Below are 57671 nucleotides of genomic sequence, written 5' to 3'. Positions count from 1 at the left end.
GCAGAAAAACGAAGCGTTCCGAGGCGGCTGTTCAAATACCGCGCGTTCAATAATCTCACACTCGATATGATCATTGCGGACAATCTCTTTTATGCCGATCCGAGCACATTCAATGATCCGCTCGACACGCGGCCGTCGCTCAACGCCGATCTTCCTGCCACAGACATCGAGAGCGCGTTACGGCAACTCATCGAGCGACGCGTCAGCGCGGAGATGAAAGCCGCGGCTCAGACAATCAGGTACAAAGGTCCGAAAACCCTGGATCATATCGATCGACTTAGCCGCCTACAGGCCGATCAGGTCATCTCGGAAATAATCCACAACGCGACCGACCCAAGCTATGAAATAGATGACCCTCTTCAGTTTCTGCTTGGCCGCTATCTGGAGAAGGAACTGTTACTGCAATATGATAAGGGCATTGTATCTTTGGGTCAGCGCGCTACCTGCCCGTTAATGTGGAGCCACTATGGCGATCAGCATCACGGCGTCTGCATCGGCTACTCGGTGCCTTCTGATGCGCTCGATGATCTCCATAAGGTTCAGTACGGCGGCACGCGGCTCGTCGATGCCAGCAAGGTCCTAGCTATGCTCGACGGCGACAAGGACGCCCGTCGTCAGGTCGACGAGGCCGTTCTGTTGCGAAAGGCGGCGAGCTGGCGATACGAGCAGGAATGGCGTTTGATTGGGCCGCGCGGGGTGCAGCGTTCCCTACTGGAGCTCGAAGAGGTGATTTTCGGAATGCGCTGCAAGGAAGCCGTAAAGTACGCCATCGTTACCGCCCTGGATGGTAGGCAACGGCCCGTTCGTTTTTATGAAATGCGCGAGCTCCACGGGACCTTCAATCTGAAGAAATATCCGCTGGAAGAAGGAGAAATGAGGGCCTTTTTTCCGAGGCGATCTCGTGACATCCACGAAGCATTCCAATCCATCGCCGCTACCCAGAGGGAGGGGCAACCGTCCTGATGGCTCTGCCTTCGCTAAGGTCGTATGCCGAAACTCCTCAGCATGTACGGAGACGAGACTCAACCTACGTGCAAAGCATACATCGATAGATCTCCTGCGGTCTCCGACCTGGTTATAGAGCGCTGCGGCTACGTTCGATTTGATCCCGTGACGGTAGGAATCGCTCCGCCGGGGATATGATCCGAATGCTCGTTGTCGCCCGGGTCAGTGCGACGTACCAATCCTTCCTCGTCATCGCGTCTTCTGCGATGATGATCGCGCGTTCGAACTCCAGGCCCTTCACCAGCAGCGTGCTGCCGATGCTTCGGTTACCGGGGCGACGCCCCGCATGCCGCATCCGATTTTGAACTTCCCAAATCGCGATGCTCAGCGTGGCAAGTTGGCGCGTCGCCTTCAATTGCAGGGCTGATCGCATCGCATGGAACATCTCACGACGATACAGATAAACGCCGGGTCTGTCGTGGAGCGTTTGCAGAAGGGCGAGAATGCTCGCTTCCGAACCGCTGGAGATCACGGCGTCGCTGAGTGGAAATAGCGAACCGAACTTGGCCTGTCCCAGGCGCCGACCTTGCTGGCGGGCTCCGAGCGCTTTGAGCAGCTCCGCCCTTTCGAGGCCCGTCAGGCATTTGGACCCGAAGTCGACGATTGCTTTTGCTCGGGCCAACCCGGTCGTCCGATCGATCGTCTTGGCGGCGGCATAGAGGGTCTTGCAACTGATCGCTTCAAGGTTGCCAAAACCCTGTTTGGCAAGTTTTTGTGCCAGTGCGGAACGCCGGTTCTCGCTTGTGCTGTCGCCAATGACGATCAGGCTGCCTTGCACGGGGTCGCGCATGGAAGCGAGGCATTCCCCGACGATGGCTCTCTGACGGCGTTGAGCTGCCGCGGGCAGAGACGTCCAAGTTACACATCGTGGTCTTGATCGCAGGTCCAGATCGTTGCCGTTCTCAAGGGCGGTACGGACGCCCTGCAGCCACTCGGCCAATTCTAGATTTTCCGCGTTCTTCCAGCGCCATGGCGTCAGAAGCTCCGCCGAACGCTCAAACAGGGGAAATACATCGCTATCCCAGTCGACCGGTTGCTGATCTCCGAAATCGAAGATCGCTTGCAATGGATCGCCGAACACGCAAGTCGGCAGAAGGTTGGCGAGCCGTGAAACAACTTGATGCTGCTGTTTGGTGCAATCTTGATATTCGTCGACGAAGCATCCTCCATAGGATGCGAGTAGAACGCCATCGACAGCGCCGCTATCGAGCAGGCGCGCGCCGGCACGGTAGACATCGTCCCAGTGGGCGCTTGTTGCCGGCGCAAACGCGGCGAGTCCCGAACGTTGTGGAAACGATGCCGCAAATCGCAAGCACCACCCAGCAATGGTGTCGATGCGGTACTTTGCGGTCGCAACTTGGTGCTTACGCAGGCGTTTGGTCAGGGCGTCGACGCCCGCATGTGTGTGCGTGAGGATCAGCCTGCGCCGATCGGAGATTCCGACGGCGAGCGCGATCTGCTCCGTTTTACCGCACCCAGCTGCGGCGACAATGCTGCCACGGCGGATGCTTACAGCGAGCCGGGCAATATCGTCATCATTTGCCATCGACCCACTTCCTCATGGCGGCAACACCTATGCTGAGAGGCTTGTCGGAAACAGCACAAAGATGAGGCCCGATGAGCGCGGCCAGCCGTTCGCCGCGCTCGATTGTTTTGAACCACTTCTTGTCGTTCGCGACCTTGCCGAGGATACGTCGGACTTGCACGGTATCGCGGTCATTGCCGAGCTTAGCTGCCGTGGCGGTGGGGAGCCCGACTGTCGACAGAGCGTTGTCAATCACGGCCCTGACGCTCTCGACGCTGCTGAATTCAATGGCGAGTGCGATCATCGAGCGTATACAAGCCCAGGGGAGGTCGAGAAACAGGCGTTCTTCCGTCGAGCACTTGTCAGGCCATTGGTGAACAACTGCGCCTTTCCCCTTGGCGCGCTCCAGATCTGCCTGATTCGGTTCTTCGTCGGAATCCAGGAGAAGCCAGACCTCATAGCCAAGGTCACGTAAATGTTCGGCGATAAGGGGTGCTTTGTCCTTACCTCCGCCGTCGATTGCGACAGTAGCTTGCAAGGCAAATGAGTCATTGCCGGACGTCTGCCACCATTCGTCCAGGCCGCGGGCAAGCCCCTGTTCGGTGCGGCCTTCCCCAACCAGTATTTTCCGGGCGAGAAAGGCCTCGGGGTTTCCTCTGAGATGGCGTTGTGCAGTGTCGGAGTCCCTTGCAAGAGCAGAGATGGACTTGACGGTGATGATGCCGACATCTGACCGGACTGAAAAGATATCGGCCGCAGTAAGCTCGCGGATCACGACCGGGGAATGTGTGGTTGCAAATATCTGCGGCTGAGCCGCGTCGGCGGCGGCTTTGGGCGCCTTGAGATATCTTAGTAGGCGAGCGATACGATGCGGCTCGAGGCCGTGCTCGATCTCATCGATGATCGCAACATGCGGGGGACCGGCGTCGTGCTGGAGAGCCGACACAAGAAGACGTGCGGAGCCTGTGCCGAGCCTGCGCAATGGCAGATCGCCATCATGAAGTGAGATGCCGCCTGAAGTGATGCTGACACCCTGTACGTCGAGCTCCGCCGTAAACTTGCCCCGCACAGGCACTGCGAAGAGCTTGCTCAGCTCCTCCGCTCGATCGACGGCGCTCTTGAAGACATTTCGGTCGCCGGCTTTGAACGAGGAACGGGCGGCGCGGGCCGCTTCAGCGAGTTGCAGGCTGAAGCCATCGCCCGCCTCGCCGATGCGAGTCAGCACGGAGGTTCGCCCCCAACCCAGATGTCTCTCCGCGTAGGGGCCGAGGCGGTTCGTCGCAAGCTGCTTGGCGTCCTTGAACCGGATCGTCGGCGGATCGCTGTCGAGCGCGTCGATCCTGTCATTATATATCGACCACCGAGCCTCTAGGGTCTGATCGATGACGACGTTGATCGAGAGCACTTCCTCCAAGCCTGGTCCCGGCTCATCGATGATTTTTTTGGCCGAGACATCCCAGCCGCGGAGGTGGAGCCCATATCGATCTTCGGCCTTGAGCTGCGGTGGCAGGTCAGAAAGCGTTACGGTGATCCGGATCGGCGCCTTAATGTCGAGATCGAAGAAATCGCAGTCGTCGGCAAAAATGTAGGACCTGGGATTGAGGCACAGCTCGATCGCGTCCAGCACAGTGGTCTTGGTCGAATCCCCGGGGCCAATGAGACAATTCATGCCAGGGGATGGTGCCCATTTCAGCCTTTTGATGCCGCGGAAATTTTCTACTTCCAAGTAGACGATGCGCATTCATTCCCCCAGGCCTTACCGCACAACCTGTCCTTCAGTTTGAGATTGCCACGATCTCGGATCCCTCCAGGAGAGGTAATACAGTAGCGCAACCTGAGGTCATCCCGTCCTGGGGTGCATCCTTTCGCGAAAGTCTCGGTCGTGGTATTCTCCGACTCGGCTCCCGGCAGGAGCCTGCCGCCCGTCGTAGCGAAGCCGTTGAGGCGCTGTCCAGATCAATCGTTCCCGCCATGTCATGTCGGGCCCGAGAGGTGGTTGACGGGCGACGCTTCGCTAAGGGCCGGGAGACCTGACGTGTCGAACGATCACATTCGTCCGTCCTCAATTGAGGGCATCAAGCAGCTCGCCAAGCGATTCAAGAAGTCCGACGGCATTCAGCATGCTGTCGCCTTGGACAAGGCATCAAAGGCGGCCGGCTTCGAAAATTACAAGCACGCACTGCGCAAGCTTGGAGACGGCCTCGCAGCCCCCGGGCCGTCGGCCGAACTGTACATCTCCGTTCTTTGGCGGGATCGTACGACCAAGGTTACGGGCTGCGAGATCCTGAAAATGCCGCTCGGCAGACCTCTGGACGCGCTTGTTAAGCCGGCACAATACAAAGCATCGCGGGGGCTGGGTACGATGCGCCGAGAAGGTCCTGATCATCTCGCAGACACATACACCGCGTCGTCGCAGGAGGCGGCGCGGGAGGCTGCGTGCGAGGCTGCCAGGACTATTCAGTTTATTGAGGCAGCCCGATTGGTCCCGTCAAAGGCGAAACGATCTTTCCCCAGAGGACAAGTCCAGCATCGGATGCCGGGCTCCGATCACGATGCAGCGTGGTTCGATCCCGCAGCGAAGACCTTCATCCGCACCAATGAGCCTTATTCCCATAGCGTCACTCGCGAGCAGAAGGAATGGGCTGACCGACACGGTTGGGCGGTCGCGGTTTCGCCGTGGAAGGGAATGTATCGGCCTGACGGCGGGACATCGCTCTTTCTTTTGGCCGATATGTCCAAGGGATATTTGCTTGAGCCGATGATCTCGCGGTTGGTGGAGGCACCGGCTCCCATCGTGGCGTCGGCCTGGGATGGAGAGTCGAGGCCGATCGCACCGGCCTTCGTCAGCCCGGGTCAGGTGGCGGAGATCGAGACAGAGGCCCGCGAGGTCAAGAGAGCTGGCGAGCGGCGCAGCTCCAACAACTCTGTCCCATATAGCATGTTTCTTTCGGGAGCGCAGCGCCGACCGAAGACGCGCATGCCAATTGAGGGGCACAAACTGGTCGGGCGACTGCTGAAGTCGATCCTGATCGGGACGAGAACTCGCGCGGGCGTTCACCGACGCGTCGACGCAATCCGCTGCGAGCTCGATAACTGGGTCCAGTGTGAGTATAGGCGCGACGAGCTTTCGGATGACGTGTTTTTCGATCTCTACTATCATGAGCTTCCCGAAGGGGACGCACTCGCTGCGGTACCCACAAGCTGGGATCGGCACATTTTGAATCTTGACGAGGTTAAGGCTACGCTCGTCCGATACTATCCCGAGTGCCCACCGCTGCGCCAATTGCTAAAGAAAGCCGATCTGGCGATCGCATCTCTTCGCGCTTGGAATGTCGCCCCAACACATACAGGAAGATTGGAGAGTTCGGACATCAATCGAAATCGAGGTCCCGACGATGGTGGGCGCCTCTGACCGAACAACAAGCGTCGCCTCTGGATGAATAGGCACAACGCCGGCGTTTAATCCGGCGTTGTGCCTACAATCCCCTCAATACCTGCCGCCGATCCCGCCGAGATTTTCGGCATCGAGCAGCACCGCGCCCCAACTAACCCCTGACAGAAAAGCGATTGAACGCAGTCAGGCTCTGAATACGCGGTTCAAGCTCCCGGAGATAGATCGTCTTTTGCAAGAACTCGATTTCCGCGTTTTGATCGCCGTCATCGACATCGATGTACCAGGACTTTGGCCGTCCATCGGTACCGTCACTCCAACGATATCCGCGTCGCTTGAGTTCATCCTTCAGCTCGAACGGCGAATGTTCAGCCCAGATCCTAATGGTTTTGCGCCGCGCGCGTTCCAGCAGAGTGGAACGAACAGTCTGATTGTGATGGGGGAGCTGCAGCGCCAGGATCTCGAGGAGCGCGAGGCAGTCATCGACGGCGCGATGTGCCTCATGAAATAGGCCCGCCTTCATCAGCAGATACGGCAATCGTGAGCCTTCGAACCCATGATTGCGCCATTCAATCTCACTCACTGAACATGCCCACGCTCGATGTTCAAACGATGGACAGCAACGCTCAATGAACTTCCGGTCGAAAGCGGCATTGTGAGCAATGACGACAACAGCATCTGCCGCAAAGGCGGCAACGCGATCCGGATCAAGGCTGTGGCCATCGACCATCTCGTCGGTAATCCCTGTGAGAGCCGTAACCTCCGCGGGGATGGGCACCGACGGCTGGTTGAAGCAGCTGAAGGTATCGAGAACTCGGGTGGTCCGGCCGTCCGGCAGGTAGGCGAACTTGACCATTCCGAGCTCGATAATCTGATCGTGGGCCGGATTCAGGCCGGTTGTTTCGACATCCAGCAGGAGAGCAGTCTTGACCGCTTCACCGTTGCTCGTAGCGAATTCTGATCGTGGAATGAGCCGGCGCAAGACGCGATAATCCGGCGATTGCTCGAGCGCGGCCGCCATTTCGGCCAAGGTTAGGGGATTGGTCATGTTCATGGTCAATAGATGAAACCGCGCTCCGTGCGCGCCAGAGTGCACTCTATCGGATGCGATCGGGCTATGCATCGGAGCCTGTGGATAGCTCTTCGCCGGTGTACATCTCGCAGCTAACGGCTGGGTGGAAATAGCCGGACGCCAATGCCCATCCTTTGAGCGACTCCGCTGCGAGCATCGATCCACAACCTGCGATGACCGATCGCCACTGTTGCGTAGGTAGCTCTAGCGTGGTCCAGGCGACTCACGCTAACCATCATTCTCAACCACCTCACTGCACAATGGGAATGAAATGGTTGCAGCCACCCGTGAACCGCCGGCTTCTGGTTATGCGCTTGAAGTGGACGGCCGACTCAAAGCCGAATTTGCAACCAGGGACGGCGCCAGAGTAGGTGGAGAAGAACTCAAGAGGCGTTTTCCCATGCTTCAGATCAGAATCTATGACGCGCACACGCATGCGCGCGAGGAAATCTAGATCCGCTGGTTTAATCTAGGCAGAGTTGCTCCGTTTGCGCGCGTGCGGCCGCTGCCGCAGCGGGCTCTCGTGAACCGAGCCGCTTCGCGTCTCGGCCATCCGGCTTCGATCCCTCGCGCAAGGACTGAGGAGCTCCTCGCGGGGGCACTCGGGAAAGGGGCCCGCCTGCGGCGAGCGCTATCACTGCCCCGTTCCCGGGTGCGCTATTAAACCGGTCTCGTCGCTGCTATCGGACCCGCGTGCCCGTTCGGGTCGCTATGCTTCACGCTCTCCGGGGGCCTCTTTTGATTCTCCCAGTCTTTCGCTTTGTCTTCTCCTCGGCCGAATTCCCCAGCATTCCCACGAGAATTCTGAGGGCACTGCCGCGCGCGCCGGGGCAAAGCGCCGGCCGGCGCCCGTGCGACGCGGGCGGTTCCTTTCCTCAAGTGCGGTGGGGCGGCGCTTCCGCATGGACCCGAGGCAGCAAATCTCGAGTCCACCATGGAAGGTGACACGCGATGCACGCAACACGTTCAGTGGGAGCGAGGTCTTACTGGTTGCCCATGACGGTGAACTGGACGTCGTTCAGATAATCGCCATTTCCGCGTTGTGACCCACCTAGAACATAGAGAAAGTTGTTGTATTGCACTGTGGCCTGACCCCACCGGGGCACTGCGAATTGATGTGTGTCGAACACAAACCGCCCGGTTTCACTGTCTGGCGCCAGGGGGGCAAATTGCACGTTGTTAAAGTAGTTGCCCTGTCCGGCATTACCGCCGAGTACAACGAGCGACGGCCTCCCAGCTGCTAACGTGACAGTCATTGTATGACCGTACAGCGGCATGTTCAGTCTTGCAGCGTTGGTGTGCCAAGCGTCAGGACAGCCGTCATCCCTGATTGGAGCATACTGGACATCGCTAAAAACGTCTTCAATTAGCAGGTCACCCCATCCTCCAGCGACATAAAGGACGCCTTTGTTCACGGCTACGCCTGGAGCTGAACGACCACCCTTGAGGTGAAATGGACATAGTTTCCATTGGCCGAGCGAGCCATCGGGATTGATCTCTGCGGTCTCGATCGTATCGAAATGAACCGTATCCTTGCCAATCTCGCCGACGCCAGCGATTGCCGCGAGATAGCTCGTGCCCGACATCGTGGAGAATATCTGCAAGGCGAGATTCGAACGAGGTATTGCGAGCTGGTTGGGACTCGTAGTCCATGAGCCCAGCATACCGTCTGGCATCACGCGGGCGTACTGAGCGTCGGCACGCGTCCCCTTATTCGAAAAGCCACCGACGACGTAGATGAACTCCTTGTGGACAGCTACGCCCATTCCCGAGCGCGGCTCCACGAAGGGCGTTGTCTTCTCCCATGCGCCTTCGGCGATGGCACCGTCGTTCCCGAGAAGCGCAGTTTGAACATCGTTGTATAGTGTGAAGTTGTTTGCCGAAGCGTACAGGCCCCCTAGGATGTAGATCCTGTTGTTGACGAGAGTCGCGGCATGCGAGGTCCTAGGACCTTCGAACGGTGTTGTCGCCTTCCAGGTGGAAAACGTGAGTTGGTCGCCGCGCGCGGCAGCCAGCGTCGCAAGCAGCGACATCACAACGGTGGCGCAATATACACGCACGGCATTTCGCATGAGCCTGCCTCCGACAGATCAGTTGAGCGCTTGCTTGTAAGCACCGTTGAAAGAACCAACCGATGCTGCCATGACTTCTAGTGAAGAACCACGACGATGATCAGTCGCACTCAATGTCAGGCAGGCTAGAGCTTCCTTTCGCAAGAGCCGCATTTAGCGCCTTCTTGATGTCTGCCACGCTCCAGCCGCGCACGCCTGCTTCGCTTTGGCCGAGATAGATGGCCTTCGTTGCACCACAGACGGTCATTTGATCAACCGCCGTTCCAGTTGGTAGCAGCTGGGTCAACAGCGCAAGATCGCCGTAGATTGGCTGGCCGCCAACCACGACCAATGCAATGTCGGCAGGAGTGGCCTTAACAACAGGGTCGAGAGCAGTTGGCTTTGTCGGATCGACGGCAACGTTGACGACGACAAAATCTGCGAACTTGTTCGGAGCAAGGCTTCCGACATGGTCTGAGATGCGCGCCATCTTCGCCGGTGTTGACGTGGCCATCTTGATAAGGTCGTCCGACTTCACGCCGTAGTGCCGCGCGGCGTAGCCCATCTCTTGGAGCATCCCGGCGCTGCCAGACGGACTCCAATCCGGAGCGATTGCCATGTCGATGCCCGCTAGATGGGCGGCTGCGAGGTTAACCGTCGAGCCGTATAGTTCATCGTTGCTGCGTGGAGACCACACTAGCCCAACCTTACTTTCCTTCATGCCTTTGAAATCTTGGTCTCGCAGCGCTGTGCCATGTATGAGGATGAGACCTTCTCGCTCGATGGCGGACTCGATGCCGGTCTTCAGGTCCTTCTGCCGCAGGATTTCCTTGCTCAGCATGGTGTATTCGCGATGAGCCGCGGAATCAGTCGGTGCGCCTTCTGAAAGGTGGACGACCATGCCGCGCAGAGTCCCAGCCTTGAGCTCGCATAGAAGGAAGTCCATCCGGCCATGCGTCAATTCCAGCGGGAAGACATCATTCTCCACCACATCAAGTAAAGTGCGGTCGATCGCTAGATCGGTCGGGCAGATCGTGTCTTTCGGATCGGAAGGCGGCTTGGTGAATGGCATGTTCGAAGCCGTATCCAGATTACGGACAAGGCCGGCCACGCACTTTGCGTTGTCTGGATGCTTGTCGTCCGCCAGCAATCCACCAAGGACTGATGTCGCGCCGCCCGCAAGCGCCTTGATTTCGGCATAGATCTCGGTTTCGCAGGCTGTATCAGCAAGCACTACGTTGTGTGGGGCCACCAAGGCCCTGTCGTATTCGGCCGTATCCTGCCATTCGTATCTGTTGTTGAACTTCCTCGCCGGGATCCACCGCGGCAACGCATTCCATGTCAGATGGTCGTGCAGATCGATGAAGCCCGGGAGGATGATGCCGGGGACTTTGATCGCCGAGGAAGACGACGGGACCGAGGCAATCGGGCCAACGGCGGTGATTATTTGCTTGGAGATGGAAATTGCGCCATCGGAGATGATGCCGTTGGGGCTAAGCACCATCCCGCTGATTGTCCAATCGTCGGCGGCCTTGGCTGTTGTGAGTGGCGAAAGTGCCAATGCGACCAGAGCGGTGCTCCATCCAGCGATTCTTAAAAAAGTTCTCATGCGCGGACCGTGCCCTGAATTGATGTGACCGAAAATAGGTTCTGAAAAGACTCCTAGGTTAACTCGCGGTTGCGGAAAGATACAAGAGCAACGGCCGCTTGCGCTGGGGGTAACACCCCTACGCACGGCACCGTCAGCGTGTCTGTTCAAGCAAGGGTTAACAGGAACTTTGGAGTGGCGCTTCGGCCGCCGTCGGAAGCATTCGGAAATTGCTGCCTTCTGGCGGCTTCAGTTGGCGCCATCCGACATACTCACTGTCAAGATCTCAGGGGGTGCCCCCTGGTGCCCCGCCCAGAGTAGGGCGCCGGCCCTGTCGGGCGGGTCTTCCTCCGCTCGGTTCCCCCTGGCACTTGCTACCCCGGTCTCCTCGATGCGCATGGGTGCAGGGGTGAAGTGCACCCTGCATCCATGTCGTCTTCCTCCGTCACGTCGCCGGTTCCGCCGGGTCTTCCTTGACACCTCGGGCGACGATCCGAAGCGACCCATCCGGAAGCGGGCGTTGCAGCTTTAGTGCCTCATCGCTACCCGCGGTCATCCAGGTCTCGACGTCGTCCGGCGTTGTCAGGATCACGGGCATCGCCTTGGAGTGGATGGCGCCGACCTCGGCGTTCGGCTCCGTCGTGAGGAACGCGTAGAGGTCGTTGGTTGTCTCGCCTTCCCTGACCTTCCGAACGGAGGTCCAGTTGGTCCAGATCCCGGCGAAACAGGCGAGGGGCCGGGACTCGTCGAGGGCGAACCAGATGTCGCCACCTTCGGCCTTGTTGAATTCGCTGAACGAGTTGAATGGCACCACGCAGCGATTTTCGACGCCGAGCCAGCGGGCCCAGTGCTTACTTTCCACGTTGCGGATGTTGGTCGTGCCGCCGTCCGGCTCCATCCGCAGCAGTTCCTTGAAGTCGACGGTCTTGCCCTTGGCCTGCAGCTTTTGCGCTCGTTTCTTGGTGGCATCCATTAACGCCTTTGATGACGACGGCATCCCCCATCGCGCCGTGGCGAGCTCGCGGCCTTCGGCCCCGTTGCGCACGATCGGTGCCTTGTAGTCTGGAAACACGCCGGGCATCGACGCCAGATTGCCGTCGTATCGGTTTACGACGCGAAACAGCGCACTAATAGCAGCTTGGTTTGTCGTGATCGAATAGAGATTACACATCAATCAGGTTTCGGTTCGAGGGTGGCGAGGCTGCCAAGCCAACTGTAGCAGAGTCGCCGATGGACGCCGGCCCGCCTTGGCGCATTTGCGGCAACGCAGCCGGCTGGCGAGATCGTGCACGAAGGTGGTTGGCGGGTGCTTCATCGCCGCGAGGTCGACGTCGCTCGGCGTCTTGCAGCGCGTGCACCTGATCTCGAGCCAAGGGAAGCCTCCGTTCACGGCCTGGTCAATGGTGGGCGACGGATCGATCGGTTCGCCGTCGCTCCACATGCGCTCGTTCCAGCTTTCGCAAAGCAACCTGTCTGCTTGCTGAATCATGGCCTCGCCCTTAGCCCGCATCTGCGCCGATTGGGCAGCAAGCATGTTGGCCATCGCGCGTGCCTTGCCGAGCTCCTTTGCCAGAGCTTTGCGATCGCCACCCGACAGGGGCGTAGGGTGATACTTCGGGGCCATCCGGATTTCCGGGCGCAAAGAGGTCGGATCGGCAAATTCAGAGCGACTACGGCGACTCGAACGCTGGCCAACACCCGTCTTCTTCATGCCTGCCGGTGCGCTGTTGGCAGGTGTTGTCGAGCAAGCGCTGCGCCACGTCCTTCCAGACTGCGTTGGCGCCATACAAGCGGACGGCATCGGCGGTCTGGATTTCCACGGTCCGGTCGCAGCGGCGGCAGGAGACGCGCAGGACGTGGGCCCTAATTTCCGAAAGGCGTCGCTGCCGGGCCTGGGCCACGGTCGCGCCGGCGCGAGGATCTTTCAGGACCGATTCCCAATATTCGGCCGGGAGGGGGGCATCCGGACCCGCAGCGGACGGCGCTCGTCTACGGTCGGCTTCAGTGGCCAATTTTTCCATCTGCTTTGGGGTCGGCATGCGCCAGCTCGCGGGTCGGTCGGTCATACGCAATTAGAACATAACAAGAACAAATGTCGAGTCCAGGTAGACCGGCGGTGAGAAAAATCCTCCTGCCAGACGGCTGGCGGTGTCGGAACCAAGCCGGCCCGTTCGTCTTGAATCCGGCACCAGTATGGAGTTCCCCCGCATGGCCCCCCGCGCTAACTGGAAAGGCTTCCTGCGTCTTTCCCTCGTCACCTGTCCGGTAGCGCTCTATCCGGCCACGTCGGAATCCGAAAAAGTCTCGTTCAACCAGCTCAACCGAAAGACCGGCCGCCGCATCAAGTACGCCAAGGTGGACGCTCATACCGGTGAGGAGGTCGACAACGAAGACATCGTCAAGGGCTACAAGGTCGACACCGACACATTCATTGAGGTGACGAAGGAGGAGCTCGAGAACGTCGCGCTGGAATCGACGCGAACGATCGAGATCGACGAGTTCGTCGACCGCAGCGAGATTGATCCACGCTACCTGATCCGCCCTTACTACCTGACTCCAGATGGCAAAGTCGGGCACGACGCCTTCGCCGTTATCCGCGAAACCATCCGCGAAATGAACAAGGTCGCGATCGGTCGCGTGGTGCTGACCAATCGCGAGCACATCATCGCGCTGGAGCCGCTGGACAAGGGGCTGATGGGGACATTGCTGCGCTATCCCTACGAAGTCCGTTCTGCGGATGAGTATTTCGACGATATCCAGGATGTAAAAGTCACCAAGGACATGCTTGATCTCGCCAAGCACATCGTCAATCAGAAGGCGGGTCATTTCGAGCCGGACAAGTTCGAAGACCAGTACGAAACCGCCCTTATCGATCTCATCAATCAGAAGCGCGCGGGCAAGCCCATCGCCGCGAAAGCGCGTCCTCGAGGTGAGAACGTCGTGGACCTGATGGACGCGCTGCGCAAGAGCATCGGAAGAGAGGGCGCGGCAGCTCCAGCGGCACCCAAGAAATCAGGAAAAAAGCCGCGCAAGGCGGCGGCCGGGCAGAAGGAAATGCTGATGCCGATCACCGGCAAGAAGCCTGCGAAGGAGACCGCGGCGAAGAAGCCGGCGGCCAAGCCGCAGCGGAAGTCGGCTTAGGCGTCGTGAAGTATCCGGTGACGATGGACGGCCACTACTTCGTTGTCCGCGGCAGGCTTTGGCGAATGGCTAATCCCATCTCAACGAGGTCACCCGAGATCGTATTGTCGGCCGTCTAGTGGCGGCCCGGCGGGTCGGTGCGCGCGCCAGCAAGGCGGCCGACCGCGAGGCCGAAGCCGCGCTGCATAGGGCCGTGGACGAGGCTAAGCAGCGAGCGCGGTCCAGTATGGCAGGACGGCTCGCCGGCATTCGACTGCTCTGCAAAGTAGGGGCGATATGGCTGCGGTGAACAAGACTTCCAGGAGATCGACCTTGAGCGCGGGCATTCTCGCATACCGCAAGGGAGCGCGGGGGCTCGAGGTACTGCTCGTTCATCCCGGCGGTCCGTTCTGGCGCAATAAGGATGATGGCGCCTGGTCCATTCCTAAGGGCGAAATCGACGCCGCGGATGCTCCGGAGCAGGTCGCGCGGCGCGAGTTTGCCGAAGAACTCGGTCCGAGTGCTTCGATTGGTCCGCTCCAGCCGCTGGGGGAGATCCGACAGCACGGTGGGAAGCGCGTCATCGCATTCGCCGGCGAGGGCCATTTTGACCCAGCTGCGCTAACCAGCAATACCTTCGATATCGAATGGCCGCCACGAAGCGGTCGACGGCAGAGCTTTCCCGAAGTCGACCGCGCGGAATGGTTCGATATCGAGTTTGCGCGGAAGAAGATGCTGTCCGGGCAGGTAGAGCTTCTCGATCGTCTTTTGGCGATCGCCGTTGAGAGCGCCGGGAAATGATCTTCAGGATTGGAATCATTTCGGACACGCACGGCCTGTTGAGGCCCGAGGCGGAACGAGGCCTGGCGGACGTCGATCATATCATCCATGCCGGCGACATCGGGCGCCCCGAGATCGTTGACGCACTTCGCCGGATCGCCCCTGTCACCGCCATTCGTGGAAACGTGGACAGTGGCGAGTGGGCTCGCGACTACCCCGACACGAAACTCGTACGTCTGGCGGACAAGTCGATCTACGTTCTGCACGACCTGAAGACGCTGAAGGTCGATCCCGGCGCCGGCATCGACGTCATCGTCTCCGGGCATTCCCACGTGCCGAAGATCGACACGGTCGGTGGCATTCTCTACCTGAATCCCGGCAGCGCGGGACCTCGCCGTTTCCAGCTGCCGATCACGTTTGCGACGCTCGAACTCACGCCTGACGGCATGCGACCGGAAATCCACGACCTTGGAGGCGAGTGAGTGTCGGCGGAGGGTGCGTCAAACCTTTTTGCCGGCTTTCGCCGAAGGGAAGCACTACTTGCGCGGACGTTCTCGCTCTCGCACGACGTCCTTCGCCCGCTTGTCGGACCTGAGCCCGAGGTAGACGGGCTGGCGCAGTTCGCCCTTACTCGTCCACTCCGCAAATTTGACCTCGGCAACCAACGAGGGCTTGACCCAGGTCGTGGCAGCCTCGTCCTTCACTTTGGCAGGGAAGGGCGATTTCGGGGTCGTCAGCTTCATGAGTTTGGTGTGGAGGTCTTCCAGGACCTTGTGGCTGAAGCCAGTGCCAACATGTCCGATATAGCGCCATGTGTCGTCTTCCCGTACGGCGAGGACCAGGGCGCCGAAGTATGGTCTTGTACGCCTCGGCGCCGTGAAGCCCGCGATCACCACTTCCTGCCGCTTTGCTGTCTTGATCTTCAGCCAATCCGCCGTCCGGCTTCCGGACGCATACGCGCTGTCGGCGCGCTTCGCCATGACGCCTTCCAAACCCTTCCGCTCGGCCTCGGCGAAGAATTTTGTGCCGCTCGCTTTGCGGTGACGGCTGAAGGTAATCAGCCGGTGACGCGGCAAGATCGCTTTCAGCCGTTCCTTGCGCTCGAGAAGAGGCTGTTTGCGCAAGTCAACTGTGTTCTGAAACATGAGATCGAACGCGCAATACAGGAGCTTCGCTTCATGCCGCAATGCGTTCTGAAGTAGCTGGAAATGCGAGACGCCGTCCTTTCCGATCGCAACGAGTTCGCCATCGATCACGGCGTCGCCCTTCACGCCCTCCAGCGCTTTGGCGACCTCGATATAGCTGCGGCTGATGATCTTGCCGTTGCGGCTGTAGAGCGAAACCTTGCCCCGCCGGACTTCCGCGATCATCCGGAAGCCATCGTACTTATCCTCGAAAACCCAGTCGGGGTCGTCGAACGGCGCGTCGGTGAGCGTAGCGAGCATTGGCTGTAAGCGCTTGGGCAGGGTCGACGTCCGGCTCATTCAAGGGCCAATCCTTCAGTGCGTGTGGCGTAATGCAGGGACGGCACCTTATCGCTCGAGGTGGCCAGGGCCGGTTCGATGAAGCCGGGGAAAGGCGCGTTGACGCCGATAACCGCCTGCTTTTTACGCTGAAACGCCACTGAAGAACTCCACGCTACAGACGATTCAAATTGGCACAGTTCGAATCGTTCCGGAACCTGCGAATCCCTGTCGCGTTGCTTCGATGTCACAACAGGAGGCACCCATGGCGGGAGCAAAAAAGAGCAAAACGGCGCGCGGACGAAGGCAGGACCGGGCGCGGGTGGCAGGCGGGCAGGACTACGAAGTGCAGTACGAGGCAAAGAAAACCGGAAGGTCGGCGCCAGCGGTGAAGAAGGCCGTCAAAAAGGTCGGCAACGCGCGCAAGCGCGTGGAGAAACGGCTGCGCCGCTGAGGCGGAGTAGGGTCGGCGTCGGGGCCTAGAGCCGGTCCTCCTCGTCAGGAGGGCATTCTGGGCAGGTATCACCAATCGAGTCCAGCGCGTCGCGAATCGCGGCCTCCACTGCCTGACGGGATACGTCTGCTGGCGGATCTCGACGGGCGATGTCGAAGGCCCGCTCTCGTGCATGCGGATCGGCACGGTCTTGCATCCAACCGTGCTCCTCGCACTCGCGGATGGCGCCGGCTTCGTTCAGCACGTTGATCGCCCAACCGCGCAGGGTGCGGAACGCTGGCCGTCTCTGCTTGGTCATCAGCATTGAAGGTTCTCCCATGCTGAGACGAATCGTTTAGTCCCGCAGACGTTCCCCATCGCTAACACACGACTGGGATTCCGGATCGTGGGATCTCGTGGTCCTTCAAAGGCCGAATTTTCCGCCCGGCCAGATGCTAGGGTGGACAAAAACGAACAGAAGAACCGTTTTCCGATGCTTCAGACGTCCGAGCACAGGTGGTTGCTTCTTGGTCCGTTTTGCGCGTGCGGCTGTCGCCGCACCGGGCTCTCGTGAACCGAGTCGCGCAGCGTCTCGGCCTTGCGGCTTCGATCCCTTGCGCACGAGAAGATAATTCCCTCGCGGGACAGAAACGAAAAACCGGACCTTTATGCAGCAGCCACCTGCACAAAGGTCCGGCTTTATCTTAGCGTGCCGCGATACCAAACGGCTGCAAAGGACGCTTCATATCCTTTGGGAAGGTCTCGCTTTTCATCCGGGTTGCGACCCGGAGGCGGCAATAGATCAGTAGCCGATACGACTACTTCTTTTTCTTTGAAGTCTTCTTCGCCACCTTCTTGGTAGCTGATTTCGTCGTCTTCTTTGCCTTCTTCGCTTTCTTGGCCATGTCGTCCTCTGTAAGAATTGGCTCTCAGTGAACATGCCCACGACGTGCATAGACATGCGCACGAGTGAGACGTTATCACAAAAGCAAAATTGATACCAAGCAGACGTGAAGCCGCATTGAGTCGCTCGCCGGAGGCACTCGCCCTCGGGCCCGCCGTCATTGCATGCCGGCGTCGCTATCACTGCCCTTCGGGTCGGGTGCCTTCTTAACCGGTCTCGCGACGGCACTCGGTCCCGGGTCCCGCCGCTACGCGTCGGCGCTATGCTGACCCTCCTGCGGGTGCCTCTTTCGCCGCGTCCGCGAGTGGTCTTCGCTTTCGCTCCGCCCACAGACCTCTCTTCCACAATTGTGAGACCCCTGTGAAAATGCCAGGCGGTTCTCGTATCATTGCCCGCATCATGTTCGCTCAGGTTTTGGCGCGTGCGGCCAGGGCCGCACCGCGCTCTCGTGAACCGAGCCGCGCAGCGTCTCGGCCTTGCGGCTTCGATCCCTCGCGCCAGAGCTTTGGTGCTCCTCGCCGGGGGCACTCGGGAAAGGGGCTCGCCTGCGGCGATCGCTATCACTGCCCCGTTCCCGGGTGCCGCTATTGAACCGGTGTCGTCGCTGCACTCGGACCCGCGTGCCCCTTCGGGTCGCTATGCTCACGCTCTCCGGGTGCCATTTTCCCTTGAGGCGATGCGCCCTTGTGCACACGCCTGATCGGGCCTGGGTCCCAGGTAGATGGCGCTAGAGGCTGAAAGTAAGAGTGCAGGCTGGGTTTTTTCGTGGCGGGTTAAAAGCTGCGAGAGAGGCTCGCGGTGCCCGTCGCGGAGACCCGCGATGTCAAACCTTAATGCTTGCGCGCGCGCCGGCCACGACCGGGCGAACCTCTATAGCGAAATCACCGATAAGATCATTGCCGAGCTTGAGGCCGGACGTGTCCCCTGGGTTCAGCCCTGGGGTACTGCCGCGGCGAAAGCGCCGCTGGCCATGCCGAAAAACGCGTCGACCAACCGGCAATACAGTGGGGTGAACATCCTCATCCTCTGGGGAGCCGTGATCGAACGCGGATTTACAGGTCAAAGTTGGCTCACCTTTCGTCAGGCGCTCTCGCTTGGCGGCCACGTTCGCAAGGGAGAGCGCGGTACTACTGTTGTTTACGCAGATCGTTTCGTGCCGAATGACGAAAAGCGCCGCGCCGCCGAGACCGGTGAAGACGCGCAGACGATTCCATTCCTCAAACGATTTACCGTTTTCAACGTCGATCAGTGCGAGGAACTGCCAGACGGCATCGCAACCGCTGCTCCGCCACCGCCGGCTGGCCTGATTGAACCCACGGTTGACGCCCTCATCAAGGCCAGCGGAATTCCATTTCGCATTGGTGGAGATCGCGCATTCTACGCAACAGCCGAAGACTATGTTCAGGTCCCGCCACCGCAGGCCTATTTCGAACCCATCAACTGGCACCGTACGGCCTTGCATGAACTCGGCCATGCGACCGGGCATCCCTCGCGCCTCAATCGCGACCAGAGCGGATCCTACGGTACGAAGAAATATGCCTTTGAAGAACTGGTCGCCGAGTTGAGCTCCGCTTTCAGCTGCGCATCGCTCGGGATCGTCCCGACCGTGCGCCATGCCGACTATATCGGTTCCTGGCTTGAAGTCCTACGTGAAGACAGTCGGGCCATCGTGCGTGCCGCCTCACAGGCGAGCAAGGCCGTGGACTATTTGCTCGGCTTCGTTCCCGGGTCCATTGAGCCCGCATCGTTGGATTCGGCTGTCGCCGATCACGAGACGGCGTGATGCTTGGCCTGGTGGCCGCGCGAGAGTGAGAGGAGGGGAGGCTGTTCGCGACGGGTTGGAAGCCAAGAGAGAGTCTCACGGCCGCCCGTCGTGGAGAGCCAAAATGACGAAAGCCGTCCAAAAGATCACGCTGTCGCCTTCCCGGGACATTCCCTTCAATAAGCTCGTGCTCAGCCAGTCGAACGTTCGCCGCGTCAAGGCCGGTGTTTCGATCGAGCAGCTAGCCGAGAGCATCGCGCAGCGTACGCTTCTGCAAAGTCTGAGTGTCCGGGCCGTTGTTGATGCAGCTGGCAACGAGACCGGCATGTTCGAGGTGCCGGCGGGTGGCAGGCGTTATCGCGCTCTCGAGCTTCTGGTGAAGCAAAAGCGGATGTCGAAGTCGCAGGCGGTGCCCTGCGTTGTTCGCGAAGGGGGCATTGCGGAGGACGATTCGGTGGCGGAGAACGATGAGCGGGTCGGCCTGCACCCGCTCGATCAGTTTCGGGCCTTCCAGACACTCCGCGATCTCGGCATGAGCGAGGAAGACATTGCCGCCCGCCATTTCGTGAACCCTGCAATTGTCAAGCAGCGCCTACGGCTGGCGTCGGTGTCGCCGAAGCTGCATGAAGTCTATGCCGAAGACGGCATGACTCTCGAGCAGCTCATGGCGTTCTCGGTCACGGCCGATCACGCCCGCCAGGAGCAAGTCTGGGAGAATGTCAGCCGTTCCGGCTATGACGAGCCTTACCTTATCCGGCGCTTGCTCACCGAGAACACCGTACGCTGGTCCGATCGCCGCGCCCAATTTGTGGGCCTTGATGCCTATCAGAACGCGGGTGGCGGCGTTCTGCGGGATCTGTTCGAGCACGACGACGGCGGCTGGCTTCAGGACGTCGTGCTGCTCGACCGCCTCGTAACCGAAAAGCTCAAGGCCGAGGCTGAGACGATTGCCGCCGAAGGTTGGAAGTGGATATCGATCGCCGTAGAGTTCCCCTACGGTCACATCCAAGGCCTAAGAGAAATCGAGGGCAGACCTGTCGATCTCTCGCCTGAGGAGCAGGCCACCATCGATGCGCTGAACGCCGAGCAGGCCAAGCTCCAAACCGATTATCAGGATGCCGACGAATTGCCCGACGAGGTCGATCAGCGTCTCGGCGCAATCGAGTCGGCACTGGCGGCATTCGAAGACCGGCCGATGCTTTATGATCAGTCGGAGATCGCCCGAGCCGGCGTCTTCATCAGCATCGATTCCGAAGGGCGCCTCTCCGTGGACCGGGGTTACGTCCGGCCAGAGGACGAGGTGCCGGCAGCCGATCCTGATGCCGAGCAGGGCGCTGATGCGTCGTCGACCGAAGGTCAAGGAGGGGGCTCTTCCGTCCAGCGCTCGGTCATAGCGGTCGCAGGTAGTGCTCCTGATGCTGAAGAAGATGATGAGGACGCGGCCAGGCCTCTGCCGGATCGGCTGATTATCGAGCTGACGGCGCATCGTACGCTGGCATTGCGGGATGCGCTGGCAGAAAATCCAGCGGTCGCGTTCCAGGCGGTGCTGCATAACTTCGTGCTGACGGCCTTTTACCGGTTCGCCTCGTCCGGGAGCTGTCTTGAGATCGGCCTTCGCACGCCAAATTTTCCCGCTCAAGCTCCGGGGCTGCGAGAAAGCGTCTCGGCCAAGGCTGTCGAGGCGCGGCATGAAGCCTGGAAGGCACGGTTGCCGAAGAGCGAGAACGATCTGTGGGACACGCTGACGGCTCTCGATGGTGGTGCACAGGCATCGCTGTTCGCCCACTGCGCGTCATTCGCGGTCAACGCCGTCTTTGAACCGGCCAATCGCGCCAATCAGGGCCGCGTCTCCGCGCACGGTGTCCGCACGCGTCTTGACCAGGCTGACGTGCTGGCGCGCGCGGTCGGGCTTGACATGGCGCAGGCTGGCTGGCGAGCGACCATCGACAACTATTTCGGCCGGGTCACCAAGCCGCGTATTCTGGAGGCCGTGCGGGAAGCGAAGGGCGAGTTGTCGGCGCAACTGATCGACCATCTGAAGAAGGCCGACATGGCCAAGGAGGCCGAGCGCCTTCTGGATGGCTCGGGTTGGTTGCCGGAGCCGCTGCGTCTCGTCGATCCCGATGCGGCGCCAGTGGGACAGGAGGGCGAAGCGGGCCCGCTTCCCGAATTCCTCGCCGATGATGAGGATCAAGAGAACGCCAGCGACGACGATCCGCAACAGCTCGACGCGGCCGAGTGAAAACACAAAGCGGGACGGCTCCGGCCGTCCTGCAGTTGCTTGGGGACCGGTGCAGAATGCCGGTCCCCATTCTTATGGGCGAGGGCTCAGAGGGAGAGCTAGGCCGGGAAGGGTTTGAGCCGTTGGGGCGGAGGAGAGCGCCTGATGGTTCGACTCGTTCCTGCTCTCCGAAAGAAATCCTGCCATGACCGAATCTCTTGCCGGCGGCGTCGCCACGCCGCTCTCCATGCGTGCCGCTGCAAATCTCACCTCAGCCGCCGTCAGGGCCGCGCGACAGCTTCTGACCGAGCTCGAACGCGGCCGGCGCATCGATGCCGCTGTTTTGCGTAGCGCCATGGAAGCCGCCTTTGGCGCTTCGGACACAGCCGGCGTTTGGAACTGGAAAACCGCCTATGACGTCTGCGAGGCGGCAACCGTTCTGTTCCTTCGCAAGTTCGGCCCGGCCATGCGCGCCAAGGCCGGCTCGACCGTCGCCATGCTGCCGATGCTTGTGAAGGTCGCGAGCTGTTTGCCGACCCATACGCGGCGTTCCGAGGACAGTCAGGCGCTTCAGCAATTCTCGACACCGATCCAGCTCGGGCTTGCGGCATGCACCGCAGCCGGCATTACGCCGGCCGATCGCGTCCTGGAGCCCTCCGCGGGGACCGGTTTGCTCGCCGTGTTTGCCGAGCTCGCTGGCGGTGCCTTGGTGATGAACGAACTGGCCGAGGCCCGCGCGTCGCTGCTCGATCATCTCTTCGCAAGCGTTAAGGTTACGCGGTTCGACGCCGCCCAGATCGACGATCATCTCGACGCCAGTTTCGTACCAAGCGTCGTACTGATGAACCCGCCGTTCTCCGCGTTGGCCAATGTCGATCGACGGATGGCGGATGCGGCTCTCCGCCACGTCGCTTCGGCGTTCGCGCGTCTTTGCGACGGTGGACGCCTCGTCGCCATCGCTGGCGCGAGCTTCGCGCCGGATAACCCGACATGGCGAGATGCCTTTGTGCGGCTCCAGGAACGCGGGCGGGTCGTCTTTTCTGCGGCTCTCGACGGCAGCTTTTACACCAAGCATGGCACTCGGACGGATACGAGGCTGCTTGTGATCGACAAGCTGCCCGCCGCAGATCCGAAAGCTTTTCCTGCCTCGCCAGGAATGGCGGGCGATGTCGCGACCTTGCTTGGCTGGGTGAACCAGCAAGTGCCTGAAAGGCTGCCCGTCGCCTCACCATCGGAGATCGCTGCTATCGGGCGGCCAGCAACGTCACGATCGGTCGGCCCCGTTGCACCAACTTCTTCGTCCTCTTCGATAACCGCAGCGCCAGAAGGTGTCGAACTTGCGTACGAAACGGTCGAATGGTCGCCGCCGGAAGGCGGCCGGCTGACCGATGCACTTTACGAGGAGTATGGATTGCAGTCGATCCGTATTTCGGGATCGTGCGCACATCCGACCAAACTCGTTCAATCCGCGGCGATGGCTTCCGTTGCGCCACCGAAGCCATCCTATCGTCCGCACCTGCCCGTCAATGTTATGGCAGACGGACTTCTGTCGGACGCTCAGCTCGAGAGCGTCATCTATGCAGGCGAGGCGCATTCTGAGTTTCTCTCGGGCTCCTGGACGGTCGACGCGACCTTTGATGTTCTGGCCGCCGCGCGCGACGACGCAGAGAATGCCGTCCGCTTTCGACGTGGCTGGTTCTTGGGCGATGGCACCGGGGCGGGCAAGGGGCGGCAGGTCGCGGGGATCCTGCTCGACAACTGGCTCAAGGGCCGCCGCCGCGCGGTCTGGATCAGCAAGTCGGACAAGCTGATCGAAGATGCACAGCGTGACTGGCGCCACCACGGTTCATAATCTCGCTTATGCCCAACGCCTCGGCCTTTGGGGCGGCGCCGACTTTCCGTTCGCCACCCGTGCCGAGTTCGTCGAAGCGATCGAGGAGGGCGGCGTCGCAGCCATGGAAGTGCTGGCGCGTGACCTCAAGGCGCTCGGTCTCTACGCGGCTCGCTCGCTCTCCTACGAAGGCGTCGAGTACGACCTGGTGGAGCACCAACTTACGCCGGAGCAGGTTCGCATTTACGATGCCTATGCCGGTGCGTTCAGCGTAATCAATAACAACCTCGATGCGGCGATGCGAGCCGCCAACATCACAGGCGCAACGGGAACGCTGAACGGGCAGGCCAAATCTGCGGCACGGTCCGCCTTCGAAAGCGCCAAGCAGCGCTTCTTCGGGCATCTTTTGACATCGATGAAGACGCCGTCGCTCATCCGATCGATCGAGAACGATCTTGAGTCTGGACACGCCGCGGTCATCCAGATCGTCTCGACCGGTGAGGCGTTGATGGAGCGTCGGCTCGCCGAGATTCCGACTGAGGAGTGGGGCGACGTACAGGTCGATATCACCCCACGCGAGTATGTTCTCGACTATCTCGCCCATTCCTTTCCCGTCCAGCTTTACGAGCCCTTCACCGATCAGGAGGGCAACCTCTGCTCCCGGCCTGTCTATCGTGACGGTCAGCCGGTCGAGAGCCGGGAAGCTGTCGCTCGCCGGGACCGTCTCATCGAAGAGCTCGCCTCGCTGCCGCCGGTCCCGGGCGCGCTGGACCAGATCGTGCAGCGCTTCGGCACCGACATGGTCGCTGAATTGACCGGCCGCTCGCGCCGCATCGTTCGCAAGGGCGACCGGCTGGTCGTCGAAAACCGGGCCGGCTCCGCCAACCTCGCCGAAACCTCTGCCTTCATGGACGATCTCAAGCGCATCCTCGTGTTCTCCGACGCGGGCGGCACGGGGAGGAGCTACCATGCAGAGTTGTCAGCCCGGAATCGCCGCCTGCGGGTCCATTACCTGCTCGAGCCCGGCTGGAAGGCGGACGCCGCGATCCAGGGGCTCGGCCGGACCAATCGGACCAACCAGGCGCAGCCGCCGCTGTTTCGTCCGATCGCGACCGATGTGAAGGCCGAAAAGCGCTTTCTCAGCACCATTGCCCGCCGGCTCGATACGCTAGGAGCGATCACCCGCGGCCAGCGCCAGACCGGGGGGCAGGGCCTGTTTCGGCCGGAGGACAATCTCGAAAGCCAGTACGGGCGTGACGCGTTGCGTCAGCTCTACACGTTGTTGGTGCGCGGCAAGGTCGAAGGCTGCTCGCTCGAAGAGTTCGAGGATGCCACCGGGCTGAAACTGACGGATGCCAATGGGCTCAGGGATGACCTACCGCCGATCACGACCTTCCTGAACAGGCTTTTGGCGCTCACCATCGACCTACAGAATGTCCTGTTCACCGCCTTCGAGCAGCTCTTGACCGGTCGGATCGAAGGCGCAGTCGCGTCGGGCACCTACGACGTCGGGCTGGAAACGCTCCGCGCCGAAAGCTTTGTCGTCACTAACCGGCGGACGATCTACGCCCATCCGGGCACCGGCGCCGAGGCCCGGCTGCTCAAGATCACGCAGCGCCAGCGCAACCATCCTGTGGGCCTGGACGATGCTCTTGCTCGTGTTTCCGATCGTCAGGCTGTCCTGCTAATCAATGAGCGCTCTGGACGAGCCGCCGTGCAGGTCCCGGCGGTGAGCGTCATGCTCGACGACGGCGAGATCGAACGGCGCGTCCGCCTGGTCCGGCCGATGGAGCAGCACACGGTCGCCTTGAACATGATGGCGGAAAGCCATTGGGCCGAGGCGGACCGTGAGCGCTTCGCTGCGGCATGGCTGGCGGAGCTTGCCGAGGTCCCCGAGTTCTCGGAAAGCACGATCCACGTCGTGGCGGGCTTGCTGCTACCGATTTGGAAGCGGCTGCCGAACGAATCGACCCGTGTCTATCGGCTCCAGAGCGATGCGGGCGAGCGCATCATCGGTCGCAAGGTTTCTGCCGCGTGGGTCGCAAACGTCCTTGCGACGGACGCGCCTTCACTGACGCCGGGCGCAGCCTTTGCCGCGCTGATGGGGGGGCGGGCCGTTATCGATCTTGCGGAGGGGCTCCAGCTTCGCCGCGTCCAGGTGATGGGTGCACATCGCATCGAGCTCTCGGGATTCAACGACACAATGCGCGATCGCCTCCGTGCTGACGGCCTCTTTGGGGAGATCATCTCCTGGAAGCTGCGGATGTTCGTGCCCACGGACGCGAGCGGCGTCGAGGTCCTGTCGAAAGTGCTCGACACTTATCCGGTAGCGCGCATCAGTGAGCGGGAGGCTGTGTGATGTCGCGCGACGCCTCCGAACTGGCACGCCGCCTCGCGCGCGACGCCGAGGCGGTGTGCAGGCACTATCTCTCCCGCGGCAAGCGAGCGGGGCGATACTGGGTAGTCGGCGACGTCCACAACGCGCCGGGCCGCTCGTTGTTCGTCCGGCTCCAGGAATCGCCGAAGGGACTCGCGGGGAAATGGACCGACGCCGCGACCGGAGAACATGGTGATCTCCTCGACATCATTCGCGAAAGTCTGGCGTTGCGAGACTTTCGCGAGGTCGTAGAGGAGGCGAGGCGGTTTCTGAAGCTGCCTCGTTCACAGCCGCAATTCGCTCCGAAACCCATTCGTTCAGTCGCGCCAGCCGGATCGCAGGAAGCCGCTCGTCGGCTCTTTGCGATATCAAGCCCGATTAAAGGGACGCTAGCCGAGACGTACTTGCAAGGCCGCGGAATAGGCCAAATCCATCATGGTGGCAGCCTTCGCTTCCACCCGCGTTGTTACTACCGACCGGACGAGCATTTGCCGACCGAAACATGGCCGGCGATGATAGGCTCGGTCACGGACCTCGAGGGACGGATCACCGGCGTGCATCGCACCTGGCTAGATCCACACGGCTCCGATCGCGTGCGGCTCGGCAAGGCCCCGATCGACACGCCACGACGGGCCATGGGCGACCTGCTTGGCAACGCCGTTCGCTTCGGAGTGGTGGACGACGTGCTCGCTGCGGGCGAGGGGATCGAGACCATGCTGTCGCTGCGTTATGTACTGCCGACCTTGCCCATGACCGCTGCTCTCTCTGCCAATCACCTCTCAGCGATGTTGCTGCCGTCTGGCCTGCGACGTCTCTATATCGCCCGCGACGACGATGCCGCGGGAGATGCCGGACAGGCTATTCTTGCCCAGCGCGCGGAAGCCGTCGGGATTGAAGTGATCCCGCTGTCGCCTCGACTGGGCGACTTCAACGAAGATCTGCACATCTTCGGCCTCGAGGCCCTCCGAGCAGCGTTGCTCCTTCAACTCGTACCGGAGGACGTCGTCCGCTTCCTGCATTCTCCGACGGTAGCTGCGGAATAGCCCGTGCGCTTCGATCGGGGACGACAGCCCGGTCACGACGCGTCCAATGCCGGAAGAGCACGCGACCACGGCCTTCTGGAGGGCGATCGGACGGCAAGCGGCTCGGGCCGGCAATGGCTGCGTCCGGCTATTTTCCGCCGCGCGTGGGCGATGGAAGACACATTATTTATCTGGCCAGCGCGCTTTGCATCGCGAAGCAAAATAGCCGGCCTCCGCCATCCTCCGCTGCGCTTCGGCCCTTCGGGTTCTGGCCCGGTCCGCCCGCCGTCTGAGTGATCGCCACGAAGGCCGCGATGGGCGCGGTCGATCCGGCAAAGGGCCTCTCCACCATGACCGACCACGACGACACCGAGGTGCAGCACGTCTCTTCTCCAACCGATCACGTTCTCACCGAATTGCAGCTCTTCGGTTACCGCCCCTTCGACGACCAGCCCGATCCACGGCCGCTTCCCGAGGGCAGGATCGTCGCCGTAGCCGTCGCCGACATCTTCGATGCCCTGGTCGCGACCTTGAGCGACACTCGGCTCGAGCCGGATCTTGACGATCTGCTCTGGTCGACTGTCAACCTGTTCCATCGTGCCGTCGACCGCATCGAACGCCAACTCGACGACAACGAACAGGCGCAGCAGAAGAGCCAGCGCGAGCAGAACGGCTCCGAAGTCCGATCCGTCGAACTCGAGCGCATTACGGCGGAAGGCATCACGCTGATTGAGCGCCGCAACTGCCTGGAACTCTTCCGTGACCAGGCCATCGAGCGCTTCGAGACACACACCGGCTCATTCTGGCGTCCCCGATCGGGATCACTGGTGAACCACCGCACGCTCACCGCAGCGATGATCGACTCCCGCGACTTCATCGCAGCCAAGCGCCGCACTGAGACCGAGGTCATGTTGCCGGCGGGCCCGAAGATCGCACTCACCGGCGGGCTCGACTTCAACGACCACCACCTGATCTGGGATCGTCTCGACAAAGCTCACACCAAGCATCCCGACATGGTCCTGCTCCATGGCGGCTCGCCGAAAGGGGCCGAACTGATCGCCTCCAAATGGGCGATCACCCGCAAGGTGCCTCAGATCGCTTTCAAGCCCGACTGGACAAAGCATGCTAAGGCAGCGCCTTTCAAGCGGAACGACGCCATGCTCGAACTCCTGCCGATCGGCCTCATGCACTTCCCGGGCACGGGAATTCAGGACAACCTTGCCGACAAGGCAAAGCGGCTCGGCATTCCCGTCTGGAAGTTCGGCGGCGCGTAAGCGCCGTCACCTCGAAGACGCCAAGGTGGAGTTGCACGCCGCAACTCCGCCTCGTTTCGGTCTCATATCCAGAGTTGCGCCGTGGTGGTGGTGGAAGGCGCGACTGGTACATCTATGCACATGGAGCCACCACCATGCTCGCTATTGGGCTTGTTCTCAACACACTCGGCATCGGCTTGTTCTGCTGGGCGATCTTTACACTCGCCGTGTATGCGTTGCCGCTTTTCGTCTCCCTGAGTATCGGGATGATAGCGTTTCAGAGCGGTGCCGGCCTCATCGGCGCGCTGCTTCTTGGAACGGCCGGCGGTGCGCTGACGCTCGTCCTAGGCCAGGTCGCCTTTGCTGTTACTCGGTCCTCGGCCTTGCAAATCGCGATCGCGACAGCATTTGCTGTTCCCGCGGCTGTCGCCGGCTATCATGTGGTGTTCGCGGTGTCCCAGATCGGGGTGCCTTCGCCGGCTTGGCGTGAGGTCTTCGCTTGCCTCGGCGCAGTCTGCATTGGCGTTACGTCATGGACGCGCTTGATGGTTTTGGCGAAGACCCGCTCGTTCGAGCCGGGCGGGGTCTTGGAGAATCCGTCCTAACCAGTTCTTACGGCCGCATGGCCCGAGAGGATGACCGTTCACCGCCTTCGTCGACGAACAGGTTCGCGTAGATCGGCGCGCTGAGCGATGACTAAAGCCTGATCGCGGGAGAGGCAATCCTCCTCCGAACTCCTTGATCAAGCGGCGGCATCCGGTCTGGCCCACGCAGCCGCGGCGGAGCGGTGTTGCCTCGATTCGTTTCTGGGAGACGATGGCGCCCTTTGCAGCAGATTGTTTCTCTTTCCGCGCTGAATCGTTCCGACCTCTTGTTCATCAGAACCGAGATAGCCACGCTTCTCCAGAGATTGTGGTTCAGCACGCAGACGCACGTGGCCTCGTTGATGGCTTGATCTGGCCGAAGACCGGCTTCGCCTCGATCGTCTGAGCCGCAACGCCGTTGATGCGACTTTCTTCCCCTGGGCTTCGCCCATTCCTCGCGAGACAAGAAAGTCGCCACAACGACGTCCTCCGCTGCGCTCCGGCCCGCGAGCGAGTGCGTCGCCGATCGTCCTCGGCCCTAGATCGCCATCGAGGCCGCGGTGGTCGCGGGCTCGAAACACAACAGGAGAAGTGACATGGCTAACATCGGTTCTTTCAAGAAGGTCGGCAACGAGTTCCAGGGCGAGATCGTCACCCTGAGCCTGAAGGCCAAGGGCGTCCGCATCGTCGCCGAGACCAACCGCTCCAATGACAACGCCCCCAGCCACCGAATCTATGTGGGCCGGGCGGAGATCGGCGCAGCCTGGTCGAAGCGTTCCGAGGAAGGCCGCGACTACCTCTCGCTCAAGCTGGACGCCCCCTCGTTCAACGGGCCGATCTACGCGAACCTGTTCGACGACGAAGGCGGTGAGGGCTACACCCTGCTGTGGTCGCGGCCGCGCAAGACTGGCGAGTAGGCCCACTCCATCAAGCCCCGTCCGGTCCGCCGGGCGGGGCTTCTCATCCTTGGCATCAGTGAGCGCAAACCGGCCGCCGGATCGAGCGGCTCGACATCAATCACTCGGCCTGTCCCCGAGTCTTCTTCTTGGCGCTTGTGGGCGGGCGAGTGAGCAGGTCGGCGGCCTCGACACCCAGGCTGCGCGCGAGCCGATCGACAACGTCGATACCCGCCGCATAAACGCTTCGCTCGAGTGCGCTGATATAAGTGCGGTCAATTTCAGCACGATGAGCCAATTCCTCCTGTGACAAACCACGGGCCTGCCGGAGCTTCCGCAAATTGATTGCAAGTATCTCGCGTATATCCATACGCGAGAGGGCATGTCCTTGAAGAGTATTTCACCACGGAGTATTCTCGACAAAACACCCTCCGGATGGCTCCCGCGACAGTTTTAACGCTTCTGCTCCTTCCGGACCGCGTGTTAGAAATTGTCTAATCTAAGGCGTGGAGTCTTATGAGGAAGCCGCCGCTCGACCCAGACGTCGCCGATGCTGCGCCTGCAGATCAAATTCTCACTGTCTACGATGAGCGGCATGTGGTGACCTACATGCGCCTTCTGCAGGCCGAAAGCGAAGGGGCTGACTGGATGGAAGTCGCTCAAATCGTGCTGCACATCGATCCGGTGCGGGAGCCGGACCGTGCGCGAAGCGCATATCAGAGTCACCTTGCGCGGGCCAAATGGTTGACCGAGCAGGGCCGCCTATTACGTGGCACTGGCTCCAAATAGAAGAAAATTATCGACTGACGACTCGCAGGCAGAACTATTTTCTTTTGCTGATTGGTGGTCACTCCGGTGCACCACGTGGTGCCAAACTAGGGGCTTCCTACAACCGCTTCGTTCATACCTATTGCGGCGCAATCGTTGTTAGCTGTGTGCAATGGGGCGGAAACAATGCCTGAATTCGACTGGCGGTCGCCGGATTCCTACAAGAGCCTACAGGACGCCGAAATCACCGACATCGCCTGGGAATGTCTTCGCCGCAACGCGGACTATCGACGCGACTTTGAGGCGATGATCGCCACCAGCCCAGATGGCGAAGCGACCACCGAGTTCAGGAGGAAGTGGGGCACCTGCTTTCGCCCATGACCCGCAGCGGTCCTTCGACGAGCAGATAATCTTTTGGGCGCCTGAGGTTCTAACGACCGTCGTTCCAGTCACGGTCGCGTCGCCCGCCGGTCGCAGTTCGGCCTCCCGGCCACTGCTCGACCTTGCAGCGGGGCAGGTACGCCGCGCCGCCGATGGCTGGCATGTCGTGCTGCGCATCGGGCAACGGATCACCGTGTCTGGTCGAAAGAGCCTCCCGTGGTAGGCGCGTCATACGCAGCCGAACTGGCGTTTGACGGCGATTTCGGCGCGCGTGCCTATGCAGCCCGACGGCTATGGCGCGCGATGAGTGGACGCGCGCCCGGCCCTGCATTTCACAAGTTATCTAAGCAGCGGCGCGAGCGCCTGAGCGCCGCGATCCGTGCGCTCGATGCGCATAGCGCCGGCGGCAGTTATCGCGTTATCGCCGAAGGGCTGTTCGGCAAAAGGCGCATCCCCGATCACGCCTGGAAGACGCATGATCTGCGCAATCGGACAATCCGCTTGGTGCAAGGCGGCCTCACGTTGATGCGCGGTGGTTACCGCAAACTCCTGCGGCCCGGACGCAAGGACGAGTAGCGCAGTCCTCAAGGGGTGCCGAAAATCGTACCTCCAACATTCAGCATCCCCCTCCGAGATCTTGCTTCTCCATGATGACCCCACACACGCCGGCCTAGCCAAGCGTGGTGCGCTGTCCTCCTGGAGTTCTCAAATGCCCGATCCGATGGCCGGTCTTCCCCCGCGATTCCTGCGTACACCTGAGGCGGCGCGCTATCTTGGCCTGTCCGGCCGCACGCTGGAGAAGCACCGCACGTACGGCACCGGGCCGACGTATCGGAAGATCGGCGGACGTGTTGTCTACGCCGTCGATGACCTGAAAGCATGGGCCGACCGGGGCGCCAAGACATCGACCTCCGACCCCGGCAAGGGAACGGTGCTGCCGGCCAAGAAGCATCCCGCGCTGCGCCCTTATGCCGGCCAGGAACGTCGCTGATCACCACGGAAGGACTGTGATCATGCGGCGCAAAGTCCATTCCGAGCGCGATCAGCTTGAGCTCTTTCGGGCACTGCCCGGTGACCTTGCGCCCCGCGACGCGCAGGATCTGATGGCATATCCGTTCTTCTCGCTCGCAAAGACCAAGCGGATCGTGCCGATCGATTTCCGTGCCGGTGCGATTGCAATTCGTGTCGAAGCCGTGCCGGAACACGGCATGGCAACCATCTGGGATGCAGACGTTTTGATTTGGGCCGCGTCCCAGATCGTCGAAGCCCGCGACGCAGGCTTGAAGACGTCGCGCCTGATGGCTGCAACGCCTTACGAGATTTTGACGTTCGTGGGCCGCGGCACCAGCGCACGTGACTATGACCGCCTGAAGGCTGGTCTGGACAGACTTCAGTCAACGACCGTGCTGACGTCGATCCGTCAGCCGGCAGAACGGCGGCGGCATCGTTTCTCCTGGATCAACGAGTGGAAGGAGACGGCCGATGCTAACGGCCGCCCGTTCGGGCTCGAACTGATCCTGCCTGATTGGTTCTATGCCGGCGTGATCGATGACGCGCTCGTGCTGACAATTGATCGCTCGTATTTCGATCTGACGGGCGGGCTTGAGCGGTGGCTCTACCGGCTCGTGCGCAAGCACGGCGGTCGTCAGGACGGCGGCTGGAGCTTTGACCTTGTGCATCTCCATGCCAAGTCCGGCATTCTCTCGCCGCTCAAGCACTTTGCTTACGACGTGCGCCAGATCGTCCAGCGCCAGATATTGCCCGGCTATCAGCTCGTGCTCACGCGCGACCCGAACGGCATCGACCGCCTGAACTTCACGCCAACGCCTGTTGCTCCCTTAACGGCCCGCCCGGGTCGGCGCGGTCTCATTCCAAATTCGGAGGACAACCTGTGAATCAGCTCGTGCTATCGGGGACCGCAACCCTCGTGCTATCGGGGACCCGATCCTCGTGCTATCGGGGACCGGAATCGGACTTAAGCGCTTGTTTCTCCGCGCTTTCCGGCCGCTCTAACTTTACTAACCAGAAATCCTTCGGATTTCTTCTAACGGACCAGGCGGAAAGCCGCCTTGGCGGCGCCCGGAAACGCCGGTCCGTCAGTCTAGCTCGCCCTTGCGGGCCACGCACACTCTCCGCCGCGCCTCAAGCTTACGGCTACCAGCTCCAGCGTCATGGAGCCGCCGCATGAGCGATCTCACGGAAGTGGAAGTGTTGTGGCTCGAGAAGCGTATCGAAAACCGCATTCGGTTCGGCCGCGTTGTCGAGGAACGCAAGATCGATCGCCACCGGTGTGTCCTGTCATTTGCGCCCGGCAGCATCTTTGCCTTCGTCCGTTGGACCTCCAACGACCTTGGGACAATCATTTCTCGGATCGACATCTTGCGCGCGGTCGCGCCGGGACAGCGCTGCTCGACTGTACCGTACGTGAAGCCCGGCGGACAGATCTTGCTGCGGCTGTCTGGTTGGCCGAAGGTCGAACGGGTGCTGCAGATGGTCGATGCCGTCGAGGCCCTCGGTATCGATCCCGCTGATGTTGCGCCTGATCATTGGCATCACGTTCATAACCGTCTGTCCGTCAACGAGAACCCGCGTCCCTATACGAAAGCGCGCCACCAGGCCTGGCTTCACCGTCAGAGGGTAATGCGATGACGGGACGCCTGAAGACGCTGGCCGCGAGTTTTGTGGCTGCTGCTGCGCTCGTCGCGACGATCGCCCTGGAGCCGCTTCCGCTCTACATCTGGAATGCGTCCGCGAGCGTGCCGATCGGACTCTATCGCTTGCGACCGGCGGAACAATTCCATGTCACTGAATTGGTCGCCGTGCAGCCACCGGACCTGCTCGCGACCTTCCTCGATCTTAACGGCTATTTGCCCATTGGCGTCCCCATGCTCAAGCGCGTGCTCGCCCTGCCGGGGCAGAGTGTTTGCAGAATCGGCCTCGCGATTTCGGTCGACGACATCGCCGTGGGCGAGGCGAGGGATCGCGACAGACGCGGCCGGCCGCTGCCGAAGTGGCAGGGCTGCCGCGTGGTCGGAGACGGCGAGCTCTTTCTCATGAACTGGCAGTCTCACGACTCTCTTGATGGCCGATATTTTGGATTTTTGCCGGCGTCGGCAGTGATCGGCCGTGCGCTGCCGGTGTGGACGTGGGAGGAGTGATCGTGCGTGTTCCACGTGTTCAGACCGCCATTCCTCCGTTCGATCGATTGCGAGATCATTCCTCCACCTCGATGAGCGTCCGCGAGGCCGCCGCGCGCAGCGGCGGTCCAGGGCGGCCGAATACCCGGCGCGGAGAAGCATTGCCCTGGACGGGTGCCGGCACGACAGCATGCTTGGCCCAGTTGTGCGCGCGTGTTTGGGTTCTCGCTTCGCTGCTGCTCATCTGCCCTGTGCCGCACGGTGCCGCCGTCGCCGAGAGCAGAGCGGCCGCGGTTCGAACGGTCACAAAAACGAGGAACCAATTCGCAGCTTTCGTCGACGAAGCTTCAGAGCGCTTTGCAGTTCCGGTGAACTGGATTGGTTCAGTCATCAACATCGAAAGCGCTGGAGACGTGCACGCCAGGTCGGCCAGAGGCGCATTGGGCCTGATGCAGATCATGCCGGCGACTTGGGGGGAACTTCGCGAGCGCTACAATCTCGGGAACGACCCCTACGACCCGCATAACAACATTCTGGCCGGTACGGCCTATTTGCGCGAACTGCTCGATCGGTATGGCTCGCCTGGCGTGTTTGCCGCGTACAACGCGGGACCCTCTCGCTATGAAGAGCATCTTGCAGGCGGCTCTCTGCCAGATGAGACGCGAGCATACGTCGCAAAACTTGCAAGTCTGCTTGCCATCGAACTGCCGCCGAGATGGCCGTCCAGCGGACAGTCAGCAGCAGCTGCAACGCTATTCGTCACGCGATCCGGTCTCATGAAAACACGCGTTCGGTTGCCGGCGCTCATGCCGTCGGGCGGCGTCACGACTGCAATCTCTGCGCCCGATGTTTCGCCCATGGTCCCCCGGCCTATTGGCGTGTTTGTCCCTCGATCGGATGCGGGAGTATCGCAATGACCAAGTGCGCGGGTTCGCAAGCCTTCGTGTGCTTCACCAAGAAGGTGCCGCGTATTGATGGCGTATGGGCGATGCCTTCGGCCCGCGCTCTACTCGTCGCTTCGCTCCTCACCGAGCCACCCTTCGGGTGCCTCGGCCCTTCGGGTAACGATCGCTATCGCAAGCGCTCGGAAGCAGTGGGGGCTTCGCGAGTTGGCTGCGAAGTCGCGGCGGCTCTTTCGGCGACCGGGAGACCACGACGGCAGGACGGGCACATGGTTCTCTCGGCCAATTGGCGTGTTCGTGCCTCGATCGATTCAGGAGCATCGCAATGACCAAGCGTGCGGGTTCGCAAGCTGACGGCGTACGGGCGATGCCTTCGGCCCGCGCTCTACTCGTCGCTTCGCTCCTCACCGAGCCACCCTTCGGGTGTCTCGGCCCTTCGGGTAACGATCGCTATCGCAAGCGCTCGGAAGCAGTGGGGGCTTCGCGAGCCGGCTGCCAAGTCGCGACGGCTCTTTCGGGATCCGGCGACTGGGAGACCACGACGTATGCGTCCGGATCCTGCACATGAGCTCAGGCCTTGACAGGATGCTGAGCGTTCCAAGTCCACGGCAGCAGTTCGTCCAGACGGTTGATCGGATGTCCGTCGACCATTCGCTGCAGCACGTCACGCAGGTATGCGTAAGGCTCGACGTCATTGAGCTTGCACGTCTCGATCAGCGAACAGAGGATTGCCCATCGTTCCCCGCCGCCGTCGCTACCGGCAAAGAGATGGTTCTTGCGGCCGAGCGCCACAGGTCGGATCGCCCGCTCGACGGGGTTCGTGTCGAGTTCGATGCGGCCGTCATGGAGGAAGCGGGTCAATCCATCCCAGCGCGACAGCGCGTACCGGATCGCTTCGGCGAGATTGCCGCGGCCGGGCAGTTGCGGGAGCTGAACCTCGAGCCAAAGGCGAAGGCTGTCAATGATCGGCTTGGCGAGTGCGCGCCGCGTGGCCAGCCGATGCGCTGGCGATTGACCACGCACCTGCGCTTCGACGGCATAGAGGCTGGCGATGCGGCGCAGGGCCTCGTGCGCGATGGGCGTGTCCTCGGCTTGCGCAACCTCGTAGAACTTGCGCCTGGTGTGCGCCCAACATGCGGCGAGAGTGATGTTTCCGGCGCCAGTCAGCCGCTAGAATCCAGCGTAACCGTCGACGTGCAGAACGCCCCTAAAGTGCGTCAGATGCGCTGCCGGGCGCTCCGCTTTCCGGTCGGGCGCGAACACATAAACCGCAGCTGGTGGCTCAGGCCCAGCCCAGCTCCGTTGATCGCGGGCATACACCCACAGCCGTCCGGTTTTGGTGCGCCCGCGGCCAGGATCGAGCACCGGGATTGGAGTGTCGTCGGCAAACAGGTGATCCGACGCGAACATGTGCTCGCACAGCCGATCGTGCAGGGCCGCAAACCACCAGCACGCGCCGCCGACCCATCCGGCCAATGTCGAGCGCTCCAGTTCGACGCCATGGCGGGCAAAAATCTGCGCCTGTCGATAGAGCGGTGTGTGGTCGCAGTATTTGCTGACCAGCACCTGCGCGAGCATGGCTGGCGTGGCCAAACCGCCGGCGATCGGTCGTTCGGGCGCCGGTGCCTGGGTGATCGTTCCGCAGCTGCGGCAGGCATATTTCGGGCGGCAGACGCGCACCACGCGCAACTGCGCTGGTACCCAGTCCAGCATCTCGCTGACACTCTCACCGATCGCATGCAGCGCGCCGCCGCAGCACGCGCATTTCTCGCTATCGACGTTGAGCACGACCTCTTCGCGGGGCAGATGATCCGGCAGTGGCTTGCGCTTCGGCCGCAGTTTCTGCGTCGGCGCAGACGCCTCCACCGAGGCTTGATCTGCCTCGACAGCCGACAGATCGACGTCCAGGTCTTCCAGTCCAAGGGCGAGTTGATCGGCGTCGAGACGCTCGGAACGACGCCCAAATTGTGCACGCTGAAGCTGTTTGATGATTGCCTGGAGACGCTGGATCTCGCTGTTCCGATGCGTGATGACCGAAGCAATGTCGCGCACCAGGCGATGCAGAAGCGCAGTATCCGACGGCAGATTGTCGAGATCGAGCTGCATGACCGATTCTACTCGGACACGCTGATTCGACGAAGCAACTTCGCTATATTCTATGCGTGTTTTTGCGATTCAACCCGCGATGACCGGGCGCCATCGACGCTCGGGTGTGCGCCAATCGATGCCTTCGATCAGCATGGCAAGCTGCGCCGGGGACAGCGTCACCGTGCCGCCCGGATCGCTCATTCTCGGCCAGATGAAGCCGCCTTGGTCGAGCCTTTTGCTGAACAGACAAAGGCCGTTGCCGTCCCAGAACAGGATCTTAAGCGTGCTTGCCTTCTTGCCTCGGAAGGCAAACAGGTGGCCGGAGAATGGGTCCTTCTTGAGGTGTTCCTGAACGAGAGCGGCGAGGCCATCCAGGCCCTTCCGCATGTCGGTATATCCCATGGCCGGCACGATCATCATCGGGCAGTCTCCTGCTCAATGACGTGGCGACGGACTGCATCCGGGTCACTGCCGATCGGTGCGAAGACGCGACGCCCATCGTCCAATTCGACAACCGTCATGCCGTCAGGCGGCTGCAACAGATCATTCAGGACGAGCGTTGCGGATTGTGCGCCAGCGACCCTCACAGCCGCCAATTTCGCCGGCACTCGCTTGCTGAACCCGAACTGTACCCGCCACCGGAACAACATGCTGGTGACGATGCCGTGGCGCCGGCAAACCTCGGCAGCGGTGGCACCGGGGAGCTCGGACTGGGTCACAATCGCGAGCTTTTCCTCCTCACTGAAGCGACGCCGGTTGGCGCGTTCGTCGCTCGGCGGATCGACGGCTGGTGCATCTGTCAAGCGGCTTCTTGCGCGAGACCCCTTAGCAGCGCTGCTAACACTAGTGCTTATTAGTGGGCGGGCACTCGGATGAAGTTGCGTCCGCCAGTCGATTTCCACCTCATTGGCGTCGATCAGATCGCGCCACCGTTTCAGGCTGTGCTGCGATATGCCATGTGCCCGGGCATAGGCTTGCATGCTCAGTCCGCACCACCTCATCGCTTCAACGTGCATTGTCCAGAACGCTTGGACGGCTCTGCAGCGCTGGTCCTTCGACACTGGACTCCGCTTCTTGCGAAGCCGCTCCCGACGTTCCTCGCGACGCAATTCCGCACGTACTTTCAGCGTTTCGGCGTCAATCAGATGCCGCAGCCAGCGATCGAATGTGCCGCCACTGAGACGATGCTGACGACAGTATTTGCGCTTGCTGAGACCGCTTCGCCGCCACGCCTCAACCTGTACCGACCAAAAAGAGCGACGCGCTTCGTTCTTGAAATATTCCGTACCCACCGGAGATCCTCCAATGCAGCAAGGAACCCGATATGGAACGACAACGCACTCTCGGAAAGTCGTGCAGGATTCGGACGCTTACACCACGACGGCAGGACGGCTAGATAAAAGGGGCTCGCCGGTCGAACCGCAAGCCATTGGCATGGCTTGGGTTCTGGCGTGCCGATCGGTCGGGGCGCGTGCCGCGCCTTGCATTTTGATGAATGCAATCAAGGGGGTCTTCGGCACCGTGTGGGCGTTTGATCGTTGGGAGGCCCTGCCGTGAGCGTGGGCGACAGCGATCTGCGTATTCGGCCTGGGCGTATCCGCAGTACCCGCGCGCCGAAGCCGAAGAGCTTCATCAACCAGGTGCTGCGGGCGGCGGAGAAAGCAGGACACACCTCGGATCAGACCAGATCCGGCAGGCGTTCAGCGGCCTATGGGCGCTCCACGTTTGGCCGCGGCCGCCTCGCCTTTAGTCGCGCCAGATTATTCAGCCCGACGCGGCGCGTTGTGGTGAAGGCGCGCGTGGTTCGTCACAAAGGGCGAGCCTTCCGTTCAGCACCGCTGACGGCCCATCTCTCATATCTGAAGCGCGACGGTGTGACCCGGAATGGTGAGCGTGCCAAGATGTTCGATGCCGGCAGCGACGGCGCCGATAGCGCGGCTTTCGCGGAGCGGTGTGAGGACGACCGGCATCATTTCCGGTTCATCATCTCGCCGGAGGACGCTGGCGAGATGACCGACCTCAAAGCCTTCACCCGCGACCTCGCCAGGCAGATAGAATCCGATCTCGGCACGCGGCTCGATTGGGTAGCCGTCGATCACTGGAACACGGACAACCCACACGTCCATCTTCTCGTTCGGGGCGTGGACGAGGAAGGGGCGGACCTCGTGATCTCTCGCGACTATATCAGCCAGGGCCTGCGCTCACGTGCCGAGGAACTGGTTGCCATCGAACTCGGTCCGAAGCCGGAGCACGAGATCCGCAATTCGCTGGAGAAGGAAGTTACGGCGGAACGATGGACGCGGCTCGACCGGGAGATCCGGTTGGCGGCAGATGAGACCGGCTTTATCGATCTGCGCCCAGAGGTTCCCGGCAAGTCCGATCCTGAGATTCGGCGCCTGATGGTTGGCCGCCTTCAGCACCTGGAGAAGATGGGCCTTGCCGCATCCGTCGCACCAGGGGAATGGATGGTAGGGCTCGACGCTGAGCGTAGCTTGCGCGATCTCGGCATGCGCGGCGACATCATCAAGACCATGCACCGCGCCTTTACCGAGCGCGGGGAAGCGCGCGGCGTTGCCGACTTCGTCATCGAAGGCGGAGAGCCGACGTCCCAGATCATCGGACGGCTGGTCGATCGCGGATTGCATGACGAACTGACTGGCGAGGCCTACGCTCTGATCGACGGAACAGACGGACGCGCGCACCACGTGCGCTTCCGAGGGGTCGAGGCGTTCGAACAGGCGCCACCGGCCGGCGGTATCGTGGAAATCCGACGCTTCGGTCAAGCCAGTGACCCGCGGCCGACCGTGGTGCTGGCGACTCGTTCCGATCTCGATCTCGGTGCGCAGGTCACTGCAAAGGGGGCCACCTGGCTCGACCACAGACTTGTTGAACGAGACCCCATGCCGCTCGCTATGGGAGGCTTCGGCCGCGAGACTCGCGAGGCCCTGGAAGCCCGTACCGAGCATTTGATCCAGGAGGACCTGGCGCGGCGGCAAGGCTCACGCATCATCTTGCAGCGCGACCTCCTGAACACGTTGCGCCGGCGCGAACTGGACGAGGTGGCGGCAAAAGTCTCGGCCGACACCGGCCTGGCTCACGTGAACGCCGCCTCCGGGGAGCATGTGGCGGGCACGTATCGCCAGCGGTTGACGCTCACCTCCGGACGCTTCGCCATGATCGATAGTGGGCTCGGCTTCCAGCTCGTGCCCTGGTCGCGCGATCTCGAAAAGAGGCTCGGGCAACACGTCAGCGGCGTCGTGAAAGACGGCGGTGGCATCGAATGGGGCTTTGGCCGCAAGCGCGACCTCGGGCTCTAGCAATCTTTCCAATTCAGTTGCGGAAGGACGTTCGGGATGTCGGGAACCAAGATCCTCTGGGGACAGGTCATCGTTGTCGGCCTGATCGTCTTGATCGCCATCTGGGGAGCAACAGAATGGACGGCCTGGCGGCTTGCCTATCAACCGGAGCTTGGGCGGCCATGGTTCGAACTCTTGGGCTTCAAGGTCTATTACCCCCCCCGGTCTTCTTCTGGTGGTGGTTCGTCTATGATGCCTATGCGCCTCAGGTCTTTGTTGAGGGAGCCTTCATCGCGGCGTCGGGGACCTTCGTTTCGATCGCGGTGGCGATCGGCATGTCGGTCCGGCGGGCGCGCGAAGCCAAGAACGTCGAGACTTATGGCTCGGCGCGCTGGGCCGGTGCGGAAGAGGTTCGAGTGGCCGGACTTCTCGGTCCGGATGGCGTGGTGCTCGGCAAGCTCGACCATGACTACCTCCGCCATGACGGACCGGAGCACGTATTGTGTTTTGCGCCCACCCGGTCGGGCAAAGGTGTCGGCCTCGTCGTTCCTTCGTTGCTGGCTTGGCCCGGATCGGCCATCGTTCACGACATCAAGGGTGAGAACTGGCAACTGACCGCCGGCTTCCGCTCGCGACATGGCCGCGTCCTGCTATTCGACCCGACCAACCCAAAGTCTTCGGCCTACAATCCGCTCCTTGAGGTCCGGCGTGGGGAATGGGAGGTTCGCGACGTCCAGAATGTCGCCGATGTCCTGGTTGACCCTGAAGGTTCGCTCGACAAGCGGAACCATTGGGAGAAGACCAGTCATTCGCTCCTGGTCGGCGCCATCCTCCACGTCCTCTATGCCGAGTCGGACAAGACTTTGGCCGGCGTCGCCGCCTTCCTGTCCGACCCGAAGCGGCCCATCGAGGCGACGCTGAAGGCGATGATGACCACCCCACACCTGGGCGAGCAGGGCGCTCATCCCGTGGTCGCCTCGACCGCGCGCGAACTGCTCAACAAGTCGGAGAACGAACGTTCGGGCGTCCTGTCGACGGCGATGTCTTTCCTGGGGCTGTACCGCGATCCCGTCGTGGCCAAGGTGACCTGCCGATGCGACTGGCGGATCGCGGATCTGATCGCAGATAGCCGCCCAACGACGCTCTACCTGGTGGTGCCTCCCTCCGATATTTCGCGGACCAAGCCCCTCATCCGTCTGGTGTTGAACCAGATCGGCCGGCGCCTGACCGAGGACTTGCACGCCCGCGATCGTCGACATCGAGTCCTGATGATGCTTGACGAGTTCCCGGCGCTGGGGCGTCTCGACTTCTTCGAGTCCGCACTCGCCTTCATGGCGGGGTACGGCATCAAAAGTTTCCTGATCGCGCAATCGCTCAATCAGATCGAGAAGGCCTATGGGCCCAACAATGCGATCCTCGACAATTGTCACGTCCGAGTCAGCTTCGCGACCAATGACGAGCGAACCGCCAAACGCGTGTCCGACGCCTTGGGTACGGCGACGGAGATGCGCGCGATGAAAAACTATGCCGGGCACAGGTTGAACCCCTGGCTGGGCCACCTCATGGTCTCTCGGCAGGAGACGGCAAGACCGCTGCTGACCCCTGGCGAAGTCATGCAGCTTTCGCCGATGGACGAAATCGTGATGGTGGCAGGCACGCCGCCGATCCGGGGGAAGAAGGTGCGCTACTATGAGGATCGGCGGTTTAGCGAGCGGGTCTTGCCGCCGCCCGATCCGGCGACATCCGGTCGGTCATCGCGAACGGACGGATGGTCAACGGCCGGAACGCTGAGGCCGGTGCCACTTCCAACCGAGAGGGGGCAAGGAGAGGAAGACGCGGCGAACAGCGGCCTCCGTCGTGAGCCTGAACTCCCCGATCACATTGCGATCGTCAAGGAGACGACCGAACCGACGCCGGCACAGGAGTTTGCTGTCGTCCTTGATGACGATGAGGACGCCGTCCGTCAATCCCGTCTACTACGTCAACAGATGCGTGGCGTCGCCCGTCAGGTCGCCATGGACCCGAATGACGGTATGGAGCTCTGACGCAACATGCGCGACCGGATGAATGTGTATTTCCCGCCGGAGCTCCTGAAGCAAATCTCGGAACTGGCCGATCGCAAGAAACTTTCCCGGTCTGCGATCGTGGAAGCGGCCGTCGTTTCATTTTTGTCACCTGATGGCGCGGACAGACGGGAGGCAGCGTTTACCCGCCGCCTGGACCGGATGTCGCGTCAGATGCAGAGGCTGGAGCGCGACGTCGGTTTGACGGCCGAGACTTTGGCCCTCTTCATTCGTTTCTGGCTGACGATCACGCCACCGTTGCCCAACGATTCGCAGGCGGCCGCACAGATAAAGGGCAGGGAACGCTTTGAGGGATTTGTCGAAACGCTCGGGCGCCGGCTGCAAAAGGGGCAAAGCTTCCTCCGCGAGATTCCGGAAGATATCCGCCGTCACGAACCGGCCGACGAAACCTGACTGAGGGTCCTCAATACGATATCGCGTCGGCCCCTCCTTATTCTACGCCAGCCTACGACCGCAGAGATTTAGCCCAACTGACAAAAAGCTGGACGCGCTATCGGCTCGAATGAGCTGAGGAGCAAGAAGGGCCAGCATGCAAATCTCAATAGCATGGCGTCGGATCGCGCGCGTTTTTCTTCCTTTTGCCGCGGGGCATTATCTTTCGTATCTGTTTCGAACGATCAACGCTTTGATCGCCGGCCAGCTCAGCTCCGATACCGGGCTTGGGACTGCCGACCTTGGACTGCTTACGTCAGTCTATTTCTTGGTCTTCGCGGCGGCTCAGATCCCCATCGGCATATTGTTGGACCGCTTCGGTCCACGTCGCGTTCAGAGTGTTCTGCTTCTGGTCGCAGCAGTCGGCGCCGGACTGTTCGCGGTATCGACCGGTTTCCTGTCGATGTTGATCGCGCGTGCAATGATCGGGCTTGGCGTGGCGGCGGCGCTGACGGCAGGACTGAAGTCCATCATCCTTTGGTTCCCCAGGCAACAAGTTGCCTTGCTGAATGGCTACATGATCATGTTGGGATCGCTAGGAGCGGTGACCGCTACGGCTCCTGCCGAGCATCTGCTCGCCTGGATGGGCTGGCGACAGCTCTTTGAGATTCTGGCGGTCGCTACCGGTGCTACCGCCATCCTCATCTATCTCGTGGTGCCTGAACGAGTCATCATCCCATCAACAGTATCAATTCCCGCGACCCTCAGCTCCGTTTTCCGCGACAGGCGTTTCTGGCGTATTGCTCCGTTGTCAGCGACTTGCGTTGGATCGGCCTGGTCTCTGCAGGGATTGTGGGTGTCGCCGTGGCTAATGGACGTAGAGAGGTTCGATCACACAGCCGTGGTCGGACGGCTTTTCATCATGTCCATCGTATTGAGCGGCGGTGCCTGGTTGTTCGGCATGATGGTCCACTACATCAAACGAGCTGGAATCGGGGCGGAGACGATATTTGCGATGGTTGCAATGCTGTTTATCGCAGCCGAGGTGGTCCTGATCCTGCGAGCGCCTCTGCCGTCCATCTTGCCCTGGTCCATTGTCGCAATTTTCGGAACGGCAACCGTGGTCAGCTTCGCGGTGATAGCGGATTACTTTCCGCCGGAACTGGCCGGTCGTGCCAATGGCGCTTTGAACGTCCTGCACTTTGGCTGGGCCTTTCTGGCACAATACGCGACAGGCTTGATCCTGGAGCAATGGCCCACGAATGAAGGCCATAGGACCGTCCAAGCCTATCAAGTTGCGTTCGGTCTCAACGTAGCGCTGCAGATCGCGGCGCTGGTCTGGTACGCGCTGCCCTGGGGCCGATCTATCGCTTCGTGGATGAACTCAGTCCTTTTCCTCAAGCCGGCTGATGTTTCCTACGCTGCCGAGTCAGTTGGGTTGTATGAGGATTCGGTGATTCTCCTGCCCGCGGATGACGATGCGGAGTGGTGAACAGCAACTCGCGGCGAACCGAGACAATTGAGTAGTCTCAATTGCCGGTTCTCGGACTTTCTTTTTCTACGCTGCTCTACGATCACCAAAAGCGCTTGTTGCGCCACGTCCGTTGGTGCCTTTTCTAATCATCCCATCTGAGGGCCCTGGATGCCCTGATTCGGTGGGGGCGACGGTGGCAATCCATTCCTTTCAATCGGAGACGAATTCGCGCGGCGCGCGAATGCTGCGTAGCGCGCTTGGCACGGCGATCGCCGGTTACCTCGAAGATGAAGCGGTCATCGAGGTGATGCTCAACCCAGATGGGCGACTGTGGATCGATCGGTTGTCGAATGGCCTGATTGACACCGGCGAAACTCTATCCGCGGCGGATGGTGAGCGCATTGTTCGGCTGGTAGCGCACCACGTCCGTGCGGAAGTGCATGCTGGCTCGCCCCGCGTTTCGGCCGAACTGCCTGGGACCGGCGAGCGCTTCGAGGGCCTCTTGCCTCCGGTCGTTGCTGCACCGGCGTTCGCTATCCGCAAGCCTGCGGTCGCCGTGTTTACGCTCGACGACTACGTCGCCAAGGCGATCATGACCTCGGCGCAGGCCGAAATACTGAAAAACTCGGTCGCCGGACGGAAGAACATTCTTGTGGCCGGTGGGACATCGACCGGCAAGACCACATTGACGAATGCGCTCCTGGCCGAGGTGGCAAAGACCTCCGATCGCGTCGTGCTGATCGAGGATACCCGCGAACTTCAGTGCAAAGCGCCAAATCTTGTGGCGTTGCGGACCAAAGATGGCGTGGCGACGCTCTCGGACCTCGTTCGCTCGTCACTGCGATTGCGTCCCGATCGCATTCCGATCGGTGAGGTCCGCGGCGCTGAAGCACTCGATCTGCTCAAGGCTTGGGGCACCGGCCATCCCGGCGGCATCGGGACCATTCATGCCGGCACCGCACTCGGTGCGCTGCGGCGGCTCGAGCAACTCATCCAGGAAGCCGTCATCACGGTTCCGCGCGCCCTGATCGCCGAGACAATCAACCTCGTCGCCGTACTTGCGGGGCGCGGCGCTGACCGTCGCCTCGCCGAGCTCGCCCTCGTCAGAGGGCTTGGTGCTGCCGGCGACTACAGCCTTTCACCAGCAGGAGACTGACATGCGTTTGGAATTTCCAGTTCTTCGGGCCGCAACACTCGCCGCGTCCGGCATAGTGCTTTTGACGACGGCTCCGGCGTGGGCGGCTGGCTCAAACATGCCGTGGGAGCAGCCGCTCAATCAGATTCTGCAGTCGGTGGAGGGGCCGGTCGCCAAAATCATCGCCGTCATCATCATCGTCGTGACCGGGCTCACGCTGGCCTTCGGGGACTCGTCAGGTGGTTTCCGCAGGCTGATCCAGATCGTGTTCGGTCTGTCGATCGCGTTCGCGGCCTCGAGCTTCTTCCTGTCGTTCTTCTCCTTCGGCGGCGGCCTGGTGATCTGATGGAAGATCAGGTCGCAGGCTTTGTCGTACCCGTTCACCGCGCGCTCACTGAGCCAATCCTGATGGGCGGCGCGCCGCGGTCGGTCGCGATTGTCAACGGCACGCTTGCGGCAGCCTTGGGCCTTGGACTGCGGCTCTGGATCGCGGGTCTCGTCCTCTGGTTCGTCGGCCACATGGCCGCCGTCTGGGCCGCCAAGCGCGACCCCGCCTTCGTCGATGTCGTGCGCCGACATCTGCGGATTCCCGGTCATCTCGACGCTTGAGCTCTCGATCATGATGAACCTTGCCGAATATCGCCATTCCAACGCGCGTCTCGCCGACTTCCTGCCTTGGGCAGCTCTGGTCGACGAGGGAATCATCCTCAACAAGGACGGTTCATTCCAACGGACGGCAAAGTTCCGAGGACCTGACCTCGATAGCGCGGTACCGGCCGAACTCGTCGCCGTCGCCGGCCGTCTGAACAACGCCCTGCGTCGACTGGGATCCGGCTGGGCCGTCTTCGTCGAGGCGCAGCGTCATTTTGCGGGGGCATACCCGCCGAGCACCTTTCCGGACGTCGCGTCCGCGCTGGTTGACGCGGAACGTAGGGCTCAGTTCGAAGAGGCTGGTGCCCACTATGAGTCCAGCTATTTCCTGACCTTCCTATATCTGCCCCCGGAGGAGGGGGCCGCGAGGGCAGAGCGACTACTCTATGAGGGTCGCGATCGCACCGTCGGAGCCGATGCGCGCGAGGTGCTCCGTGGGTTCATCGATCAAACCAACCGCGTGCTGCAGCTTGTTGAAGGATTCATGCCCGAACGCGCCTGGCTAGATGATCAGGACACGCTGACCTACCTGCACTCGACGATTTCGACCAAGCGTCATCGCGTCCGTGTGCCCGAAATTCCCATGTACATCGATGCATTGTTGGCCGACCAGCCGTTGACCGGCGGGCTCGAGCCGATGTTGGGTTCAGCGAACCTGCGTGTTCTCACGATAGTCGGCTTTCCCGGCGCGACGACGCCGGGAATTCTGGACGACTTGAATCGCCTGGCATTCTCCTATCGCTGGTCGACTCGGGCGATCATGCTCGACAAGATCGATGCCACCAAGTTGCTGACCAAAATTCGTCGGCAGTGGTTCGCCAAGAGAAAGTCCATCGGCGCCATTCTCAAGGAGGTCATGACCAACGAGGCGTCGACGCTTCTCGATACCGACGCTCACAACAAGGCGCTTGATGCCGACGCGGCACTGCAGGAACTGGGGTCGGATCAGATCGGACAAGCCTTTGTTACGGCGACTATCACAGTGTGGGACCGCGATCCCAATGCTGCGGATGAAAAGCTCCGTCTGGTCGAGAAGGTCATTCAGGGGCGCGATTTCACCTGCATGATCGAGACGGTGAACGCCGTCGAAGCCTGGCTCGGCAGTCTGCCCGGGCACGTCTACGCCAATGTGCGTCAGCCGCCGGTTTCGACGCTCAACCTCGCCCACATGATCCCGATGTCGGCCGTATGGGCCGGTGAGCCGAGGGATTTCCACTTCAAGGGGCCGCCGCTCCTGTTTGGCAAGACCGAGGGATCAACACCATTCCGATTCTCGCTCCATGTCGGTGACGTCGGTCATACCCTGGTGGTGGGACCGACAGGCGCTGGAAAGTCGGTGCTGCTGGCCCTGATGGCGCTCCAGTTTCGCCGTTACCCGAGCTCTCAGGTGTTTGCATTCGATTTCGGCGGCTCGATCCGGGCCGCCGCGCTCGCCATGGGCGGTGATTGGCACGATCTCGGCGGCGCGTTGTCGGACGGAGACGACCAATCCGTTGCATTGCAGCCGCTGGCCTGGATCGACGACCCTTCCGAGCGCGGATGGGCCACGGAATGGATCGGAGCGATCCTGGCGCGGGAAAAGGTCGAGATCACCCCGGAGGTCAAGGATCATCTGTGGTCGGCGCTGACGTCTCTCGCATCGGCGCCGAGGCAGGAACGGACGCTGACCGGCCTATCGGTCCTCCTGCAATCGAACTCCCTGAAACGTGCCTTGCAACCTTACTGCTTGGGTGGCGCCACTGGGCGCCTGCTCGATGCCGAATTCGAGCGGCTCGGTGAGGCCTCGGTCCAGGCATTTGAGACCGAAGGGTTGATCGGAACGAGCGCGGCACCGGCCGTGCTGGCTTACCTCTTTCATCGGATCGGCGACCGTCTCGACGGCCGACCGACTCTTCTTATTGTCGATGAAGGCTGGCTTGCCCTCGACGACGAGGATTTTGCCGGCCAGCTCCGGGAGTGGCTGAAGACGCTTCGGAAGAAGAACGCATCGGTTATTTTCGCCACCCAGTCGCTTTCTGACATCGATGGCTCTGCGATCGCGCCGGCGATCATCGAAAGCTGCCCGACACGTTTGTTGCTGCCGAACGAACGAGCGATCGAACCGCAGATCACGGCCATCTACCGTCGCTTCGGCCTCAATGACCGCCAGATTGAGCTTCTGAGCCGGGCAACGCCCAAGCGCGACTATTACTGCCAGTCCCGTCGCGGCAACCGGATGTTCGAACTCGGCCTTGGCGAGGTCGCGCTCGCCTTTGCGGCAGCCTCCTCCAAGACGGACCAGGTCGCCATCGCGCGGCTGCTCGCCGAACATGGGCCTGAGGGGTTCGTGCCGGCATGGCTTCAGCACCGCGGCATCGCCTGGGCCACTGACCTGATCCCCAACCTCGTCAATCTGGAGAAATCGCTATGAGGCGTCTTGGTCTGTTGCTGACGGCTGGTACCGTTGCTCTGACGCTTGTCGTCACGGTGCCCGCACGGGCGCTCATTGTCTTCGATCCAAATAACTACGTTCAGAACGTCCTCACCGCGGCCCGAGAGCTCCAGCAGATCAACAATCAGATCACCTCGTTACAGAACGAGGCGCAGATGCTGATCAATCAGGCCAAGAATCTGGCAAACCTGCCGTACTCGTCGCTGCAGCAATTGCAATCATCTATTCAGCGGACCCAGCTGCTGTTGGCCCAGGCTCAGCGGATCGCCTACGACGTCCAGCAGATCGATCGCGCCTTCTCGACTAGCTATGCGCCAGCTGCCAGCAGCCAGTCCAACCAGGCGTTGGTCATAAACGCGCAGTCGAGATGGCAGAACTCAGTCGCCGCATTGCAGGACGCGCTCCGCGTCCAAGCAGGCGTCGTCGGCAACCTCGACACCAACCGCATCCAGACGTCCGCATTGGTGACATCAAGCCAAGGTGCCAGTGGCGCCCTTCAGGCGACGCAAGCCGGCAATCAAATTCTCGCGCTCCAGGCCCAGCAACTCGCCGATCTCACGGCTGCCGTGGCGGCCCAGGGCAGGGCGCAGAGCCTTGAAGCGGCGCAGCGCGCATCCGCCCAGGATCAGGGGCGGGAACAGCTCCGGCGGTTTTTGACGCCGGGACAAGGCTATCAATCCCAAGACGTGCGGATGTTCCACTGATGACCGACGTAAGGGCATTCAAGGCGCTGTCGCTGCTCTCGACCATCGGCGTCTTGGTCGTTACCGCCTGCACAATTCAGCTTCGTGGTGGGAACGACCCCGCGCCACAGAAGGCGGAGTACACGACGGGCGCAACCAGCGCTGAGCTCATGCGCTGCCGCAGCATCACGTCGGAGGAAGCGGCAGATTATCAGCATTGCAAGCAGCTTTGGGCCGAAAGCCGCCGCCGCTTCTTTGGCAGGAAAGATGGTGTCGCAGGCCACGATGAAGCGGCCGCAGGCCTAGTGTCGGTCCCAAAGGATCAAAGCCGGATCCCGCAAGGATATCCGAAACCTGAGGCGATCAAGCCATGACTGGTGCGGGGATCATCGACCAGTTCCTGGAGACGTTCACCCGTTATATCGATAACGGCTTCGGGCTGCTCGGGAGTGACGTCGGATATCTCGCAACGACCCTTGCCGCGATCGACATCACGCTCGCCGCGTTGTTCTGGAGTTGGGGAACGGATGAGGACATCATCGCGCGCCTTGTCAAGAAGACGCTCTTCGTCGGCGTCTTTGCCTATCTCATTGGCAATTGGAATAGCCTTGCTCGCATCGTCTTCGAAAGCTTTGCCGGTCTTGGACTGAAGGCATCCGGCGCAAGCCTCTCCGCATCTGATTTCCTGCGACCGGGAAAGATCGCTCAGGTCGGACTTGATGCCGGCCGGCCGTTGCTCGACTCGATCTCGAACCTGATGGGCTACATCAGTTTCTTCGAGAATTTCGTTCAGATCCTCGTTCTCCTGTTCGCCTGGCTCGTGGTGCTGCTCGCCTTCTTCATCCTGGCGATCCAGCTCTTCGTCACCCTGATCGAGTTCAAGCTCACGACGCTGGCCGGCTTCGTCCTCATTCCCTTTGGCTTGTTTGGCAAGACCGCTTTCGCGGCAGAGCGGGTTCTGGGCAATGTCATATCCTCGGGAATCAAAGTCCTGGTCCTGGCTGTGATCGTTGGTATCGGCTCGACCCTGTTCTCGCAGTTCACCTCCGGCTTTGCTGGCGGGCAGCCAACGATCGAAGACGCCATGACATTGGTGCTTGCGGCGCTCTCTTTGCTGGGCCTCGGTATCTTCGGTCCTGGAATCGCAAACGGCCTGGTGTCCGGCGGACCACAACTCGGCGCCGGTGCGGCTGTCGGTACCGGACTTGCCGCTGGCGGAGTTATGGCTGCCGGCGCGGGACTTGCCGCCGGTGGTGCTGGTCTCGCCGGCGGTGCCATTGCAGGCGCCGCGCGCGGTGGCGGCGCGGTCTTTAGTGGAGTATCCGCCGCCTACCGAACCGGAGGCCTTGCTGGCGTCGCGGAGGCCGGTGGCTCGGCCGCCATGAGCCCTTTGCGCCGCGCAGCGGCTGCGCTCGGCGGAGGTGGGCATGCAGGCGAGCAGGCCGCTAGCACCTCGGCCGAAGGGCAACCCAATTGGGCGCGACGCATGAAACGCGCCGAGGCCATTCGGCACGGTGCATCGGCGGCTGGCCACGCGGTCCGCTCCGGCGATCACGGTGGCAGCGGTTCCTCCGTCGATTTGTCCGATGGAGAGCGCTGACACATAGACGAAAGCACTTTCACCATACGCCGCGCGGCAGCGCCTCAAAACCCGGACAGCGCACGGCTTGAAACCGATCAGTTGATTCCAGGGGCAAATATCGATGTTTAAACGACCGTCAGTTCACTATGGGCGAATGCCTGAGCCGACTACGCCTTACCAAAAGGCAGCTCAGGTTTGGGATGAACGCATTGGATCGGCGCGCGTGCAAGCCAAGAACTGGCGCCTGATGGCGTTTGGCTGCCTGTTGCTGTCTACGGGGCTTGCAGGCGGACTTGTTTGGCAATCGAACCAAGGATCAGTCACTCCCTGGGTGGTCGAGGTCGATCACCTCGGCCAAGCCCAGAGGGTTGCGCCCGCCAACTTCGACTATCAGCCCACTGACGCTCAGATCGCCTACCATCTGGCTCGGTTTATTGAAGACGTCAGGGGCCTTCCTGCGGACGGGATTGTCCTACGCCAGAACTGGCTGCGGGCCTATGATTTCACGACAGATCGCGGCGCGGCCGCGCTCAACGACTATGCGCGTAACAACGATCCCTTTGCCAAGTTGGGGAAGGCGCAGATCTCCGTCGAGGTCTCGAGCGTCATTCGCGCCTCGTCGGAAAGCTTTCGCGTCGCGTGGACCCAGCGCGTCTACGAAAACGGCTCGTTGAGCTCGACCGAGCGCTGGACTGCAATTATCGCGATCGTGATCGAGACACCGCGCGATGCCGAACGTCTGCGCAAGAATCCCCTTGGCGTCTACGTTCGCGCCATCAACTGGTCAAAGGAGTTGAGTCAGTGACCAAGACGCCGTCTGACGTTCATTCGAAGCATCCGGTACCGTACAGCAGGATCAGTCCGACTCCGCCCGAATTTTCGACCGCGAAGCGAGCAGTCTTGTTTGCTCTCCTGCTTGCTTCCTTCGCGCTCGGCGGGTGCGCGACCTACATTCCGCCGGAGATCAGCTACGACGCGGAGGTCCCGCCGCTGCCGCCGGCTCCAGCAATTCTCGACGACAGGTCGCGACCGCTGCACGTTCCACCGCTCTGGAATCCGGCTCTTGGCGGCAAGTCGGGAGGGAAGGAAGACGCTGAACCCGTGAGCCGGGTTGAGACCGCAAACAGCGCAGCCCGAGTCGAACCGCGCAAGCGGGGGTATTTCAACGCGGCGCAAATCTACACCTATAGTCCCGGAGCGCTGTATCAGATTTACGCTGCGCCGGGGCAGATCACGGATATCGCGCTAGAGGAAGGAGAGCAGCTAACGGGGGCAGGGCCGATCGCGGCCGGAGATACCATACGGTGGGTCGTGGGCGATACCGAAAGCGGGAGCGGCGACACACGGCGCGTCCATATTCTGGTCAAGCCGACTCGAGCTTCGATCGAGACTAATCTGGTGGTCAATACTGACCGGCGCACCTACCTGATTGAGCTCCGCTCTCGCGAGCGGCCATACATGCCATCCGTTGCCTGGTACTATCCTGAAACGCCACGCGAACGGTCGCGTTCAGTCGCTCTGAAACCCGTTCTGCCTGATCCGGCGCAACGCATCTCCCGCTACGCCATCGAAGGGGATAATCCTCCTTGGCGGCCGCTCGCCGCATATGATGATGGCCGCAAGGTCTATGTCGAATTCCCGCAGGGCATTGTGCAAGGCGAGATGCCTCCGCTCTTTGTCATTGGCCCGGATGGCAAGACCGAGCTCGTCAACTACCGCGCCTACGGCAACGTGTTGATCGTGGATCGGCTGTTTGCTGCTGCCGAACTCCGGCTCGGCGGTGAGCACCAACGGAAGGTCAGGATTGTCAGGACAGACGGGAGGCCGTCGTCATGATTGCGCCGAACGAGAACGACCAGCCCCAAGTCGCGCCGCCGCAAACACAAGAGGAGCAGTCTAGGAGCTTTCGCTTGAGAGCAGAGCATCCGCCCGTCACGAGGTTGTCGCGGAAGATACTGGCGGGCGGGAGCGCGGTTGCCCTGCTCGTCATCGGAGGTGCAGTGCTGTGGTCCTTGCAAAACAATCGCTCCCGTAATCAGGCGGCCGACGAGCTCTACAGTACCGACCACCACAATGTTGCCGATGGCATTACGACACTGCCGAAGGACTACGCCGGCATTCCGCGCCAGGCAGTTCCGCAGCTAGGTCCGCCGCTTCCCGGCGACATGGGTCGACCGATCCTTGCCGCTCAAGGTTTGTCGCCGACGAGTGGCTCTGACCCCGACAAACAGCGCCAGGATCAAGAGACCGAAGCAGCCCGCATCAGTCATCTGTTCGCTTCGACTAATGGGCGAGAGATGCGTCCGTCCGCCGCTGCGCCGGTCGGAGGGGATCGCGTCGTGCTGCCCAACGCAACGAACTCTGGCGACGATGGATATGCGCAAAACGGTCAGGACCGCAAGCTTGCCTTCGTAAACGCTTTGGTGGACCGTCGCACTGTAAGCCCTGACCGCCTCACTAGGCCCGCTTCACCCTACATCGTGCAGGCTGGAACAGTGATTCCTGGGGCGCTGATCACCGGGGTCCGATCGGACCTTCCAGGTCAAATCACCGCGCAGGTAACCGAGAATGTCTTTGACACGCCGACCGGCCGCTTTCTGCTTGTGCCTCAGGGGGCGCGTCTGATCGGTATCTACGATAGCCAGGTCACTTTCGGCCAATCCCGTGTGCTGCTCGTCTGGACACGGCTGATCATGCCGAATGGACGTTCCATCGTTCTCGAACGGCAGCCTGGCGCTGACACCGCTGGGTATGCCGGCCTCGAAGACCAAGTGGACAATCACTGGGGCGAACTGTTCAAAGCTGCGGCACTATCGACGTTTCTGGCGATCGGGACCGAACTGGGGGCCGGCTCGGACACCAACAGCAACGACAGCGCAATCATCCAGGCATTGCGACATGGAGCGTCGGACTCACTAAACCAGACCGGGCAGCAGGTGGTTCGCCGCAGTCTCAGCATCCAGCCCACGCTTAACGTAAGACCTGGCTTCCCGGTTCGTGTTCTTGTCAATCATGACCTCATACTTACATTGTATAGAGGGTGACAACATGCCAAAACTCAAAATAGGGGAGCTTCCAGACGACAAGCCCGTCAAAGTGAGTACGGAGCTCCCTGCGGCGGTCCATCGTGATCTCATTGCATATGCAGAAGCGCTTACGCGTCAGGGGGGGCAAGTGGTCGATCCTACCAAACTCATCGCCCCCATGTTGGCGCGCTTTATGGCGACGGATCGAGGATTTTCTAAGCTGAAACGTCAAGGCCACGTACCGGCCGCTGAAGGACAGTGATGCTCAAAGTTTCGTCGAGACTGTTGTCGACGCTAAATAGTTGATTGCATCAAGCTAAGCGTGCCGCGACGAGGCGGCCGAGTCAGGAGATAATTGACGCTGGCCGCCGGCTTGGCAAGCGTTGATTGACGCTGCGCGACAATCAAGCGGCGCTGCCAGCGTCAATCGCAGTCTTGTCGAGTTCGTTGGGGGTAGTGTGAACAGGCGGCCGGCCTGGACCGCGCTTGCGATCGAGGGCAACTTTTCGACGGTAACTTTCGACGTTCATCTCGAGGATTGTGGCGTGGTGGACCAAACGATCGATGGCAGCCAACGTCATTGCTTGGTCCGGGAAGATACGCCCCCATTCGCCAAATGGCTGATTGGCCGTGATCAGCAGCGAGCGTCGTTCGTAGCGGGCGGCGATCAACTCGAACAACACACTGGTTTCCGCCTGATCCTTGCTCACATATGTGATGTCGTCGAGGATCAGGAGGTCATAGCGATCGAGTTTGGCGATCGCGGACTCCAGCGCCAGCTCGCGCCGCGCGACCTGCAGCCGTTGCACCAGATCAGTGGTGCGCGCGAAGAGAACGCGCCAACCGTTCTCGACGAGGGCCAGGCCGATCGCCGCGCCGAGATGGGTCTTGCCGCCGCCCGGTGGACCGAACAAGAGCAAATTGGCGCCGGCCTTCAACCAGGCGTCGCCGGCGGCGAGCGCCATGGCCTGTGCCTTTGATAGCATCGGCACGCTCTCGAAGTCGAAGGTGGCGAGCGTCTTGCCGGCGGGCAAACGCGCTTCCACCATGTGTCGCTCGATCCGACGGCGGGTGCGATCGGATGCCTCGTGCTCGGCAAGGGCGGCGAGGAAGCGGGCGGCAGGCCATCCTTCCTTGTCCGACTGTGCGGCGAGCTTCGGCCAGATCGCCTTGACGCCCGGCAGGCGGAGCTCATTGAGAAGCAACTCGACACGAGCAGCATCGACGGAGGTGGCGATACCGGTCATGCTGCCTCTCCCAGGTTCGAGCGGCCCGACATGACGCTGACGGAGGCGAGTTCATCGTAGACGTCGAGCGGCGCCAGCTTGACGGCGACGCGCGGGATCGAGGCCGCCTCGGGTCGGAAGCGGTCGCGCAGCGCGGCAAGATCGGGTAACTGTCCGGCGTCCAGATCCATCGCGATCGCCTTGGCGAGCTCGGCTTCGCAGGCTCGCTCGTGGGCCAGCGCTAGAAGTTCGACCGTCACCTTGCAGGCGCGCCGATCGTCACCGTGCTCCCGCAAGGTCTCGAATAGGCGTCTGTAAGCGGCGCGCGGGAAGAGCTGGTCGCGATAGACGAGGTTGAGGAGCGCCATCGGCTTGCGCCGCAGGGCATGGATGACGTGCCGGTAATCGACGACATGCCCGCCCTGGCTCTCCGACACAGGCCGACCGCGCCGCAACGTCACAACCGGCGTGACGCCGAGGAAGCATTCGAGCCGGTCGTCGAAGATGCGCACACGCAGGCGATGGCCAATCAGCCTTGAAGGAACGGTGTAGAACACGCGCCGCAGGATGAAGCCGCCTGACGACGTCACCGGGATCACTTTCTCGTCGAAGTCGGTCGTGCGGCCTTTCGGCAGCGGCGCCAATGCCTCCTTCTCGAGCGCGATCGGCTTGGCGAGGTTGGCGTTGCGCCGGCCGACAATCTCGTCGACAAAAGCCCGGTAGGCATCGAGACTGGCGAAGTCGCGCGTCCCCCGCAGCAACAGCGCATCTTCCAGTGCGCGCTTGAGATGGCCGTGCGCACTCTCGATCGAGCCGTTCTCGTGTGCAATGCCCGCATTGTTGCGTGTTGGTGCCATGCCATAGTGGCCCATCAGCGCAGCGTAGCGCTGTGTCAGATCCTCACGCGCGTCAGCCGCCAGATTGCGGAACGCCGCCGATAGGCTGTCGCTGCGATGCTCCCGTGGAACGTCGCCAAGCGCCCACAGGGCGTTCTGCAAGCCCTCGGCCAGGGCGACGAAGCTTTCGCCCCCGAGCACGACATGGGCATGCTCGAAGCCGGAGAACGCCAACCGGAAGTGATAGAGCCGGTGATCGAGTGGCTCACCTACGATGGTAATGCCGAGCGCGCTCACGTCGGTGAAGTCGGACAGACCCAGCCGCCCAGGCTCGTGCTCCTGGCGGAAGATCACGTCCTGTTCCGGGCCGTTGAGCGCCCGCCACGCATTGATGCGCCGCTCCAGCGTGCGTCGGATGTTGGGCTTGAGGTCGCGATGCCGCCGGCGCAGTTCGTCCAGCACACCGATCACGCGGATGCCGGGAGCAGCCTTCAGGATCGGAACGATCTCGGCGTCCCAATAGGGCGCGAGTGGATCGGATCGTCGCCGGCCCCTCGGCGCCTTCTTCTGCGATGGCGGGCGCGCATCGCCCTCAATCCGATACGCACTCGCTTTCGAGAACCCCGCCTTGGCCGCGGCCGCTTCGGGGGACAATGTCAGTCGGTAGGTCATGTACAGCCTCATCTGGTGGTCGGTGATGTGAAGGCCAGGCAAGGCATCGATTCCCTCTTGTCGAGACGAATCAAAAGCTTGCACCAGCCCCGCCCAGCCGCCAGACGGGTCCAAAAACGCGCGACGCCGATGGCGACGGTCCTCCGGTCGGGCTACGCCCTCCCTTCGGTCCGTCCCCATCGGCGCAGTCTCACCTTGATTGTCGCTGGAGTCTCACCCTGATCGCCGCCGCGCAGCTGGCATATGTTCGAAGAAAAGCGCGAAGCGACTAACGTTAGCGGGCACGTGGGCGGCTTTCTCTAAGATCATCCTCGCTGCGTTACTCCCGCACGCGAGTACTGGCGTCCGTACTCTTCACAAGCTCAATGGCACCAAGGCAATCAACTTTGTTGTGATAGCCCTCGCCGGAATCGGCGATTTTGCGTTCGTTCACCGAGTACAACGTCCAACGCCACTCATTACGCGCGTCCCGGTACAGCTGGAAGTACATAGCCTTGACCTCCTGAGTTATTCCTGCGCCGTAGGTTTGCCAAGTTGTACCGGTGCGAGGGATGCTGGGCACCTACCAGGATTGGTCGGCAGCGTACGGCCACCACGCACACTCAGCTAGTGCCAGCGCTGCCGATTAGCGAAGTGCACCCATTCCCCGAAAGCTGCTTTTGTCAGGCATGTATCGGTTAGTTGTCTCCAAGAATCTCCGCTTTCGATCCACCAGGCTTTCCGAACGTGCAAGTCGAAGGATTCTTCGTGCAAGATCAGAATTAGGGCCGCCGTCCACAGTCGCTCCGAGAGCTTCTCGAAACAGTGCGTCGGAATGCTGCCACCAAGCCCCGCTAAACTTGCTTTCTGCGAAGAACTCAAGAGTCGTCCGTGAAGAACCTGAACTTCAGTTCGGAACGAGCTGAAGTCGGAGGATGAGCTGGACGAGGATTTGGCGCAACAAGAGCTGCAGCCAGCGGAGGAGGCGCCGGAAGTTGTAGCCGGCGGCGGAGAGGACGGCATTGGTGGCATCTCCTTCGCGGTGCCAAAGATAGTTCCGGCCCATCCGATGTTCGGATTTGAGATGGCCGATGACCGGCTCGACGGCGGAGCGGCGGCGCAGCTCGCGTTTGATCTGCGGGATTACCCGCCGCTTTTGGCCTGACGTGAACACCCTGAACTTGTATTCGGGCGCGGCATTGTGGCCGCGGTAGCCCTTGTCGACATAAGCCCGCTCGATGGCACAACCGGTGAGCGTCTCGGTGCGGTCGATGACGTCGCGCAAGGTGTGACCGTCGTACGGGTTGTCGGGCAGCGCCCTGGCGTGCAGCACGAACAGGCCACCGGGAGCACGGCGGTTGTTGGTGACGATGGAGGCTTTGACACCGATCTATGGACCACGCCCACGTTGCAAGAGGAATCGACAAAGGGATGAAGCGGTTTGCGCCAATCTATCCGGCTTCGATTTGAGGCTGTCGCCCCGAGCCATTATGGATATCCGCCCACTTCTGTCCTCAATAACTCGCCGGCCTCAACAAGGGCCATGGAGTCGAACCAGGCTTCAGAAGTGTCGGTAGAACCGTTTCTCCATTCGTCCTTTCCGTCTCGCAAACCTCGGCGGGATAGTGTGCTATTCCGATCGGATCGTGGATCTTCCTTCCTTCCCGGGT

The 57671-nt window shown here is 61.4% G+C and carries 52 protein-coding genes and 4 pseudogenes (1 of these 56 running past the window's edge); 37 read left to right on the top strand and 19 right to left on the bottom strand.

Translation table 11 applies throughout. From position 1 onward, the window contains the following. On the top strand, positions 1-963 hold the 3' portion of the coding sequence (locus tag E4K64_RS32950) for a DUF2971 domain-containing protein (protein ID WP_126259248.1). The gene continues 3 nt to the left of window position 1, outside the view; 963 of the gene's 966 nt are visible here — the last part of the coding sequence; its start codon lies beyond the left edge, outside the window; it ends in the stop codon at positions 961-963. A gap of 112 nt (positions 964-1075) precedes the next feature. On the opposite strand, the gene E4K64_RS32945 is transcribed toward E4K64_RS32950, so the two are convergent. Next, positions 1076-2551: a UvrD-helicase domain-containing protein gene (locus tag E4K64_RS32945; protein WP_126259249.1), complete on the bottom strand. Its 1476-nt coding sequence runs from the start codon at positions 2549-2551 to the stop codon at positions 1076-1078. Next, positions 2541-4271, bottom strand: a complete 1731-nt coding sequence (locus E4K64_RS32940) for an ATP-dependent nuclease (RefSeq protein WP_135167069.1) — start codon at positions 4269-4271, stop codon at positions 2541-2543. The genes E4K64_RS32945 and E4K64_RS32940 overlap by 11 nt, the downstream gene beginning before the upstream one ends. A gap of 294 nt (positions 4272-4565) precedes the next feature. Between E4K64_RS32940 and E4K64_RS32935 the strand changes: the two genes are divergently transcribed. After that, a complete protein-coding gene (locus E4K64_RS32935; RefSeq protein ID WP_235884852.1) occupies positions 4566-5942 on the top strand; it encodes a DUF5623 domain-containing protein in 1377 nt (458 codons plus the stop codon). Positions 5943-6075: 133 nt separating this feature from the next. Here E4K64_RS32935 and E4K64_RS32930 read toward each other — a convergent pair whose 3' ends face one another. Next, on the bottom strand, positions 6076-6969 hold the full coding sequence (locus tag E4K64_RS32930) for a 3'-5' exonuclease (RefSeq protein ID WP_164718803.1): 894 nt from the start codon (positions 6967-6969) through the stop codon (positions 6076-6078). A gap of 295 nt (positions 6970-7264) precedes the next feature. Here E4K64_RS32930 and E4K64_RS32925 point away from each other — a divergent pair, with 295 nt between their 5' ends. Further along, on the top strand, positions 7265-7447 hold the full coding sequence (locus E4K64_RS32925) for a hypothetical protein (protein ID WP_126259252.1): 183 nt from the start codon (positions 7265-7267) through the stop codon (positions 7445-7447). 529 nt (positions 7448-7976) lie between these two features. Here E4K64_RS32925 and E4K64_RS32920 read toward each other — a convergent pair. The 5 genes from E4K64_RS32920 to E4K64_RS32900 form a co-directional block, all read right to left on the bottom strand. Further along, on the bottom strand, positions 7977-9065 hold the full coding sequence (locus E4K64_RS32920) for a Kelch repeat-containing protein (RefSeq protein ID WP_126259253.1): 1089 nt from the start codon (positions 9063-9065) through the stop codon (positions 7977-7979). 100 nt (positions 9066-9165) lie between these two features. Next, positions 9166-10653: an amidohydrolase family protein gene (locus E4K64_RS32915; protein ID WP_126259254.1), complete on the bottom strand. Its 1488-nt coding sequence runs from the start codon at positions 10651-10653 to the stop codon at positions 9166-9168. 424 nt (positions 10654-11077) lie between these two features. Beyond that, positions 11078-11803 carry an SOS response-associated peptidase gene (locus E4K64_RS32910; protein ID WP_126259255.1) on the bottom strand — a complete coding sequence of 242 codons (726 nt, stop codon included), beginning with the start codon at positions 11801-11803 and terminating at the stop codon, positions 11078-11080. Between the two features lie 3 nt (positions 11804-11806). Continuing rightward, positions 11807-12256, bottom strand: coding sequence for a hypothetical protein (locus E4K64_RS32905; RefSeq protein ID WP_126259256.1), 450 nt, complete (start codon positions 12254-12256; stop codon positions 11807-11809). Between the two features lie 46 nt (positions 12257-12302). Continuing rightward, positions 12303-12698 (bottom strand): hypothetical protein, encoded by a 396-nt coding sequence (locus tag E4K64_RS32900; protein WP_205680519.1) that lies wholly within the window; start codon positions 12696-12698, stop codon positions 12303-12305. 142 nt (positions 12699-12840) lie between these two features. Here E4K64_RS32900 and ku point away from each other — a divergent pair, with 142 nt between their 5' ends. The 3 genes from ku to E4K64_RS32880 all read left to right on the top strand — a co-directional run bounded on the left by ku (position 12841) and on the right by E4K64_RS32880 (position 15014). Further along, the gene (ku, locus tag E4K64_RS32895; RefSeq protein ID WP_126259310.1) at positions 12841-13773 is read left to right on the top strand and encodes a non-homologous end joining protein Ku; all 933 of its coding nucleotides are present in this window, start codon (positions 12841-12843) and stop codon (positions 13771-13773) included. Positions 13774-14049: 276 nt separating this feature from the next. Beyond that, positions 14050-14553 (top strand): NUDIX hydrolase, encoded by a 504-nt coding sequence (locus E4K64_RS32885; protein WP_126259258.1) that lies wholly within the window; start codon positions 14050-14052, stop codon positions 14551-14553. Beyond that, positions 14550-15014, top strand: a complete 465-nt coding sequence (locus tag E4K64_RS32880) for a metallophosphoesterase family protein (RefSeq protein WP_135167068.1) — start codon at positions 14550-14552, stop codon at positions 15012-15014. The genes E4K64_RS32885 and E4K64_RS32880 overlap by 4 nt, the downstream gene beginning before the upstream one ends. Positions 15015-15068: 54 nt before the next feature. Here E4K64_RS32880 and ligD read toward each other — a convergent pair whose 3' ends face one another. Beyond that, the gene (gene ligD / locus E4K64_RS32875) at positions 15069-16016 is read right to left on the bottom strand and encodes a non-homologous end-joining DNA ligase (protein ID WP_126259259.1); all 948 of its coding nucleotides are present in this window, start codon (positions 16014-16016) and stop codon (positions 15069-15071) included. After that, on the bottom strand, positions 16013-16156 hold the full coding sequence (locus E4K64_RS32870; protein WP_235884851.1) for a hypothetical protein: 144 nt from the start codon (positions 16154-16156) through the stop codon (positions 16013-16015). The genes ligD and E4K64_RS32870 overlap by 4 nt, the downstream gene beginning before the upstream one ends. A gap of 104 nt (positions 16157-16260) precedes the next feature. On the opposite strand from E4K64_RS32870, the gene E4K64_RS32865 reads away from it, so the two are divergent. Further along, positions 16261-16449 (top strand): DUF3606 domain-containing protein, encoded by a 189-nt coding sequence (locus tag E4K64_RS32865; protein ID WP_126259260.1) that lies wholly within the window; start codon positions 16261-16263, stop codon positions 16447-16449. 25 nt (positions 16450-16474) lie between these two features. On the opposite strand, the gene E4K64_RS32860 is transcribed toward E4K64_RS32865, so the two are convergent. Then, complete coding sequence (locus tag E4K64_RS32860) at positions 16475-16753, bottom strand: hypothetical protein (RefSeq protein WP_126259261.1); 279 nt, start codon at positions 16751-16753, stop codon at positions 16475-16477. 1399 nt (positions 16754-18152) lie between these two features. Between E4K64_RS32860 and E4K64_RS32855 the strand changes: the two genes are divergently transcribed. From E4K64_RS32855 to E4K64_RS32805, 7 genes and pseudogenes are all read left to right on the top strand, one after another. Further along, positions 18153-19115 carry an ArdC family protein gene (locus tag E4K64_RS32855; RefSeq protein WP_126259262.1) on the top strand — a complete coding sequence of 321 codons (963 nt, stop codon included), beginning with the start codon at positions 18153-18155 and terminating at the stop codon, positions 19113-19115. Between the two features lie 103 nt (positions 19116-19218). After that, positions 19219-21336 carry a ParB/RepB/Spo0J family partition protein gene (locus E4K64_RS40680; protein WP_126259263.1) on the top strand — a complete coding sequence of 706 codons (2118 nt, stop codon included), beginning with the start codon at positions 19219-19221 and terminating at the stop codon, positions 21334-21336. 184 nt (positions 21337-21520) lie between these two features. Then, positions 21521-25505, top strand: a pseudogene (locus E4K64_RS40675) (strawberry notch C-terminal domain-containing protein). Continuing rightward, a complete protein-coding gene (locus tag E4K64_RS32825) occupies positions 25505-26566 on the top strand; it encodes a DUF7146 domain-containing protein (RefSeq protein WP_126259264.1) in 1062 nt (353 codons plus the stop codon). The pseudogene E4K64_RS40675 and the gene E4K64_RS32825 overlap by 1 nt, the downstream one beginning before the upstream one ends. A gap of 329 nt (positions 26567-26895) precedes the next feature. Further along, a complete protein-coding gene (locus tag E4K64_RS32820) occupies positions 26896-27819 on the top strand; it encodes a DUF2493 domain-containing protein (RefSeq protein ID WP_135167082.1) in 924 nt (307 codons plus the stop codon). 134 nt (positions 27820-27953) lie between these two features. Then, positions 27954-28403 carry a hypothetical protein gene (locus tag E4K64_RS32815; protein ID WP_126259265.1) on the top strand — a complete coding sequence of 150 codons (450 nt, stop codon included), beginning with the start codon at positions 27954-27956 and terminating at the stop codon, positions 28401-28403. 575 nt (positions 28404-28978) lie between these two features. After that, on the top strand, positions 28979-29299 hold the full coding sequence (locus E4K64_RS32805) for a DUF736 domain-containing protein (RefSeq protein WP_126259267.1): 321 nt from the start codon (positions 28979-28981) through the stop codon (positions 29297-29299). Positions 29300-29399: 100 nt separating this feature from the next. Here E4K64_RS32805 and E4K64_RS32800 read toward each other — a convergent pair whose 3' ends face one another. Continuing rightward, positions 29400-29648, bottom strand: coding sequence for a helix-turn-helix domain-containing protein (locus E4K64_RS32800; RefSeq protein ID WP_126259268.1), 249 nt, complete (start codon positions 29646-29648; stop codon positions 29400-29402). A gap of 146 nt (positions 29649-29794) precedes the next feature. Here E4K64_RS32800 and E4K64_RS32795 point away from each other — a divergent pair, with 146 nt between their 5' ends. The 8 genes from E4K64_RS32795 to E4K64_RS32755 all read left to right on the top strand — a co-directional run bounded on the left by E4K64_RS32795 (position 29795) and on the right by E4K64_RS32755 (position 34481). Beyond that, the gene (locus E4K64_RS32795) at positions 29795-30067 is read left to right on the top strand and encodes a DUF2285 domain-containing protein (RefSeq protein WP_126259269.1); all 273 of its coding nucleotides are present in this window, start codon (positions 29795-29797) and stop codon (positions 30065-30067) included. A gap of 165 nt (positions 30068-30232) precedes the next feature. Further along, positions 30233-30427: a transcriptional regulator domain-containing protein gene (locus tag E4K64_RS32790; protein WP_126259270.1), complete on the top strand. Its 195-nt coding sequence runs from the start codon at positions 30233-30235 to the stop codon at positions 30425-30427. 216 nt (positions 30428-30643) lie between these two features. After that, positions 30644-31003, top strand: coding sequence for a DUF2285 domain-containing protein (locus tag E4K64_RS41320; protein WP_235884850.1), 360 nt, complete (start codon positions 30644-30646; stop codon positions 31001-31003). A gap of 133 nt (positions 31004-31136) precedes the next feature. Next, entirely contained in the window at positions 31137-31418 is a 282-nt protein-coding gene (locus E4K64_RS32780) for a helix-turn-helix transcriptional regulator (protein WP_008561544.1), read from the top strand. Positions 31419-31440: 22 nt separating this feature from the next. After that, complete coding sequence (locus E4K64_RS32775) at positions 31441-32322, top strand: replication initiator protein A (protein WP_126259271.1); 882 nt, start codon at positions 31441-31443, stop codon at positions 32320-32322. A 289-nt stretch (positions 32323-32611) separates the two neighbouring features. Beyond that, positions 32612-33076: a DUF2840 domain-containing protein gene (locus E4K64_RS32765; RefSeq protein ID WP_126259273.1), complete on the top strand. Its 465-nt coding sequence runs from the start codon at positions 32612-32614 to the stop codon at positions 33074-33076. Next, positions 33073-33585, top strand: coding sequence for a S26 family signal peptidase (locus E4K64_RS32760; RefSeq protein ID WP_126259274.1), 513 nt, complete (start codon positions 33073-33075; stop codon positions 33583-33585). Before E4K64_RS32765 ends, E4K64_RS32760 begins: the two co-directional genes overlap by 4 nt. A gap of 2 nt (positions 33586-33587) precedes the next feature. After that, complete coding sequence (locus E4K64_RS32755) at positions 33588-34481, top strand: lytic transglycosylase domain-containing protein (protein WP_235884849.1); 894 nt, start codon at positions 33588-33590, stop codon at positions 34479-34481. Positions 34482-35036: 555 nt separating this feature from the next. Here E4K64_RS32755 and tnpC read toward each other — a convergent pair. The 3 genes and pseudogenes from tnpC to tnpA form a co-directional block, all read right to left on the bottom strand. Next, positions 35037-36572, bottom strand: a pseudogene (tnpC, locus tag E4K64_RS32750) (IS66 family transposase). A gap of 69 nt (positions 36573-36641) precedes the next feature. Then, positions 36642-36974 (bottom strand): IS66 family insertion sequence element accessory protein TnpB, encoded by a 333-nt coding sequence (tnpB, locus tag E4K64_RS32745; RefSeq protein WP_126259275.1) that lies wholly within the window; start codon positions 36972-36974, stop codon positions 36642-36644. Further along, positions 36971-37846 (bottom strand): IS66 family insertion sequence element accessory protein TnpA, encoded by an 876-nt coding sequence (tnpA, locus tag E4K64_RS32740; RefSeq protein ID WP_126259276.1) that lies wholly within the window; start codon positions 37844-37846, stop codon positions 36971-36973. The genes tnpB and tnpA overlap by 4 nt, the downstream gene beginning before the upstream one ends. Positions 37847-38107: 261 nt before the next feature. Between tnpA and E4K64_RS32735 the strand changes: the two genes are divergently transcribed. From E4K64_RS32735 to E4K64_RS32665, 15 genes and pseudogenes are all read left to right on the top strand, one after another. Next, positions 38108-39871 (top strand): relaxase/mobilization nuclease domain-containing protein, encoded by a 1764-nt coding sequence (locus E4K64_RS32735; RefSeq protein WP_126259277.1) that lies wholly within the window; start codon positions 38108-38110, stop codon positions 39869-39871. Positions 39872-39907: 36 nt separating this feature from the next. Next, positions 39908-41895, top strand: a pseudogene (locus tag E4K64_RS32730) (conjugal transfer protein TraG). Between the two features lie 6 nt (positions 41896-41901). After that, complete coding sequence (locus E4K64_RS32725; protein WP_126259278.1) at positions 41902-42327, top strand: ribbon-helix-helix domain-containing protein; 426 nt, start codon at positions 41902-41904, stop codon at positions 42325-42327. A 136-nt stretch (positions 42328-42463) separates the two neighbouring features. After that, the gene (locus tag E4K64_RS32720) at positions 42464-43798 is read left to right on the top strand and encodes an MFS transporter (protein WP_126259279.1); all 1335 of its coding nucleotides are present in this window, start codon (positions 42464-42466) and stop codon (positions 43796-43798) included. Between the two features lie 223 nt (positions 43799-44021). Next, positions 44022-44936 (top strand): P-type conjugative transfer ATPase TrbB, encoded by a 915-nt coding sequence (trbB, locus tag E4K64_RS32715; protein ID WP_135167081.1) that lies wholly within the window; start codon positions 44022-44024, stop codon positions 44934-44936. A gap of 1 nt (position 44937) precedes the next feature. Continuing rightward, positions 44938-45261 (top strand): TrbC/VirB2 family type IV secretion system protein, encoded by a 324-nt coding sequence (locus E4K64_RS32710; RefSeq protein ID WP_126259281.1) that lies wholly within the window; start codon positions 44938-44940, stop codon positions 45259-45261. Then, positions 45261-45524: a VirB3 family type IV secretion system protein gene (locus tag E4K64_RS32705; RefSeq protein ID WP_126259282.1), complete on the top strand. Its 264-nt coding sequence runs from the start codon at positions 45261-45263 to the stop codon at positions 45522-45524. The genes E4K64_RS32710 and E4K64_RS32705 overlap by 1 nt, the downstream gene beginning before the upstream one ends. 10 nt (positions 45525-45534) lie before the next feature. Further along, positions 45535-47976 carry a conjugal transfer protein TrbE gene (gene trbE, locus E4K64_RS32700; RefSeq protein WP_126259283.1) on the top strand — a complete coding sequence of 814 codons (2442 nt, stop codon included), beginning with the start codon at positions 45535-45537 and terminating at the stop codon, positions 47974-47976. Further along, positions 47973-48701, top strand: a complete 729-nt coding sequence (gene trbJ, locus E4K64_RS32695; protein WP_126259284.1) for a P-type conjugative transfer protein TrbJ — start codon at positions 47973-47975, stop codon at positions 48699-48701. Before trbE ends, trbJ begins: the two co-directional genes overlap by 4 nt. Beyond that, positions 48701-49054 carry a putative entry exclusion protein TrbK-alt gene (gene trbK-alt / locus E4K64_RS32690; RefSeq protein ID WP_126259285.1) on the top strand — a complete coding sequence of 118 codons (354 nt, stop codon included), beginning with the start codon at positions 48701-48703 and terminating at the stop codon, positions 49052-49054. The genes trbJ and trbK-alt overlap by 1 nt, the downstream gene beginning before the upstream one ends. After that, positions 49051-50280 (top strand): P-type conjugative transfer protein TrbL, encoded by a 1230-nt coding sequence (trbL, locus tag E4K64_RS32685; RefSeq protein WP_126259286.1) that lies wholly within the window; start codon positions 49051-49053, stop codon positions 50278-50280. Before trbK-alt ends, trbL begins: the two co-directional genes overlap by 4 nt. A gap of 103 nt (positions 50281-50383) precedes the next feature. After that, positions 50384-51067 (top strand): conjugal transfer protein TrbF, encoded by a 684-nt coding sequence (trbF, locus tag E4K64_RS32680; protein ID WP_126259287.1) that lies wholly within the window; start codon positions 50384-50386, stop codon positions 51065-51067. Beyond that, entirely contained in the window at positions 51064-52098 is a 1035-nt protein-coding gene (gene trbG / locus E4K64_RS32675) for a P-type conjugative transfer protein TrbG (protein WP_205680520.1), read from the top strand. The genes trbF and trbG overlap by 4 nt, the downstream gene beginning before the upstream one ends. Continuing rightward, on the top strand, positions 52095-53306 hold the full coding sequence (locus E4K64_RS32670) for a TraB/TrbI/VirB10 family type IV secretion system protein (RefSeq protein WP_126259288.1): 1212 nt from the start codon (positions 52095-52097) through the stop codon (positions 53304-53306). The genes trbG and E4K64_RS32670 overlap by 4 nt, the downstream gene beginning before the upstream one ends. A gap of 4 nt (positions 53307-53310) precedes the next feature. After that, on the top strand, positions 53311-53550 hold the full coding sequence (locus E4K64_RS32665) for a DUF2274 domain-containing protein (RefSeq protein WP_126259289.1): 240 nt from the start codon (positions 53311-53313) through the stop codon (positions 53548-53550). 142 nt (positions 53551-53692) lie between these two features. Here E4K64_RS32665 and istB read toward each other — a convergent pair whose 3' ends face one another. The 4 genes and pseudogenes from istB to E4K64_RS32645 form a co-directional block, all read right to left on the bottom strand. Then, positions 53693-54535 carry an IS21-like element helper ATPase IstB gene (gene istB, locus E4K64_RS32660; protein WP_126259290.1) on the bottom strand — a complete coding sequence of 281 codons (843 nt, stop codon included), beginning with the start codon at positions 54533-54535 and terminating at the stop codon, positions 53693-53695. Continuing rightward, positions 54532-56064: an IS21 family transposase gene (gene istA, locus E4K64_RS32655; RefSeq protein WP_126259314.1), complete on the bottom strand. Its 1533-nt coding sequence runs from the start codon at positions 56062-56064 to the stop codon at positions 54532-54534. Before istA ends, istB begins: the two co-directional genes overlap by 4 nt. A 277-nt stretch (positions 56065-56341) precedes the next feature. Then, entirely contained in the window at positions 56342-56512 is a 171-nt protein-coding gene (locus E4K64_RS32650) for a YegP family protein (protein ID WP_126259291.1), read from the bottom strand. A gap of 396 nt (positions 56513-56908) precedes the next feature. Continuing rightward, positions 56909-57388, bottom strand: a pseudogene (locus tag E4K64_RS32645) (IS5/IS1182 family transposase); the annotation flags it as partial. Between the last annotated feature and the right edge of the window lie 283 nt (positions 57389-57671).

The sequence above is a fragment of the Bradyrhizobium frederickii genome (assembly GCF_004570865.1).
GTDB lineage: Bacteria > Pseudomonadota > Alphaproteobacteria > Rhizobiales > Xanthobacteraceae > Bradyrhizobium > Bradyrhizobium frederickii.
Note: the sequence above shows the minus strand (reverse complement) of the source record. Positions and strands in the feature narration are given on the sequence as shown.

Bases quoted from the DNA above. Each gene is read 5' to 3' on its own strand.
- E4K64_RS32945 (WP_126259249.1), bottom strand. From the start codon at position 2,551: ATGGCAAATGATGACGATATTGCCCGGCTCGCTGTAAGCATCCGCCGT.
- E4K64_RS32940 (WP_135167069.1), bottom strand. From the start codon at position 4,271: ATGCGCATCGTCTACTTGGAAGTAGAAAATTTCCGCGGCATCAAAAGG.
- E4K64_RS32930 (WP_164718803.1), bottom strand. From the start codon at position 6,969: ATGACCAATCCCCTAACCTTGGCCGAAATGGCGGCCGCGCTCGAGCAA.
- E4K64_RS32925 (WP_126259252.1), top strand. From the start codon at position 7,265: ATGGTTGCAGCCACCCGTGAACCGCCGGCTTCTGGTTATGCGCTTGAA.
- E4K64_RS32920 (WP_126259253.1), bottom strand. From the start codon at position 9,065: ATGCGAAATGCCGTGCGTGTATATTGCGCCACCGTTGTGATGTCGCTG.
- E4K64_RS32915 (WP_126259254.1), bottom strand. From the start codon at position 10,653: ATGAGAACTTTTTTAAGAATCGCTGGATGGAGCACCGCTCTGGTCGCA.
- E4K64_RS32910 (WP_126259255.1), bottom strand. From the start codon at position 11,803: ATGTGTAATCTCTATTCGATCACGACAAACCAAGCTGCTATTAGTGCG.
- E4K64_RS32905 (WP_126259256.1), bottom strand. From the start codon at position 12,256: ATGGCCCCGAAGTATCACCCTACGCCCCTGTCGGGTGGCGATCGCAAA.
- E4K64_RS32900 (WP_205680519.1), bottom strand. From the start codon at position 12,698: ATGACCGACCGACCCGCGAGCTGGCGCATGCCGACCCCAAAGCAGATG.
- ku (WP_126259310.1), top strand. From the start codon at position 12,841: ATGGCCCCCCGCGCTAACTGGAAAGGCTTCCTGCGTCTTTCCCTCGTC.
- E4K64_RS32885 (WP_126259258.1), top strand. From the start codon at position 14,050: ATGGCTGCGGTGAACAAGACTTCCAGGAGATCGACCTTGAGCGCGGGC.
- E4K64_RS32880 (WP_135167068.1), top strand. From the start codon at position 14,550: ATGATCTTCAGGATTGGAATCATTTCGGACACGCACGGCCTGTTGAGG.
- ligD (WP_126259259.1), bottom strand. From the start codon at position 16,016: ATGAGCCGGACGTCGACCCTGCCCAAGCGCTTACAGCCAATGCTCGCT.
- E4K64_RS32865 (WP_126259260.1), top strand. From the start codon at position 16,261: ATGGCGGGAGCAAAAAAGAGCAAAACGGCGCGCGGACGAAGGCAGGAC.
- E4K64_RS32860 (WP_126259261.1), bottom strand. From the start codon at position 16,753: ATGCTGATGACCAAGCAGAGACGGCCAGCGTTCCGCACCCTGCGCGGT.
- E4K64_RS32855 (WP_126259262.1), top strand. From the start codon at position 18,153: ATGTCAAACCTTAATGCTTGCGCGCGCGCCGGCCACGACCGGGCGAAC.
- E4K64_RS40680 (WP_126259263.1), top strand. From the start codon at position 19,219: ATGACGAAAGCCGTCCAAAAGATCACGCTGTCGCCTTCCCGGGACATT.
- E4K64_RS32825 (WP_126259264.1), top strand. From the start codon at position 25,505: ATGTCGCGCGACGCCTCCGAACTGGCACGCCGCCTCGCGCGCGACGCC.
- E4K64_RS32820 (WP_135167082.1), top strand. From the start codon at position 26,896: ATGACCGACCACGACGACACCGAGGTGCAGCACGTCTCTTCTCCAACC.
- E4K64_RS32815 (WP_126259265.1), top strand. From the start codon at position 27,954: ATGCTCGCTATTGGGCTTGTTCTCAACACACTCGGCATCGGCTTGTTC.
- E4K64_RS32805 (WP_126259267.1), top strand. From the start codon at position 28,979: ATGGCTAACATCGGTTCTTTCAAGAAGGTCGGCAACGAGTTCCAGGGC.
- E4K64_RS32800 (WP_126259268.1), bottom strand. From the start codon at position 29,648: ATGGATATACGCGAGATACTTGCAATCAATTTGCGGAAGCTCCGGCAG.
- E4K64_RS32795 (WP_126259269.1), top strand. From the start codon at position 29,795: ATGAGGAAGCCGCCGCTCGACCCAGACGTCGCCGATGCTGCGCCTGCA.
- E4K64_RS32790 (WP_126259270.1), top strand. From the start codon at position 30,233: ATGCCTGAATTCGACTGGCGGTCGCCGGATTCCTACAAGAGCCTACAG.
- E4K64_RS32780 (WP_008561544.1), top strand. From the start codon at position 31,137: ATGCCCGATCCGATGGCCGGTCTTCCCCCGCGATTCCTGCGTACACCT.
- E4K64_RS32775 (WP_126259271.1), top strand. From the start codon at position 31,441: ATGCGGCGCAAAGTCCATTCCGAGCGCGATCAGCTTGAGCTCTTTCGG.
- E4K64_RS32765 (WP_126259273.1), top strand. From the start codon at position 32,612: ATGAGCGATCTCACGGAAGTGGAAGTGTTGTGGCTCGAGAAGCGTATC.
- E4K64_RS32760 (WP_126259274.1), top strand. From the start codon at position 33,073: ATGACGGGACGCCTGAAGACGCTGGCCGCGAGTTTTGTGGCTGCTGCT.
- tnpB (WP_126259275.1), bottom strand. From the start codon at position 36,974: ATGATGATCGTGCCGGCCATGGGATATACCGACATGCGGAAGGGCCTG.
- E4K64_RS32725 (WP_126259278.1), top strand. From the start codon at position 41,902: ATGCGCGACCGGATGAATGTGTATTTCCCGCCGGAGCTCCTGAAGCAA.
- E4K64_RS32720 (WP_126259279.1), top strand. From the start codon at position 42,464: ATGCAAATCTCAATAGCATGGCGTCGGATCGCGCGCGTTTTTCTTCCT.
- trbB (WP_135167081.1), top strand. From the start codon at position 44,022: ATGCTGCGTAGCGCGCTTGGCACGGCGATCGCCGGTTACCTCGAAGAT.
- E4K64_RS32710 (WP_126259281.1), top strand. From the start codon at position 44,938: ATGCGTTTGGAATTTCCAGTTCTTCGGGCCGCAACACTCGCCGCGTCC.
- E4K64_RS32705 (WP_126259282.1), top strand. From the start codon at position 45,261: ATGGAAGATCAGGTCGCAGGCTTTGTCGTACCCGTTCACCGCGCGCTC.
- trbE (WP_126259283.1), top strand. From the start codon at position 45,535: ATGATGAACCTTGCCGAATATCGCCATTCCAACGCGCGTCTCGCCGAC.
- trbJ (WP_126259284.1), top strand. From the start codon at position 47,973: ATGAGGCGTCTTGGTCTGTTGCTGACGGCTGGTACCGTTGCTCTGACG.
- trbK-alt (WP_126259285.1), top strand. From the start codon at position 48,701: ATGACCGACGTAAGGGCATTCAAGGCGCTGTCGCTGCTCTCGACCATC.
- trbL (WP_126259286.1), top strand. From the start codon at position 49,051: ATGACTGGTGCGGGGATCATCGACCAGTTCCTGGAGACGTTCACCCGT.
- trbF (WP_126259287.1), top strand. From the start codon at position 50,384: ATGTTTAAACGACCGTCAGTTCACTATGGGCGAATGCCTGAGCCGACT.
- E4K64_RS32670 (WP_126259288.1), top strand. From the start codon at position 52,095: ATGATTGCGCCGAACGAGAACGACCAGCCCCAAGTCGCGCCGCCGCAA.
- E4K64_RS32665 (WP_126259289.1), top strand. From the start codon at position 53,311: ATGCCAAAACTCAAAATAGGGGAGCTTCCAGACGACAAGCCCGTCAAA.
- istB (WP_126259290.1), bottom strand. From the start codon at position 54,535: ATGACCGGTATCGCCACCTCCGTCGATGCTGCTCGTGTCGAGTTGCTT.
- E4K64_RS32650 (WP_126259291.1), bottom strand. From the start codon at position 56,512: ATGTACTTCCAGCTGTACCGGGACGCGCGTAATGAGTGGCGTTGGACG.